This is a genomic window from Mucilaginibacter sp. UYNi724 (genome assembly GCF_054057495.1).
This window is the reverse complement of record NZ_JBSRZI010000004.1, coordinates 173,015-227,269: the sequence shown is the minus strand read 5'-3', so window position 1 is coordinate 227,269 and position 54,255 is coordinate 173,015. Positions and strand designations below refer to the sequence as shown.

Here is a 54,255-nt window from a genome sequence, read left to right as displayed (position 1 = left end):
ACGCTGTTGATAAGCGCGTGCAAACCCATCCCCCAAAAGTAACCGTTTTTAAACCTAATGTAGGTTAACGCCCAGCCCATAAATAATTGTGGGATAACAAAGAGCGGGTATATGATCAGTATCGGCCATTGCAATGGCATGTAATTGGAAATGTGTACCAGCCCGAACACTACGATGGATGTTATAATTAAAATAATTTGAAACCTTTTGCCCGGTGTTTTTATGGCCGGGGCAAAGTTGTTTATCGCAAAATATCCCAGTCCGAATAAGGCGAGCCTTGAAATGATATTTATTGTTAAATTTTGAGTAGCCAAGCCGGGAATAAGGCGGGCAAGCAGCATTATGGCAAACGCGAAAGCCACGGCAAGATGCTGCCTTTTAAAACTAAGTGGCAACCTGAAAATGCTTTCTTCGATAAGGGGCGCCATTATGCAGATGTAAAACACGGCTTTGAAATACCCGTATTTTGCAAACAGTTTCAGCATCAAATCGTGATACTGTTTGCTGATGCTTTTAAAATGAAGCAGGTGCGTTACAAAGTAATCTGCACCGTACGAGATAGGTGCAGTTAGGAAGTTAAACAGAAAAACGACCCTGTAAATTTTCAACAGTAGTATTAACTTGCTTTGAAAAGGGCGTTCCTGGTCCAATTCAGGATAATTGTACACCGCAAGAAATTCCTTTAGCATCTGCTCATCCTGTTACTACTCGGCATCTTCTACGCCCGTGTACAGATCGTCAATGGCCTCGGCATATTTCTTCTCAATTACTTTGCGTTTTGCTTTAAGGGTAGGGGTTATTTCGCCCGCTTCCATGCTAAACGGAGTACGTTTCAATTTAAAGTTTTTGATCCGCTCGAATTTGGCAAGTTCGTTAGATAGTTTTTTTACATCCTGGTTTATCCAGTCGATAATCTCTTTATCTTCTATAAACAGGTCGGTTTTATCAAAAAAATCATCGCCCATTTTAAAGGTTTCCTGCAGGGTTTCGCGGCCGGGTACCAATATAGCGGTGATGTATTCGCGCTTATCGCCAATTAAAAAAACCTGTTCAATTTTAGGGCTTTTTAAGTAGGTGTTCTCTACCGGGGTAGGATAAACGTTTTTGCCGTATGCATTTACCAGCATGTTCTTCAACCTGTCGGTAATTTGCAGGTTGCCACGATAAAAGCGGCCAATATCGCCGGTATGGAACCAGCCATCAGCATCGATAACCGCGGCGGTCTCTTCGGGTTTTTTCCAATAGCCTTTCATTACGCAATGCCCGCGCACAATGATCTCGCCTTCCTCTGTTTCTAAATTTGGATTAAAGTTGTCGTACGTTTGTTTAGTATAGATGTGTTTGTTATCAACGTTTTGGATCCCAACCTCAATGCCGGGGATAATGCGGCCTACGGTACCATAAATAATGCGGTTATCTTCGGTTATCGACATTATTGGTGAGGTTTCTGTCAACCCAAAACCCTCTAATAATTTGATATCGATATTGCCAAAAAACTCACCCACGTTTTTAGGCAATGCGCCACCGCCCGAGAGCAATACCTTTAAGCGGCCACCTGTTTTCTCCTTGATTTTACTGAACACCAGTTTATTTGCCAGCTTTTGCTCGGCACTAAGGATGATACCCGGTTTTTTGCCCGACTCATTAGCCAGGCGATATGCCTGACCAATTTTTAACGCCCAGGTAAAGATCTTGGTTTTGATACCGCCGGCGGCAAGGCCGTTCTTCATGGCGCGGTCGTGGATGCGTTCCAGTAATCGCGGTACGCAGCACATAACGGTCGGCTTAACTTCGGCCATATTCTTAGCCAAAAGCTCCAGGCTTTGCGCGAAGGCGATGGTGGCGCCCTTGTTCATACATATGTAGTACGTTGCTGTACGCTCAAATACGTGGGATAGCGGTAGGAACGACAGGAACATATCGTCCTTTGTAATAATAGGGATCTGGTACAGGCTCACCTTACAGTTTTCGGTAAGGTTATGGTGGGTTAGCATTACACCTTTTGGCGTACCTGTGGTGCCCGATGTATAGATCAGACAAGAAAGGTCGGTGGGCAATATTGCTTCGCGGGCGGCATTAATGGCCGAACGTTTGCTATCAACCAGGGTCAATCCTTCTTCAATAACCTGTTTAAGGCTAACAACGCCCGCGTTCAACTGCACGGCATCGCTAAACTTTTCGAAACCTTCGAATGCAGGGATAATACGGATAAGCGATTTGCAGTTGTTAGCGATCTTTAACACCTTGCGGAACAGGAACGGGTTACCGGCAATAATGGTACGCGCTTCAGAGTCGTTCAGGATGTATTCAATATCGGCTTCGTATAGGGTTGGGTAGATAGACGTATTTACCGCGCCTATCTGCTGCAGGGCCTGGTCGTAGTAAACGTAATCGGGGCCGTTCTCGATGACCAAGGCAAGCCTGTCGCCTTTTTTGATGCCGATATCGAGGAACCAGGCAGATATGGCGTCGATCTTCTCGAGCGCCTCTTTATAGGAGATCTCTACCCAGGCATCTTTCACCTTATGGATCAGGAATGTATGGTCTTCAGGATGTATGTTCACAACAATATTACGGATCAGTTCCGGTATGGTAGATTGCTCAGCAACGATGTTCATCAAGTTTATATATCAGGTTTATACCTAACAAAGCTAATTATTTTACATTTAATTAAAAATGGCAAAATAACATCGGCAAACACCCAAAATGCCAGGGTGTCCCACTATTTATGACATACACATTTTTATAAAGCGGAACACTTTGTTAATCAATCGATTGTAAAATTCATCCTCGTGCCTTTTAGTGGATAATTGCTTCACGTGTTTACTGATAAGTAATTTATTTATAGTGTTTTAAACAAATCTCAGCAACTGTGTTTACGTGAGAAAAACGGTACAGCGTGAGACAGGGTGAGACACCCTGAAAAAATCGCCCTTAGTTTGCTTGAAAAGATTTGTTTCGGCATTTAAACTTACATTAATTTCCATATATGTCGGTTACCAACGCAGCTTTTTAGGCGCAAAAGCAGGGGAAGTTATCGAAGTATTTGGTCGGTGCTCTTTTGCACCAATAGGCTAATTATTCAACTGTTTGATGGTTGAAATAGTTAAATCATATTGCTCCTGCATGGGCGCGGTATTTTTTGTATTCTTATTGACGTCCTGCCCCTCTTTGCTCCACAGGAATGGATAAAAGGTGATTACTTCATCACCACTTAGTAAAACCGTTTCTTTTTGCCAGCCTATCCACCTGAAATTCTTATAAAATTTGTTTAAGTCGCTATTTAAACAAAAATCTAAAAAATCGGAATAGCTTTGCCCAAGCGATTCCCATTTCAAATTGTCTGGTGCAAGGTAGTATACTTTGCCTAAATCTTGCCCAAGCCCGCCACCGTTTATTGCAAATAGACCGCCTATAGCATCGTCGCCTACAAGTAAATAAAGCGGCTTTTCGCCAAATTCTTTAAAGGTCTTACCTTTATTCCACGACGGTAAACTTCTTCTCATTTTTTCGGCCCCGCCGCTTCCTAACAATCTAATCCACCCGTTGTCAATTAACAAACCACCGCTGAAGTAAACAACCGCACCCATCAACGAGCGTGTAGTCACCTGTGTTTGATACAATGCTTCACCAGCCTTAACTGGATTAGCAGGCAGTAATACTGCTTTGTTTTTGGCCGATCTTATAAGATTGTCAAGGGTGCTTTGGCCGGATTGGTCGGCAGTTAATTCCGCTATGGTGCGCAATTGCGTTTGGGCGCTGCATATGTTAAAATAAAAAGATAAGGCTGGCAGGACAATTAATTTTAGATTCATAGAACAAGATTTGTTTAAACCTTTCTCGGTTCAGTAGCATGATAAGCACAGCCTTTATACTGGATACCCAGGTAAGCGGCGGTATGTTTGAACGGGACCTCGAAACCATCGGGGATGGTTGGGTCGGCACCGACGGCAATCATGGAGGCCGATTTGCCCCTGAGGCCGCGGCCAAGGTCTTTTTTAATAGTGATCAGGTCGGTAAGCCTATCGAAGAATACCTTCATTACACCGCTCATGCTGTACCAGTAAACGGGGGTAGCAAAAATGATATTGTCGTAAGGAAGGGCTTTGTTAATGACGGCCTCAAATTCATCGTTGGTGGGGTAGTGGCCGTCGTAATTGTAATGGGCTATTTTATGGTCAAGCAGGTCGATCATATCAAACTCCATTTGGCCTAAAGCCTTGCGGGTTATCTGCTCGGTGAGGCTATTTTTGCGGTTGCTGCCCAGTATGACAAGTGATTTGTTTTCCATAGCCTAAAAACAAAAAAGGTTGATTACCTAAATGTAATCAACCTTTTTTATATATCGGTTAACAAAATGTTATTATACCGAGAAGCTTTCGCCGCAACCGCAGGTGCGCGTGGCGTTTGGGTTGTGGAAGTTAAAGCCTTTACCATTCAGTCCGTCGCTAAAATCAAGCTCGGTACCGGCCAGGTATAAAAACGATTTCATATCAAGGGCGAAGCGTACACCACGGTCCTCAAAAAACTGGTCGCCCTTTTTCTCCTCGTTATCAAAATCGAGGTTATAAGATAAACCAGAACAGCCGCCGCCCTGTACAGATACCCGCAAAAAGTAAGAGGCATCAAGGCCGCTACCCTGCATCAGATTATCTATTTTAGCTTTTGCTTTATCAGTTACAGTTACCATTGTTTTAGATTTGAGATATGAGATTTTAGATCTGAGATAACTCAATCAAAACCTGCAAATCAAATTACACTTATTAATCAGATGCAAGTCTCAAATCTCACATCTAATATCTCACAACTACTGATTAGTGATGTGATTTTTCCAATAAGATTGGTTCCATGCCGTTTTTAACGCGGAAATCGTTGATGGCTGCTTTTATAGCGTCTTCTGCTAAAACCGAGCAGTGGATCTTTACCGGTGGAAGGGCAAGCTCTTCTACGATATCCATATTGTCGATCTTCATGGCATCGTCAACGCTTTTACCTTTTAACCATTCTGTAGCTAAAGATGAAGAAGCGATTGCCGAACCGCAACCAAAGGTTTTGAATTTAGCATCGGTGATGATGTTGTTTTCATCAACCTGGATCTGCAAACGCATAACGTCGCCACACTCGGGTGCACCAACAAGGCCGGTACCAACCTTGTGGCTGCTTTTATCTAACGTGCCCACATTGCGGGGGTTAGTATAATGGTCAATTACTTTATCTGAATAAGCCATAGCTTTATTTATTTATGAATTTGAAAATTTGATGATTTGAAAATGCTTTCAAATCAAATCTATAATTGTTTGGTGATGCAGGTAATTTTCAAACCTTCAAATTACCACATCTTCAAATTAAATTAGTGTTCTGCCCACTCAATCGAGTCAAGGTCGATGCCTTCTTTAAACATTTCCCAAAGCGGCGACAAGTTGCGCAGGTTGGTAACCGCTGTTTTGGTTACTTCTACCGCGTAGTCAACTTCTTCCTGGGTAGTGAAACGGCCAAGGCCGAAACGAATTGACGAGTGTGCAAGGTCATCAGATAATCCTAAGCTTTTTAAAACGTAAGATGGCTCTAACGATGCCGATGTACAAGCCGAGCCTGATGATACCGCCAGATCTTTCATGGCCATCATTAAACCTTCGCCCTCAACGTATTTGAAAGAGATATTGGCAACATGCGGTAAGCGGTGTTCCACATTACCATTCACGTAGCTTTCTTCCAGCACAGTTAACGCGCTTTCCAATCTATCGCGTAAGCCCGATAAACGGATAGCTTCGCTTTCCATTTCTAAACCTGCAATTTCGCAAGCTTTACCCAAGCCAACAATACCCGGAACGTTCAACGTGCCAGAACGCATACCACGTTCGTGACCTCCACCGTCCATCTGTGCGGTAACTTTAACACGAGGGCCTTTACGGCGTACGTATAATGCACCAACACCTTTAGGGCCATACATTTTATGTGCCGATAACGCCAAAAGGTCAATACCATCTGCAATTACATCAACAGGTATTTTACCCACTGCCTGTGTAGCATCGGTCATAAATAAGGCGCCATATTTGTGAGCAATGGCAGCAATTTCTTTAACGGGTTGTATAACACCTATCTCGTTGTTACCATACATGATAGATACCAGGATGGTTTCGCTGGTCATGGCGGCTTCTAAAACTTCAAGGTCAACAAGTCCGTCTTCTTTCACAGCAAGGTAAGTAACCTTGCCGCCAAGTTTTTCAACGTGTTTGCAGGCGTCTAACACTGCTTTATGTTCGGTAACCGCAGTAATAATGTGGTTGCCTTTTTCTTTATACATTTCAAACACGCCCTTAATGGCGAGGTTGTCAGACTCGGTAGCGCCCGATGTAAAGATGATCTCTTTCTCTGTAGCACCAATAAGTTTTGCAACCTGCTCGCGTGCATAATCAACGCCTTCTTCAGCTACCCAGCCAAACGGATGGTTACGGCTTGCCGCGTTACCAAACTTTTCGTTAAAGTAGGGCAGCATAGCCTCAAGCACCCTTGGGTCCATAGGTGTTGTAGCGTTATTATCTAAATAAATTGGGATATTCATGATTAAAAATTAACAAGACAAATATACGCAAAGTTTTACTTTTACATCTGTATGCCGCTATATATTGCATTTACCTGCCATTTATTTACAATATTTGGACATGGTAAGCAGCCTCACCCCAAACCCCTCTCCGAGGGAGAGGGGCTTTTAATTAAGTCTCCACTACCGGGGGGGATTAGGAGGGAGCTTAAATAAGAATGGGCTTAGCACAAATTGATTAATCATTAATTCAATAAATGAATAAAATAGAGCATATCGGCATCGCGGTAAACAGTGTTAAGTTGGCCGGGGATATCTATGAAAAACTGCTTAACACAACTGTTTATAAGACAGAGGATGTAGCTACCGAAGGCGTGTTAACGGCCTTTTTGCAGGCAGGCCCTAATAAAATAGAACTGCTGGAGGCCACCAACCCAGATAGTCCGATTGCCAAATTCATAGCAAAACGCGGCGAAGGCATGCACCACATCGCCTTTGATGTAACCGATATTGTTGCCGAAATGGCCCGTCTTAAAGCCGAAGGGTTTACGTTGCTGAATGACGTACCAAAACAAGGCGCAGATAATAAACTGGTTTGCTTTGTACACCCAAAGGGGACTAACGGGGTTTTGATAGAGTTGTGCCAGGAGAGGGGATAGTTGGCATTGTTCATTTTATTATCTGATAAACGGTGAAGCTTTTGTTCAGTAAGTTCCCCTCTTTGCGCAGCAGAGAGGGGTGACAAGCGTAGCGAAGTCGGGGTGAGTGAATTATTAGCCATTAAAATAACAGCATTGTCCATTTTAACCCTCCGCAATAACAAAACCCCAAAACCAACGTATAATATCCTGATTAATCCTGCATTTAATTTGAACATGAAGAGATATTTGTTGAGCTGGATGGCAGGTGTGATGGTGGTTTTATCTTTTGTGATGTGTTCAAAAGATGTGGCTAAGGCGGTAAAGCCTGCGGATACTACTCCTGCAACCAACCCTGCAAACCCGGCGCAAAATAACGGAATCCCAACTCAAAATACACCCACAACAAACCTTACCTGCTCTTATACTGTAAAAACATCGGATTGGTCAATTGACGGTGCTGCTTTCGCGGCGGGCTCGGTTATCTGCATCCCGGCGGGTACAAGGGGTGCCCTATTGCTTAAGAATTTAAAGGGAACTGCCGCAAACCCTATCATTATTGTGAACAAAGGGGGCAGGGTAACTTTCTCGGTGGCTACCACGGCATCATACGCGTTTAAAACACAAAACTGCCAGTATATAAAAATATTAGGGAACGGTACCGCAGGCATTAAATATGGTTTTGATGTAAACGGCGGCAACATCGGCATAACGATGGACGACCTAAGCAGTGACTTTGAAATAGCTAATGTAGAGGTGCAAAATTGCGGCTTCGCGGGCATTATGGCTAAAACAGATCCATCATGCGATGCGGCTACCCAGCGCGGGCATTTTACCATGCGCAACGTATCGGTACATGATAACTATATCCACAAAACAGGCGGCGAGGGACTTTATATTGGTAATTCTTTTTATGCCGATGGTATTTCAGTGGCCTGCGGCAGGGTTTTACCGCACGATGTAGTAAACGTTAAAGTTTATAACAACGAGGTTGATTCTACCGGTTGCGAGGGCATCCAGGTAGGTAGTGCTACCTCCGGCTGCCAGGTTTATAATAATACGGTACGTTATCCTGGTCGGTCGCCATTTGCAAACGGGCAAAATAACGGCATCCAGTTAGGGGAGGGCACGGGCGGCAAATGCTATAACAACATGATCGCCGATGCGCCGGGTAACGGCATTATCCTGCTGGGCCTGGGCGATAATCAATTGTACAATAATATCATCATCAACTCGGGCGGGAACGGGATCTTTGCCGACTCGCGTTACACGCCGGGCCCGGGTTACCAGTTTGTAAATAATACCATCATTTCATCTGCTGCAGATGGCATCAAGATAAACTCGGAGACCATCCCCATGCACACCGTCATCAATAATGTTATTGTTAAATCTGGCACGGGTGTGGCTATCCACCGTAAAAGCAACTCCGTTAAACTTACGGCATCAAACAACTTTACAGGTACCGATATTACCACTCTTAAATTTGTCAATTACACCACCGGTGATTTTCGTCTGCAGTCGTCATCCCCGCTTATTAATGCCGGCGCAAATACATCTGCTTACGGTGTAACCTCGGATTATTACGGCGAAGCGCGGCCATCCGGTGCTGCGTATGAAATTGGCGCTACCGAGTACTAATACGCCATTTCCATTCAAATTATCGTTTTTCTTAAATTACCGGGTATTTACGCGTGTTAGCTGCATTTTTATTAATTTACAACTAATAGTGGTAACCGTAACGAACAACGTACCGTATAAATACGTGTATTAGGAAACGGAGTAAGCTGATTACAAATAACTTATATCGTTGTACTAAATAAATTAACCCCTACTTAATTTATGACGAAAAGTTACTTTACACATTGTCTAGCCGGCATGCTGGTAATATCATCCTTTGCCATGTGTACCAAGGGTGCCATTGAAAAACCCGCCAGCGCTATTGCAGGCGCAAAGTTAAATGCCAAAATGAGCACCCGGGCTCTTGATGAAGATGGCACTTATACCGTGCAGCCTAACGAGTGGTTTGTTGACGGTACGGATATCGGTCCCGGCACTACAATTTATATCCCCGCCGGCACAAGAGGTGCCTTACTGCTTAAAAATATTAAAGGTACCGAAGCTGAACCTATTATCATCATCAACAAAGGTGGGCGGGCTATTCTTACTACTTCTGCAACCGCATCCTATGGCTTTAAAACCCAAAATTGCCAGTACTTTAAGATAATGGGCAACGGCACGCCGGGCATTAATTATGGGATTGCCGTTGATGGCGGCAATATCGGCATGACGATGGACGATCTGAGCAGCGACTTTGAAATAGCGAATGTTGAAGTGCGCAACAGTGGCTTTGCCGGTATCATGGCTAAAACCGACCCCACGTGCGATATAGCAACGCAGCGGGGCCACTTTACTATGAGTAATCTTGTATTGCATAACAACTATATCCATAAAACAGGCGGAGAGGGCTTTTATATAGGTAACTCTTTTTACGCGGATGGTTGGTCACTGGCATGCGGTAAGGTTTTACCACATGATGTTGTAAATGTTAAGATCTATAGTAACCGTATCGACTCTACCGGTTGCGAAGGCATCCAGGTTGGCAGCGCAATTGCCGGCTGCTATGTTTATAAAAACGTGATCAGATGGCCCGGTTTATCCCCCTTTGCAAACGGGCAGGACAACGGCATCCAGTTAGGGGAGGGCACCGGCGGCAGGTGTAATAATAACCTGGTCAAAGACGCGCCTGGTAACGGCATTATTGTGCTTGGCTTAGGTGATAACCTGTTATTCAGCAACATCATTTTAAATTCTGGCGAGCATGGGATTTTCGCGGATTCGAGATATACGCCCGGGCCAAATTTTAAGTTTATTAACAATACCATCATTAACACTAAATTAGACGGTATACGGTTAAATTCAGAGTCTATCCCCATGAATACGGTGATCAATAACGTTATTATAAAACCGGGTTCGGGCTTTGCGGTACATACAATAAGCAGCAGCGTAAAACTTACTGCCTCAAATAATTATACAGGTAATGATGTAACCGCCCTTAAATTCGTGAATTATAATGGGGATGATTTTCATCCGCAACCCTCATCGCCGCTTATTAATGCCGGTGCGAACGCGTTGCTTTATAAGGTTACCGTAGATTATTATAGCAAAAAACACCCATTGGAGGGCGCTTTTGATATTGGCGCAACAGAATATTGATCTTGATAGCTTTTGCAAATAAGATCTCTTAACATGGTGTTAAAAACTTTTTACATCCCTGTTTCTACTTTTAAAAAGTATTTGTATATTTGCACCTCTTTTACAAGAAAGAAAGTACACATAAGCAATGAAAAAAGATCTGCATCCATCAAATTATAGGTTAGTTGTTTTTAAAGACATGTCAAACGACTACTCTTTCATAACCAAATCATGTATCGAAAGCCGTGAAACCGTTAAATGGGAAGATGGCAACGAATATCCATTGATCAAATTAGAAATTTCACACACTTCACACCCGTTCTACACAGGTAAAATGAAGTTAGTTGATACCGCCGGCCGTATAGACAAGTTCCGTACCCGTTACAACAGGTAATCGATATTTTTTAATAAATATTTACAAGTTCCCCGCAAAACGGGGGACTTTTTTTATTTTTGGCACATGGCAATCATTCTATTTGACGACGACGCTCGTAATACCCTTCTGCCGTTAACATACACCCGCCCGGTTGCCGATCTGCGAATAGGGATCCTTACTATCGCCGAAAAATGGGCTAAATGCTTAAACTCCGAATTTTCTTTCCGTACCGAAGCTTACCTGCAGGCTAAGTTTCCGCTCAATATCCAGGATGATAATATTTTCATCAACGGCTCTGTTTGCCCGGATGAAGCCGTAGTTGCAGCTATAAACAATTTAAATAGTGGCGGGGCTTTAAGGTACCGCGACAAACTGATCGCCGTAAAACTGAAAGATGTTTACGCTGATAATTTTGACCCTTACGGTAAATATTCAAACGAAACGGTTTATACCCAAGAGTTAGTGGTGATAACCCATCCCGAAGATATCTTTCGTAAAAACGATACCGAGATCCGCAAGGATTTTAAACTGCTCACCAAAGGCCGCAAGAGCGCCAAACTAAGTAGTACCAATACCATTATTGGCGACGATTTCTTCGCAGAAGAGGGCGCACAGGCCGAATGTTGTACCTTCAGTACTATTAATGGCCCTATTTATTTAGCCGCCGATACCGAGGTTTGGGAAGGCACTAACGTGCGCGGTCCGTTTGCTTTATGCGAGTACTCGCAAATAAAAATGGGCACCAAAATTTATGGCGCTACTACCATTGGCCCTTACTGCCGCATAGGTGGCGAGGTTAACAATGCCGTGGTTTGGGGCTACTCTTCAAAAGGCCACGAAGGCTACCTGGGTAATGCCGTGGTAGGCGAGTGGTGCAACCTGGGTGCCGATACCAACAACTCTAACCTTAAAAATAACTACAGCGAAGTTAAGCTTTGGGATTATCCATCGCAAAGCATGCGCCCAACAGGCCTGCAATTTTGCGGCCTCATCATGGCCGACCATGCCAAAAGTGGTATCAACACCATGTTTAACACAGGCACGGTGATTGGTGTAAACGCAAACGTTTTTGGTGGTGGATATCCTCCAAACTACATCCCCGATTTTTCATGGGGTGGGGCCGATGGCTTTGTGGAGTATGGCTTTGATAAAATGATGGAAACTACCGGCCGGGTAATTGCCCGGCGCCCGCACCGCAAATTTGACGATGCCGAGAAAGCGATACTTACCGAGGTGTACGAGTTAACAAAGGTTTATAGAGGGCAATAATTAACTGACCTTTATATTAGCATAATCATAATAATCTTAAAATCAATAAATAATATAGAAATGAGAAAAAAAATTGTAGCCGGAAACTGGAAAATGAACCTTGATTACAGCGAAGGCTTAGCGCTATTTTCTGAAGTAACAAACATGGTTAAAGACGAAGCTACCGGCAGCCAGCAAGTTGTAGTTTGCAGTCCTTTTATTCACCTGCATAGTTTGGCTCAGTTAACCAAGGGCTATACAAACGTAGCTGTTGGCGCGCAAAATGCGCATCAAGCCGAAAACGGCGCTTACACAGGCGAGGTTTCTGCAAAACAAGTTAAATCTACCGGTGCCGAATACGTTATTTTAGGCCACTCGGAACGACGCCAGTACTTTGGCGAAAGCAACGAGTTGTTAGCTAAAAAAACCGATACTGCTTTGGCTAATGGTTTAAAACCAATTTTCTGTATCGGCGAAACCTTACAGCAGCGCGAAGCTAATGAGCATTTCGACATCATCAAAAGCCAGTTGGCAGAAGGTGTATTCCATTTAGATGCCGATAAAATTGGCCAGATAGTTTTGGCATACGAGCCGGTTTGGGCAATTGGTACAGGTGTTACAGCAACATCAGACCAGGCGCAGGAGATCCACGCGTTTATCCGTGCAGAACTTGCTGCAAAATACGGCCAGCAGGTTGCTGATGACACTACTATCCTTTACGGCGGTAGCTGTAACCCTAAAAATGCTGCCGAGCTGTTTGCCTGCGCGGATATCGATGGCGGCCTTATCGGCGGCGCATCCCTAAAATCGCGCGACTTTACAGATATCGTTAAAGCTTTCAATTAATATTTTAGTATCGAGTAACAAGTATCAGGTATCAAGATGCCGGTTTAGTCTTGCTACTTGATACTCAATACTTCATACTATCTTCATGAATTATTACGAGTTACTCTTCACCACCATACCTACCGAAGCTTACCAGCAGGACCTGCTGATAGGTGCTTTGGGCGAAATTGGCTTTGATACTTTTGAAGAGGTCGACCTGGGCTTTAAGGCCTATGTCCCTGTTGATGATTTTAACCAGGAACTGGTTGATGATACGCTGGAGATCTATCGGGAGATGTTCGATTTTAGTTATGAGATAACGCTTATCCCGCAAAAGAATTGGAACGAGGTTTGGGAAAGTAACTTTGAGCCAATACAGATAAGCGACCAGGTTTTTGTACGCGCCACCTTCCACGAGCCGAAGCCGGAGTTCCCTTACGAGATCGTAATAGACCCTAAAATGGCTTTTGGTACAGGTCATCACCAAACCACCGCCATGATGATGGGACTAATGCTGGAGAACGATTTTGCCGGCAAAAAGGTGTTGGATATGGGTTGCGGTACGGGCATCCTCGCTATCCTTGCCGCCAAACTTGGTGCAACAGATATTACCGCTATAGATTATGATGTGGTTTGTTACGATAGCACCATAGAGAACTCGGCGCTGAACAATATCAACAATATTAAAGCCCTTTGCGGTTCAAAAGAAGCTATCCCTGATGAGCAATACGATATTATCCTGGCAAACATCAACCGCAATATCCTCTTAGACCAAATGTCAAGCTACGCCGAAGTTTTAAAACCCGGCGGCGAGATTTATTTCAGCGGTTTTTATGAAGATCCCGATCTTGACATTATCACACAGGAAGCAGCGAAATACAATCTCAAATACATCACCCACAAAAAAGATAAAGAGTGGGTAGCAGCTAAATTTATTAGTTGAGTGGATTATAAATGATTACACCGATTATCAGTGTAATCATTTAAATCAATTTAGTTACAAATTATTAATATCCTACCGTAAACCTTGCCTTAACGTACTGGTTGTTCTCCAATTCGTTAAATATCGCCACGGCCAAATCGGCTGTAGAAATGTCGTTTTTACCTTCTGCATCAAAAACGGGGCTTTCGGTACCTAAACGGAAGGTGCCGGTACGCTCGCCGGGGTGGAGGTTAATGGCAGGGCTCAGGAAAGTCCAGTCTAACTCGTTTTCGTTACGCAATTCGGTCAGATAATCACGCGCTGCGCTGGCACCGGGATAATATTCTTTCGGGAAATGCGGGCCATCTACCAGTTGTTTCCCATCAATAAACAAACTGCCTGCACCACCAATAGTTAAAAAGCGTTTCACGCCCGCCTTTTTGGTAGCCGACTGTATATCTCTCGATCCCTTCAGGAAATCATTATACAAGTTAGGGTTGGTCCACCCGGCGTTAAAAGAGTTTACCACCGCATCATGTCCGGATAATACCGAAGCCAACGCATCAACATCGCTTACATCTGCCGCTACAGCTGTTACGCCTGCTGCTTTTTCTACCTTATCGGTGTGGCGCGCAATGGCGGTTATCTCATATCCGCGTAGTACACCTTCTTTTACTAATTCTGCGCCAACAAAACCTGTCGCGCCTATTATTGCTATTTTCATAATGTGTTGTTTTATATGTAATTAAATTTGTTACAGTTTTATATAAATTTTTTTAATCGAATTTTTTGCAAAACTCGCCCAGGTTAGTGTTGCCCAGTTTATTTAACATGGTTTGTTCTATCTCGTTCTCAAGATCTTTTAAATGCGTATTTATTTGCTTGCCAATAGGGCAGGCGGGGTTAGGCTGGTTTTTAGCCTGGCCTAATATGGCATCGGGCTTTACAGCCTCGTATATGCTTGCAAGGCTTATAGCCGTCCCCGCTTTACTTAGTTTGTATCCGCCATTTTTTCCTTGTTGGCTAATAATTAGTTGGTGTTTGATAAGGTTACTCAATTCCTTACGCACCAAAACCGGGTTCACGTTTATGCTCCCCGCCATATAGTCGGACGATAGCACTTCTTTCGATGCGCAAAGCAACGTCATAATATGCATAGCTATTGGGAACCTTCCGTTCATAATTAATTGTAATGTTTTTTATTACAGTACAAATGTACATGTATGATTTGTTAAAGCAAGGAATATGGTAAACATAATTTATTTATGAACCCATCGTGACAAAGCAACAATATTTACCGCCTAAATTTGTTTTATACTAACCTTTAGACCATCCCGGTCAAGGTATTTAAGCTCGTCAATATGAAAACCTATCTCGTACCTGTCGATTTTTCTGACGCCGCTTTCAACGCCGCTAATTTCGCCGCCCAATTAAGTCAGCAAAGTAGCGTGACTACGTTAATTTTGATGAACGCCTATTATATTTCGCCTTACGAAACCATGCTACCCAACCCGGATATGGTGATGATGCGTGAGGAAGAAATAGAAGAGGAAGCCAAAGACCGCATCCTTCAATTGGGCAAGCTGAAGCACAGCCTAAGCAAATTTGTACGTGATGGTGTTGAGATTGTAACGAGGTTAAACCGGTCGCATTTGTTGCGCGCGGTGGTAGATGTTGTGGATGAGCAAGACGTTGACCTGGTGATATTAGGCAGTATTGGCAACAGTACTGTTAGGGATAATACCCCCGGCATTGGCGACCACGTGATAAAAATATCTAAACTAAGCCCGGCACCGGTTATTGTGGTGCCACCAGATTACCGTTACCAACTGATAAACGAAGCCGTTATAGCCTGCGACTTTAAAAAGGTAAAAGAGAATATCCCAATGGCGTTTTTGAATAAACTATTGGGTAAGCAGGCGATTAAACTATTGGTTTTAAATATTGATACCGAAGGTAAACATACGGGCAAAGATCCGCAGCAGCTTGCCGAAGAAAGCGCCTTGCATGATATGCTTAAAGTATTTAAGCCTAAATATTTTTACGAGAACCATGCCGATATCCTATCAGGAATACTTGATTTTGCTAAAGAGCAAAAAGCACAAATGTTGATCGCATTACCGCATAATTATAGTTTTTTGCAGTCGATATTGCATAGCAGCATATCGCAACGCCTGGCTAAGAATTCGACAGTGCCGGTTTTATTATTGAAATGACACAATGAGTAAATTAATTTGCTGTACCAGCTGTTTTTGTGTTAATTTGTCGCATAATTGCTACACTAATATTTATTAATGAGGGTACATTTTATAGCGATAGGGGGAAGCGCCATGCACAACCTTGCCATCGCTCTTCATAAAAAAGGATTTAACGTTACCGGTTCTGATGATGTACTGTTCGAGCCCTCGGCTTCGCGCCTGGGTAAATATGGTATTTTGCCCGTGCGGGAGGGATGGGATGCCGGAAAGATAACCACCGACCTTGACGCCGTTATACTTGGGATGCACGCCCGGATAGATAATCCCGAACTGCTAAAAGCACAGGAACTTGGAGTTAAGATCTATTCGTATCCAGATTATATCTACGAGCAATCTAAAGACAAACTGCGCGTTGTAATTGGCGGCAGCCATGGTAAAACCACCATTACAAGCATGATACTGCATGTGTTGCAAGAGGCAGGTAAAAAGTTTGACTACCTGGTAGGCGCACAGCTGGAAGGTTTTGAAACCATGGTTGGACTTACACATGATGCCCCGGTGATCATTATCGAGGGCGACGAGTACCTCGCTTCGCCGATAGACAGACGACCCAAATTCCATATTTACAAAGCGGATATCGGGGTGATAAGCGGTATCGCCTGGGATCATATCAATGTGTTCCCTACGTTTGATAATTATATCGATCAGTTCAGGATCTTCGCGGAAACTATCCAACCAAACGGCAGGCTTATCTACAGCGAAACCGACGATGTATTGAATGCCATGGTGAAAGGCCTTGATGTATCCGTACCTAAAATACCGTATAATTTACCCGAATACACAATAGATAACGGTATAACCAGCATTACATCCGCAGGTAAAACCTATGCGCTTGAAGTATTTGGACAGCATAACCTGCTGAACATGCAGGCCGCCCGTTTAGTGTGCGAGGCGTTGGATATTACTACGGCCGATTTTTACCACTACATAACCACCTTTAAAGGCGCGGCCCGCAGGCTGGAGGTAGTAGGCAAAAGTGACAATGCCACCATCTTTAAAGATTTTGCGCATTCGCCATCCAAGCTAACGGCTACCATAGATGCGGTAAAGGCACAATTTCCTGACAGGCAATTGATTGCATGCATAGAATTGCATACATTTAGCAGCTTAAATAAAGATTTTTTGAACGAATATGCCGGAACGATGAACAAGGCCGACAAGGCGATTGTGTTTATAGACCGTAAAACATTTGAACAGAAAAAGATAGAACCATACCCGGCCGAGGCTGTAAAAAGTGCCTTTGCTAATGCCGATTTGCTGTTTTTTAACCAACCGGCAGAATTACTTACATACCTGGAAGGCCTGGACATTGCCAACAGCAGTTTGCTGATGATGAGTTCCGGTAATTTTGGAGGTATAAATTTAGTAGAAATTAAAAATAATTTACTATAAATTTGCTGATTGTTAGTTTGTTATTGAAAAAAATTGTAACTTTATTAACTATTGCGAAACCTTACCTAATTAAAGTTTATATATGAAGACACTTGGAAAAAAGATCCGGTTATTACGCCACCAAAAAGGGTGGAGCCAGGAAGAAGTTGCTAAACGTTTAGACATCTCTATCCCTGCATTCTCTAAAATTGAAACCGGGATCACCGATATAAACCTTTCTCGCCTTGAGCAGATCTCGGTTTTGTTCGAAATGTCTGTAGTTCAGTTGCTTACTTATAACGAAGTAGAGCAGGATAAACAAATTGCCAGCGAGCTGGAGAACGTTAACAAGAAGTTGATGGACCGCGAAACTGAGGTGATAGACCTGCAGAAAAAGGTTATTGAGCTTTTTGAGGAACTGCGCCATAAAAAAGTAGCTACCGCCTAAAAATATCAATTAATAAGCCCGGATGATTATTCGGGCTTATTAAATAAATACCGCATAGTTAAATGCTTTTTGCCAAATGTTGCACCTACAGCGGTGTGGATGGCAATCATTTTCTCGTTAAAATCGCCCACCCACGATAATTCCAGTTCATCGTATTGCTTTAGGGGTAGCACGTATTCTTTCAGTTTGATGAACAAGCAAGATTCAAGACCATGTTTCTGGTACTTTTGTTTGGTGCCCATTACAATGGCCCTCATCCGCGATACACCTTTCCACTTGCGGTATAAAAACGTCAGTTTCGCCCATAAATTAAGTTTGCCATTCAATGGTTTTATCATTTGGTTAGCATCGGGCAATATTACAATGAATGATGCCGGCTCGCCGTTTACGTAGGCAAACCATATCAACCGCTCATCCATAATCGCCTTCATTTTCTCAAAGCTCTCCAATATTGTAGAATGCGTTATCGGTACAAATTTTTCAAAGCCCTGCCAGGCATCGTTATAAATCTCTATAAAATCGGCAGCGAATTTTTCTATTTGTGATGTTTTAAAATGCTCAAAGCTGTAGCCGGGTTTTTGGATAACCCAATTGGCAATTTTTGTGAACCGTTCCGAAAACGGCTTGTGCACATTTAGGTGATTGGTGATCTGCTCGTACTGGGTTGTAAAGCCGTAATCTTCAAAAAATGCCTTGTAATACCAGTGGTTATAATTCATCCCGTAAGATGGTGGCGTAAAGCCCTCTACCAGCAACCCCCAAAAGTTATCGTTCTCGCCAAAATTGATGGGGCCATCCATGGCTTGCATGCCGTTTTGCTGTAGCCAGCTTTTAGCGGTGTCGAACAATAAAAAGGCGGCTTGTTTATCATCCACACACTCAAAAAAGCCGCAGCCACCGGTGGGTTGCTCGTATTGGTATGCTTTTTCGTTATTTATAAATGCCGCTATCCGGCCAATCAGTTGTCCCGCATCATCCCGTAAAATCCAACGGGTTGCCTTGCCATGATTATGGAAGTTGTTCTTAGCCGGATTAAAAACTGCCTCGATATCATTATCCAGCGGGCACACCCAGTTCGCATCACCTTTATAGATAATACGTGCGACATCTAAAAATGCCGTTTTATTAGCCTTGCTTTTAACTTCGGTAAGCTTCATCCGGTTGGGGGAAATGTGGGTTTGGCGGTTACAAAAAAAGCATCCAGCGCGGGCCGAATGCTTGTAAATATATCGTTTGCCGACTATATAATATTAGTCGTCGTCTTCGTCGTCGTAAGGGTCATAACTTGTGTCAAAGCTACCCAGGTCATCATCCAGCGGGGTGTCTTCGTCAAAGTCCTCATCTTCGTCTTCTGCCTTTTTACCCGGTTTTGGATCTTCATCATCAAAATCATCATCCTCGTCGTCGTTGATCTTTTTGGTAGAAGTAGTCAAAGGTTTTTTTGGAGTTGCCATTTTAATAAATGTTTATTCGTTAAAATTTATATCTGTTAAACCGATTGTTTAGTCATTTTTTGTTCTGCTATATTCAGCATTATTTATGAGTAAAAATAATTAAAATCATTCTTAATTAAAATCATTTTTCACATTATTCCGTTTGCTCGCCAATGATGGTGCTACCGTCGTTAATTTCCTTTAGCTGTGGCAGTTCGCTAATGTCGTTTATGCCAAAATAATCCATAAACAAACCGCTGGTGCCGTAAAGGATAGGTTTCCCCACACTTTCCGACTTTCCCGTGATGGCTATAAGTTCCTTTTCCAATAATTTTTGGATCGAATAATCGCAATTTACACCGCGGATCTGCTCCACATCTGTTTTAGTAACGGGCTGTTTGTAGGCGATAATGGCAAGGGTTTCCAGGGCGGCCTGGCTCAGTTTTTTCTTAGAGCGTTGCAATTGCAACAAGCTGATGGCCGCATGGTATTTCTTTTTGGTAAGAAACTGGTACGCGTTATTGATCTTCACCACCTCGATAGCGATGGCGTCGTCCAGGTATTTTTGGGTGATGGTGTCTATCTGTTTCGTCACCTCATCGGCGGTGTAATCGTGCTCAAACGAAGCTTGCAGGCAGTAAATGATCTCCTCGGTACGGATCCCCTGCTCTGATGCAAAAATTAACGCTTCGATATATTGCTCGGTGTTATCCATGGGGTGCAAATATATTCAATTAGTAATTTGGTGAATGGTTGAATTAGCGATTTGCAAATGTACCAGTAAACTCAATTATGGCGTTGCCTGCGGCCCGCGCTATCCGCTGCAAGTCCTCGCTACGCACCGGGCTTTACGCTGCTATCGCTAACGCGGAAAATATGTCAATGACCGCGTGGATAAGGCGTGAAACAAATCTCTTGATTATCTCTCTCTTAATAATCTATCACCTGCTCTTCAATTTCGGCAGGCACGTCGCGCCAGTCGTATTTTTGGGTGCGCAACTGCGGTTCAAAGCCCGCTTCTTTGATAGAATCCTGAATGCCTTTGGCGGTGAAACGGTGAGGTGCGCCCGCGGCAGATACCACGTTCTCCTCGATCATTATCGACCCGAAATCGTTAGCGCCGGCATGCAGGCAAAGTTGCGCCACCTGTTTACCTACCGTTAACCACGATGCCTGGATGTTTTTAACATTCGGCAGCATAATACGGCTAAGGGCTATCATGCGGATATATTCGTCGCCGGTAACGTTGTTGGTGATACCGCGTACTTTTTTTAATAAAGTGCCGTCATCCTGGAAAGGCCACGGGATAAACGCCACAAAACCGTGATTACCTTCCGGCTTCTCTGACTGTACCTCGCGGATCCATACCAGGTGCTCAAAGCGTTCCTCAATGGTTTCGATATGGCCAAACATCATGGTGGCCGATGTTGGCAGGTTAAGCTGATGTGCTGCACGCATTACGTCCAGCCATTCCCGGCCGCCACATTTACCTTTCGAAATTAGGCGGCGTACACGGTCGTTCAGAATCTCAGCACCTGCACCCGGCAGCGAATCTAAGCCCGACTCTTTCATTGCCTTCAACACATCGTAATGGCTCATGCTTTCCAATTTAGCCACGTGGGCAATTTCGGGCGGGCCTAACGAGTGTAGTTTAAGCTTAGGGTAAAGTTGCTTCAACTCGCGGAAAAGATCGGTATAAAATTGAAGGCCCAGATCAGGGTGGTGGCCGCCTTGCAATAAAAGCTGGTCGCCGCCAAGGCGGAAGGTTTCTTCTATCTTTGTTTTATAGGTCTCGATATCGGTAATGTAGGCATCGTCGTGCCCGGGGCGGCGGAAGAAATTACAGAACTTACAGTTAGCGATACAAACGTTGGTGGTGTTAACGTTGCGGTCTATCTGCCAGGTAACTTTGCCATGCGGCACCTGAATTTTACGCAGTTCGTTGGCTACGTACATCAAGTCGGCCGTAGAGGCATTGTTATAAAGGTAAACCCCTTCATCAATGCTCAAAAAATCAAAAGCTAAAGCACGCTGCAACAGTTCGGCTGTATTCATGTACAAATATACGTAGTGGGAGGGTAAAGGCGAAAAGTAAAAGCGGAAAGGTGTTATTGGGTTGACAATAGCCAAACTTAACTGCCAACCACTTCACCCTTATCCAATCTCAAAACCCTGTCCACGCTATCCGGTATCTCGTGCTGGTAGTGGGTAACATATATTAACGTTACATTACTGATGCTGCAAATGGCATCTACCACGCTTTTAAAATGCCGCTGCTGATGGTCGTCCAATCCCTGGCAAGGTTCATCAAATATAAGCAGTGCGGGGTTTTTGATCAACGAGCGGGCAAGCAGGCACAGGCGCTGCGCGCTGGCGGGGATGTTCTTAAGTAGTTGGCGCGCGTATTTATCTATCTCTAAAGCTTTCATCCAGTTGAGCGCCAAGTCAGCGCGTGATTTTACACTTGGGCGGAACAGGCCAAGCGTATCGTAAAAACCGCTTTCTATCACCTGCAGGCAAGAGTTATCCGTCGGGAAGTACTGGTAAAGTTCGGGCGATACAAAACCGATCTTACTTTTAATATCCCAGATGCTTTCGCCTGTGCCGCGTTTTTTATCAAACAGGATAATGTTGTTAGCGTAGGCCTGCGGGTTGTCGCCATTAATAAGACTCAGTAACGTAGATTTCCCCGAGCCGTTTGGCCCAAGCAAAGCCCAGCGTTCGCCGGGGTTTATTTTCCAGTTTACATTGTTCAGAATGGTTTTGTCGCCGTATTGGATATGCACATCGGCCATAGTTACAATTTGGTTGTAATGATGGCTTGTGTTGTGGTTTGCTAATAATTGTTTAAGCGCGCCAGTATCAACCACCGCTTTTTCTGAGGACTGCGGCCTGGTCTGTTCAAACTCTTGCCTGGTAACGCTTTGGCTAATTGTGCCATCGTGCAAAACCGCTACATGGGTGATACAATCCGGGATTTCGAATGCCGATGTAGCCATAATTATGCTGATGCCCGATGCGGATATTTCATTCAGTAAAGTGTTAAATGATCTGCGCGTTTCCACATCCAGCCCGGTCATGGGGTTATCTAATAGCAGTATCAGCGGGTTTTTAAGCAGGGCGGCGGCTATCATTAACCGTTTGGTTTCGCCGTTGGATAGTTTAATGGTTTGCTTATCAAGAAGGGTAATTAGGTTTAACGCGATAACTGTCTTGTCAAATGTCCAGTAAGCGGGTTTATGCTGATTTACCTTTACCGTTTGCAGGTATTGGCGCACGGTAAGGGTATCTTCCGAGTCGGACGAGTTGTAACGCTGCTGGTAATAAAAATCGGACGTGTTGGACAGCGTTTTAAAGTGGTGCTTTGCCCCGGTAAACGCAATAAATTGATGGAACGTAAGCAGCGTATCGCCGCTAAATTGTTTGTGTATATCATCCATGAAATTATAGATGATGCTGCCACTGTTTATACCCGTGTTACCGGCTATAGTTTGCAGTAAAACGCTCTTGCCCGAGCCACTTTTACCAACGAAAGCCCAGTTTTCGCCGTGGTTAAGTTCAAAATTTAAATTTTTAAATAATTGTAGTGTGGCATTCTTTATAGATACGTTTTTTAGGCTAACGAGCGGGTTTTTCATGTTGCGGTGGATTTACACATCGTGACGAAATATTTAGCTGAATGTTAATTTAGAGCAAACAGGAGTATATCAATGGCGTGTTTAATAAAATTTATTAACTTATTAACATTTATTGAATTTATTAAAAAACAATTTTTAGATTAGGAAACCATTATGAACGACAGCCTTTTGAGCAGGCGACAAATTTTTTTTTAGTTTTTTATTATCCCCCCAATAATTGCTATGGAACTATTATTAGTTGCTGTTGAAGCCCTTGTACCAATGAGCCTTTTGGCTATTTTTATTGTATTGATTGCAGTACAATTTTTACCAAGCGACAATACAGAGGCGGAGGAATCTGACTCAAATATGTTGTTGTAATAAGTGGTTTGATTGTTGTAATATGATTTTTATCATAAATTTTTACGATAATCTACCATGAAAAAACTTCACTTATTATTACTCGCATTTGCAGTGTTTGCATTTAGCGGATGCTCTGTTATCGGCGGTATTTTTAAAGCCGGTGCTTATACGGCCATTATTGGTATCGTTATAGTTGTATTACTTATTATTTGGCTTATTTCCGCTTTTAGGCGTAAATCTTAAGCTGGGTTACAGCCCTGCATCAGTTTGATAATGAGCAAGGCAAACAAATAGAAAAGGCGCCCAATTGGGCGCCTTTTCTATTTGTCAATTTTAACGTCTTCGAGTTTCCAGCTTTTACGATCGGCCCAATCGCCGCCGGTGTAGGCTAAATTTACCTGCCAGGCTGTTTTTACAATATGGCCGGTACTATCCTGTGCATCAACAGTAGATGATATGCTGTAATGGTTGTTGGCCGTATCGATCTTCGATTCAAAATCATTTTTGGGAAAGTTTGCCGTACCGGATTGTTTTAGCCTGTCGTTCACAAAAACCTTGGCTATGGCAAATGCTTCTTTAGCGTTGGGCTTGCGGTTTACATGCACCCTGCGGTTTTGTAGTACGCGCAGCATAAATACAATAAATACCAGGGCAAATAAAATACTGAAGATGGTAGCAATACGGATGCGGGGGTGGTGCCTCCAGTGCGTGCTCTTTTTTTCGTCGTTGTTAAGGTTATTCCATTGGGCGTATTTCATGTACAGGGTGTTTCCACATTAAACAATTACACAGGCGAATGTTTTGGAAACGAAAGTATAAGACATAAAAAAACGCCCTTGCAATAAGCAGGGGCGTTTTTCTTAACAAAAAAGATATTACATTTTTTTTGCAGTGTCCATTTTAGCTGAATCCATTTTAGCGGTATCCATTTTAGCAGCTGAATCAACAGTTGAAGCTGAATCCATTTTAGCTGAATCCATTTTAGCTGAATCTGTAGCAGCAGAAGAACCAGAACCTTTACAAGCAGCTGCAGAAACAGCGATAGCTAATGCCAAGAAAGCGATTTTGAATGAATTTTTCATCGTTTTGTTTTTTAAGTGATTTAATAGTTTTTCGTTAGTTAATACCAAAAACAAAAAAAGGTAACCCATTTTTTATAAAAAAAATTTGGGTTACCCTTAAAAAAATTAAATAACTTAAAAAATTACGATGTAACTCTTTACTATTTAACCTGTTAGGTTAAATTATTTTTTAGTAGTATCTTTTTTAGTGGTGTCAACTACAACAGTAGTATCTTTTTTCACAGTTGAATCAACTACAACAGTAGTATCGTTTTTGCTGGTATCAGAAGCTGAATCAGCAGAACCTTTACCTTTACAAGCAACAGCAGAAACAGCGATAGCTAAGAATGCGATTTTGAATGAATTTTTCATGTTTTGTGTTTTATTAATGTGTGTATTTTATTCTTATTGGTTGTTAATACCGCTATCCAAAAAAGGTAACCCAATAAAATAAATTATTTTTTTGTGGTATCAACTTTAACGGTATCAGCACCTTTAACAACGGTGTCTTTACTTACGGTTGAATCTACATTAACAACGGTGTCGTTTTTTGAAGTGTCAACACCATCGGTTGGTTTTTTGCTTTCGCAAGATGCGGCAGTAAACGCGATAGCTAATGCTAAGAAAGCGATCTTGATTGAATTTTTCATGTTTCTGAGTTTATTGTTTTTGTAAGTATTAATATCAAAAAACCCAAAAGGTAACCCAATAAAAACAAAACCCGCTACCTGTTAAGGTGCGGGTTTTGTTTTTGGCTGCTAATTAGAGCCGTCTTTTTTAACGGTATCGGTACCACCCGATCCTGATTTATCGATACCAGTGTCGATTGAATTAGGCGAGCCGTTTTTACCCGCGTTGGTATCTATCTTTGCCGAATCTACTCGTGTGCTATCAGGCACGTGGGTGGAGTTACCGCTTTTACATGCGTTGAGGCTTCCGGCTACCAATAATGCACCAAGGAAAAATTTTACTGAGTTTTTCATACTTGTATAGTTTTTGTTCGTTTACTATCAAACTCAAAATTAATGCCGCGTTATCCTATCAATTATTTACCGATATTGCGCTTTGCCTGAATCTGGCTGTGCAGCATCGGCACGGCATAAAAAAATAAATCAAATTGTTGGGTTACAATTCAATATAAAAAGTATTAAGTAGTGAATAATCAGTTAAATGTGGAAATGCCGACGGATAGTGAAGTGATCATTGGGATCTTAAACAACTCCGACAGTGTTTTGAAAAAGTTATACCTGGCTTATTTCCCTATAGTGTTACAACTCGTTATTAATAATAATGGCGACGAGGATGAGGCTAAGGATATTTACCAGGAAGCTATAATAGTTCTTTACAATAAGGTTAAGCGGGGCGATTTTGAGCTGAGCAGCAAGTTAAAAACCTACATATATTCGATATGCAGGAGATTATGGCTCAAGCGGCTTAAACAACTAAACAAATACGGTGGGGACATTAAAGATTTCCAGGAGTATTTGGCGGTTGAAGACGAGGTGGATAAACACGAGGAACGCGATATGCAGCTCAATAAAATGGGCGACGCTTTAAAGTTACTTGGCGAACCCTGCAAGACCATTATGGAAGATTTTTATATGCACAACCGCAGCATGCAGGATATATGCGAGCGGTTTGGCTACACAAACGCCGATAACGCGAAGACGCAGAAATACAAATGCCTGCAAAGGCTGAAGAAATTATTTTTTCAGCAATAATTAGAGAAGGGGTAAAGAGAATGAAAGATAACCAACTTTTAGAAATGATTGAGCGTTACTTGAGCGGCGAAATGCCTGCTGATGAGCGCAACCAATTTGATGCATTGCGTAAAAAGGATGCAACTATAGACACTAAAATTGCAGAGCACAAAGAGTTTACATCATTATTAAAGCAATATAACGACCGTTTAAGCCTGCAAAGCCGTTTAGACGAGATCCATGATGAGATTGATGTACACACGCTGAAGGAAGACCTGATGGCGCATCCGTCGTGGGTGGTGCAAATGTGGCGTAACCACCACTCTAAGTTCTCGGTGGCGGCGTCTATCGCTATATTTTCGGTATTGCTGGTACTTTACATTACCGGCGACCTAAGCAACCGCGACCCTCGTTTTCAACAATTGAAGCAAGAGGTTGAACGTGTTAAAAAAGAGCAACGTAAGCTGGGCGATAAAACAGACGATATCATCAAATCGGGTAAATCAACCGGGCCGGCTATTTCTGCTAAGTTTAGGGGTACAGGTTTCGCGCTTACAGGTAACGGTTATATTGTCACCAACAACCATGTGGTAAACGGTGCCGATTCTGTTTACGTGCAAAATGCCGAAGGCGAATCATTTCATACCAAGGTTGTTTATACTGATCCTATTTATGATGTGGCTATTTTGCAGATAAACGATGCCGCCTTTAAAAACCTTGGTGCTGTACCTTATAGCTTCAAGAAAAACAAAAGCGATCTGGGCGAGGCGGTTTACACGTTAGGTTACCCCGGTGATGACCTTAAATTTGGCCCCGGTGCATTAACCGCAGGTACAGGTTTCCACGGCGATACTACCGAATACGAATTGTTTATCCCGGTTAACCCGGGTAACAGCGGTGGCCCTTTAATGGACGAGAAAGGTAACATTATTGGTGTTATCAATGGCAAGCAAACCCAAACAACGGGTGTAGCGTTCGCGGTAAAATCAACCTACCTGCTTAAGGCTATCCAAAGCATCCCTGCCGATTCGTTAAACAAATCGCTTACGCTTAACACCAAAAATACTTTAGCTAATCTAAGCCGTACCCAGCAAATTAAAAAGTTGCGTAATTACGTGTTCAGCGTGAAGGTCTACAACCAATAAAAATCAACAATTAATATATCCTAAGAGGGGGGCGAGCAATTGCTTCCCTTTTTTTGTGAGTTATAAGTAACTAATAATTCACACACGCGTCTTATTTTAAACACGCATATATTTATACCCATATGAAACTTAAACTACTCGCTTGCCTGCTGGCATTACCATTCTTAAGCTTTGCACAACAGCCTTTAACCGGGGCAGACAGCGCCCGTAAATTGATAGATACGGCATTAGCTTACGCCAAAAAAAATTCGATATATAGGGGAAATGTGGATTGGAATAAATTAAATGATTCTGTCCGCGCGAAAAGTATGGGCGCAAAAAGTATAGTTGAAGCTATGCCGGCAGTATCATTAATGTACCAGATGTTAGGCGATTTTCATGGTATGGCTTTATATAATGGTAAAACATACAAATGGAATGCAACCCGCATAAAAGTGGATAAAGATTTGTATAAGGAACTGTTTGCCAAATTTAAGAAAGGTACGCCGCACGTCGAGACTGCTATGCTGGCTAATGGTTACGGCTATATACTGATCCCGGGAAACAACCCCACAAAGCAAGGGGAAACACAAATAATTGCCGCCCAGATCCAGGATTCTCTCGCCAAACTTAATCCGGCCAAGCTTAAAGGGATAATTATCGATCTGAGGTTAAACACGGGCGGTAACATGTGGCCAATGATATTGGGTGTGGGTAACCTGGTAAGCAAGGGTAAGCTTGGCACTTTTATCTATCCCGATGCATCTAAAAATGAATCGTGGCTGGTGAAGGATACCAGCATATATTCGGATACAATTAAGGTTTGCTCTATTAAGTCCATGTGCAAAGTAAATCCGAAAATTAAAATAGCGGTACTAACGTCTCCATACACAGCAAGTTCTGGCGAGGCAACGGCAATTACTTTTAAGGGGCAAAAAAACGCCTTTATAATTGGCGATACCACCGCAGGTTATACAACCGCTAATGAAAGTTTTAGTATGTATGGTGTTGAATTCATAATGGCGCAGGCAGCCGAGGCTGATAGGAATGGAAAGATCTATTATAAAAATGTTCCACCCGACAAGGAAATGATTGCCGGTGATAATTTTACGGATCTAAGTAAAGACGCGAAAATCATAACCGCGCTTGCGTGGATGAAAGGAAAATAGTAAGTCAGTTTGGTCAGTCTGAGCCTGTCGAAGACCTATACACCTTGCAAATTATTCGACACCATGACAATAGGGGGGGCAAAGTATCTTGACTCCTGATTCTAAATATCCTGACTCTCCTAAATTATCTGTCTACCTCACCAAGCACAAAATCAAGCGAACCGATGATGGCTATTAGGTCTGCTATCATTACGTTTTTGCCTAACTCGGGCAGTACGGATAGGTTATTGAAACTTGGGCCGCGCACCTTGCCACGGAAGGGGAGCTCTGAGCGCTCATTATTGTGCACAAAGTAAAAACCAAGTTCGCCTTTGGCGCCTTCACAGCGGGCATAATAATCCTGCACTTTTGGGGTAAGCTTACGCGGGAGTTTTGCACGCGGGTCAAACTCCGGTGTGCGTTTTAATTCGTTTTGCAGGCGGTTTAAGCACTGTTCAATTATCTTCAATGACTCCTGGATCTCGTCTACACGTACTTTGTAACGGTCCCAGCAATCGCCGGTGGTGCCCATCAGGCCTTTACCGACCGGGATGTCAAAATCCAGTTCGGGGTAAACAGAATAGTTATCTATGCGGCGTAAATCATATTTAAGTCCCGAACCTCGTAATACCGGGCCGCTGCAGCCAAAGTTAATGGCCACATCCATTGGCAACACGCCAACGTTAGCGGTGCGGCTAATAAAAATTTGGTTATCGGTCAAGAGCTGGTTAAGCTCAATCATTTTTGGTTTGAAGTAGTCAACAAATTCGCGGCATCGCTCTTCAAAACCCACGGGCAGGTCATAAAATAAACCACCAACCCATATGTAATTATACAGCATGCGCGAGCCCGAAGCCCATTCCAGCATGCCCATGATATGCTCGCGGTCGCGGAAACACCACAGGAAAGGGGTGAAGGCGCCAATATCAATGCCATATGTGCCAATAGCTATCAGGTGCGATGCAATGCGGTTAAGTTCGCAAACCAGCACGCGGATGTATTCAATGCGTTTGGGGATGTCTTTATCGATGCCCAGCATTTTCTCTACACCCATTACCCAGGCGTGACTGTTGTTCATAGATGCCAGGTAATCCAGCCTGTCGGTAAAAGGTATAGTTTGCTGATAAGTAAGTGACTCTGCATGTTTTTCAAAACAACGGTGCAGGTAACCAATGTGCGGAATAACCTCCTTAACTATCTCACCATCGGTAATTAGCTCCAACCGCAAAACCCCGTGCGTAGACGGGTGCTGCGGCCCCATGTTAAGCACCATGTCTTCCACAGCGGCGTTGGCTATCTTTTTGTGATAGGTTTCTAATGCTTTGTTATATTTCGAAACTTCTGCTTCCAATATTATTGTTTATTTCTATCCGTCATTGCGAGGTACGAAGCAATCTCTTTGCTATACAGAGCGGCCCTGCCTTTGTAGAGATTGCTTCGTACCTCGCAATGACGGGTGATTTTTAATTCGAAATTAAACATTCGAAATTCGACATCATTTTAATCCACTTTTATCCCTTTATAATACTCTGCAGCCTTATAATCTTTCCTTAACGGGTATCCTTCCCAATCATCGGGCAAAAGTATTCGCCTTAGGTCCGGGTGGCCGTCAAAAAAGATCCCCACAAGGTCGTAAGCTTCGCGTTCGTGCCAATCGGCAGTGCGGTAAACGGAGACTATGCTTGGGAACGATGGTAGATTATCCTCACTGCGGTCGTTCTCCTTACTTATCTTAAGCGTTAACTGCAAATGGTAGGCAATAGACGACAGGTGGTAAACGACACCAAAACGGCCGGCTTCTGCACCATAGTCCATCCCGGTAAGGCAGGAAAGGAAATCGAAATGAGTTTTGGGATTATTGCGCAGTTCCAAACAAACCTCAACAATACGGTCGGGTTTTATGAGCAGGGCGGGTTGCAGGCCGGTGCGTTCTTCGCCGGTAATTACATCCTCGCCAAACTTTTGGGTAAGCAATAATTTAATATCGTCAAAACTCATGGCGCCAGGCGAACAATCTTCCAGTTTTTATTATCGGTTTTCTTGTAAACTATCCTATCGTGCAGGCGGCTGCGGCGGCCCTGCCAAAACTCTATCAGGCGTGGTCTAAGTACATAGCCGCCCCAGTACGATGGTTTTGGCACATCGCCATCGGCGTACTCTAATTCTAAAGCTGCCATTTTTTGTTCCAGTTCTTCGCGGCCATTAATTTCCTGGCTTTGCGGCGATGCGGCTGCACCTATCTGGCTTAACTTAGGGCGTGTGTGAAAATATTTTTCAGAATAATTCTTGTCCAGTTTTTCTATAGTGCCCTCGATGCGGATCTGGCGTTCCATATCTCCCCAGTGGAAAATAAGGGCACCAAGCGGATTTTTAGCTATCTCTTTACCTTTACGGCTCAGGTAATTGGTGTAAAACTTAAAGCCATCATCGCTAAAGCCTTTTAATAAAACGATTCGGGCGCTTGGGCGGCCATCCAATGTAGCGGTAGCCAAAGTCATGGCGTTTGGCTCGTGCACTTTGTAATTAATGGCTTCGTTAAACCATTTATCAAACTGGCGGATGGGGTCGGCATTTACGTCGGTTTCGTTTAACGATGCCGCGGCGTAGTCCTGCCTTAAATTTTCTATATCTTTCTGATCCATTATCGCAAACTTACAAATTAATTATACCGTACATACAGGTTCACGGTTCATTTTATTAACTAACGAACATATTTTTACATTAAGTGTTATTTATTTAAATTCATAACCTATGTTAAGTCCCATTGCGGCGGCTGCAGGCCGTTTATTAATATCTGAACCATTTATGCCCGACCCTAACTTTAAACGGTCGGTTATCCTGCTTACCGAATATTCTGAGGCGGGTGCAATGGGTTTTATATTGAACCATCAATCAGAAATGCTGCTGGGCGATATTTTGCCTGATGTTTCCTATTCCGAGATCCCCGTATATATGGGCGGGCCTGTTGCCGAAAATACCCTGCATTATATTCACCGTTGCCCCGAAAAAATTGACGGCGGGATAGAGATCTGGGATGGTATTTACTGGGGAGGCGATTTTGAGCAGATAAAACAACTGATAACCAATTACCAGTTAACCGAAAATGAGATCAAGTTTTTTACAGGATACTCGGGATGGACACCTAACCAGTTAGATGACGAACTGCGCGAGGATGCCTGGATCGTAGCCAACAAATTCCAAGCCGACGCGATATTTAGCAACAATGAGCATAACCTTTGGAAAGAGGTTGTTATAAGCCTTGGCCAGCGCTACGCGCATATCGCCAACTTTCCCGAGAACCCGATGTTGAACTAACACCGGAAATATTAAAGAACAAAAAAACCTGCAACTAATTTAGTTGCAGGTTTTTTTATTATGTAGAATTAGGGTTATTCTTTAGTTGCTGTAGTAGTTTCAGCATCGCCCTTGGCATCTTTAAAAGATTTCATGCCCTCGCCAAGGCCACGCATTAATTGAGGTATTTTTTTACCGCCAAATAATAACAAGATGGCAATGATGATCAAAATAATTTCTGGTGCTCCCATGATTTTTTTTATTTAATATGTTGGTTGTATGTATAGATACGTTGTGTTGGTGCAAAAGGTTTTAACAGGCGGACATTTATTTGCCTTCCATCTCTGCTGCCGAAGCCTCAACTACTTGTTTTAATTTTTCTTTATACGCGATAAGGTTGTCAACAAGATATTCATCAGCAGTAGATAAAATTTGCGCGGCCAGGATCCCTGCGTTTTTAGCCGCATTTAAAGCTACCGTTGCTACCGGGATGCCATTTGGCATTTGTAGGATGCTTAGGATAGAATCCCAGCCATCGATAGAATTGCTTGATTTTACGGGCACGCCAATAACAGGCAAGTGCGTTAATGAAGCCACCATCCCCGGCAAATGCGCCGCACCGCCGGCACCAGCAATAATTACCTTAATTCCACGATCTGCAGCAGCACGGGCGTAGCTAAACATCCTGTCGGGCGTGCGATGTGCCGATACAACAGTTATTTCGTATTCTACACCCAGTTCTTTCAAAACATCCGCAGCATCTTGCATAATGTGTAAATCTGACTTGCTGCCCATTATAATGGCGATTTTTGGTTGGCTCATATTTTTGTCGATGGACCATGGACCATAGTCCATAGTATTTAATTATTTCAAACCGTCATTGCGAGGTACGAAGCAATCTCTTTGCTATACAGAGCGGCCCTGTGAGTAGGGGATTGCTTCGTACCTCGCAATGACGCGCGGGATTTATTTTTAATTATTTAACTTATTACTTTCAGCGTCTGCTGCACATAACGTGCTTTTTCAATCGCTTTTTCCCTGTCACTGTCTATTATCGTAACGTGCCCCATTTTACGGAAGGGTTTTGTTAATGCCTTGCCGTAAAGGTGTACGTACACGCCGGGGCATTTTAGGATCTTCTCTATTCCCTGGTAAACAGCCGGGCCCTCGTGGCCGGCTTCGCCTAAAATATTTACCATAATGGCATTGCTCAGGCAGGCGGTATCGCCCAGTGGCTGGTCAAAAATGGCGCGCAGGTGCTGTTCAAATTGCGACACAACGTTACCCTCGATGCTTTGGTGGCCGCTGTTATGCGGGCGTGGGGCAAGTTCGTTCACCAATATCTGTCCGTCTTTGGTCAGGAACATTTCTACAGCCAGGATGCCTACGATGTTTAGCGTTTCGGCAATGCGTTTGGCAATGTTCTCGGCTTCCATTTGTACCTCGAAGGGAAGGGTAGAGGGCGAGATCAAAAACTCAACCAGGTTAGCTTCGGGGTTAAACTCCATCTCTACCAGCGGGAAGGTTTTAACTTCGCCGCTTTCGTTACGGGCGACTATTACGCCTATTTCTTTTTCAAAATCTACGAGGCACTCTATCAGGCTTGGTTCGGTAAAGGCATTGGCTAATGAACTTTCGTTGTTAACGCGGTAAACGCCTTTGCCGTCGTAACCATCGCGGCGTAACTTTTGGATATATGGGAATGGGATATGGCTTGTCTTCAATTGCTCGGGCGATGAGATCACCTGGAACTCGGCCGTCGGGATGTCGTTCTCTTTAAAGAATTGTTTTTGCAGGCCCTTATCCTGGATCAATCGGATAATGCGCGATTGCGGGTAAACGGCAATACCCTCTTTTTCCAGTTGTTCTAAAGCGTCAACGTTAACTTTTTCTATCTCAATGGTAAGCAGGTCAACCTTTTTACCAAAGTTGTAAACGGTTTCGTAGTCGCTCAGCGAACCCACAACAAACTCGTTGCAAAGCCGGCGGCAAGGTGCCTCACGGTCGGGGTCCAATACCTTAACGGTAACATTATAATTTATTGCCTGCTGTATCAGCATGCGTCCAAGCTGGCCGCCGCCTAATATCCCTAATTTTAAATCGCCGTAAAATGCTTTCATGTATAGGCTACAAATTTACCTAAATCTTTTAAATAGCGGTTGAAGAATTATTTCTTGACGAAAATCTTAAAATAAGCTTTCTATTTACTGTTTTTATCGTCACAATTACACCACAATAACTGTTAAAACCTTTACACGTAGGGCTAAAAAGTCTACCTTTGCAGCGTTTTTACACACCACATATTATCATCCATGAAAACCAAAATAGCAGTAGCAAAAGGTGACGGTATAGGCCCGGAAATTATGGCCGCCGTGCTCCGCATATTTGAAGCCGCAAACGTACAGCTCGATTACGAGTATGTAGAAATGGGCAAATCTTACTTTGATGCAGGCCACTCCACCGGGATGACCGCACAGGCAAAAGAAACCATTGAGCGTTTAGGTCTGCTTTTTAAAGGCCCAATGGAAACCCCAAAAGGTAAAGGCGTAAAAAGCATCAACGTTACCGCCCGCAAGGTTTGGAATACTTACGCTAACCAGCGCGATTTCCGTTCGCTTAACGGTGTTGATACCGTATTCTCTAAAGCAGGCATCCCCATTAACCTTACCATCGTTCGCGAAAATATTGAAGATACTTACGGAGGCATCGAGCACTTGCTAACCAACGACGTTGCCGTTGGCCGACGTATTATTACCCGCCCGGGCTCGGCCCAGGTTATCCGTTACGCTTTTGAAATGGCGCGCCGTAAGGGTTATACCAAACTGGCTTGCGGCCACAAGGCCAACATCATGAAACTAACCGACGGCTTGTTCCTGGAAACGTTTTACGAGATAGCACGCGAGTACCCCGATATCGAATCATCTGATATTATTGTGGATGACCTTTGTATGAAACTGGTTTCGCGCCCGGAGATCTTCCAGGCTATTGTGTTAACTAACCTACAGGGTGATATTGTATCTGATCTTTGTGCCGGCTTAGTCGGCGGCCTTGGTTTTGCGCCATCTGCAAACATTGGCGATAACATTTCAATTTTCGAGGCTGTACACGGTACCGCGCCGGATATTGCCGGCCGTGGTATTGCAAACCCTACAGCTTTATTGTTATCGGGTATTTTGATGCTGCGTTATTTAGGTTTTACCACCGCCGCCGCCAATATCGAAAACTCGTTACTATACACGCTTGAACAAGGCATACACACCGGTGATTTTGGTGACAAAGCTACCGAAGCTGCCAATACAGAAACTTTTGCTGATGCCGTTATCGCTAACCTTGGCCACATCCCGGCGATAGGGGCGGTTATTGGCCAGCCAGATATGGAAGTGAAAGCAAACCACGATCATCCCCTAAAAAATAAATTAACTGTTACCAAAGCGGCTACTACCGAAGAAATGGTAGGTGTGGATGTTTTTGTAGAATCGAGCAAGCAACCAAATGAACTTGCCGAGCTTGCAAAACGCAAACAAACGGATAACTTCCAGTTGGTGATGATCTCTAACCGTGGTACGCAGGTATGGCCAACCGGCTCTATATTTACTGAGTTGGCGAACGAATACCGCATCCGTTTTGAAAAGAAGGACGGTACCGAGATCACCCAGAAAGAGATCCTGCTTATCGCTGCTGACCTGTCTGATGACTTTAAAGTTTGCTCTGTTGAGTTCCTGATGAAGTTTGACGGTAAAATTGGCTATACCCTGGCGCAGGGGCAGTAAGTCAAAATTTAAGTTAAAAGTAAAAAGGCCTGTATGTCAATTTTGACGCACAGGCCTTTTTCTTTTAGAATATTTGCTAAATCCTAATTGATCTATCAGTCGCTATTTACCGTTTTTCTGCCTACTTCGTTGTTATCCGGTTCCTCGGGATTTATTTTTTTGACGTAGATCTCATCTACTAAAATAATGATGATGGAAAGGAGTGGAACGGCCAGGATTATACCCAATACACCGGACAGGACACCCATTAGTACCTGGCTAATGATGGTTAAGGCAGGCGGGATATTGATCATCTTTTTCTGTATAAGCGGCGTAACAATATTACTTACAATGGTTTGCGATACAATGTAAAGCAAAGCCACGATGATGGCGGTATTAAGGTCCTGGGTTAAAGCGAGCAGTACGCCGGGTATCATTGCAACCAGCGAGCCAAAGTTTGGTATAAGCTTCAAAAGGCCCGTTAACAAGGCAAGTACAAGGGCCACCGGGATCCCAATAACGGTTAAGCCTGTGCTTATCATAATAAATATCAGCACCATAGAAAGCATCATGCCCTTTAACCATCCTTTTAAAGCCTGGCTAATACGGTCGATAACTTTTTTTGCCATGGGCTTGTTTTTCCCGGGGAACAGTTTGATGATACCGTCTTTATAAAGCGATGGATGCGTAGAAAAGAAGAGCCCCAGGAACATGATGATGTAAATGTTACCTAATACCCCAAAGCTGGTACTGAAAAAACTACGCGCGGTAGTAAACATTTTATCGCTGTTGCCATCTTCTTTAAAATACTCTAACACTTTAGAACCAAGCGGGCTGCCGCCAAGTTTTGCCTTAAAGTTATTGATGGTTTCGGGGAGGCTTTCATTTAAAATAGCTATCTGTCCCTGTATGGTAGTGCCCATGAACCACAACAGCGTACCCAGTAGCAGGAAAGAGCCACCCACAGAAATTGTCATGCAAACCTTACGGTTCCATTTGGTTTTGCGCTCTATCATATCGCCAAGGCCGTGGAAGTAAACAGATATTAACGCGCCTGCCAATATCATCAATATTACATTAAAGGCAACGCGGGCAATTAATATGGCTACTACAAGCAGGGCTACAATGGCAACAGTATGCCATACCTTTTCAATATAGGTAAGTTCTTTTGAAGGTTTTTCAGGGGTCGGCTTTATATCGGGCATTATGCGGGGTTAATTTATTTATTAAGGACACACAACACTCTTAAAAGTTTTAAAGAAATAAGGAAGTCCAATGTTTACCGGTGAAATGCCTTAACCTTGTTAAAATAAACGATAAGTTTTTCAATATTGCCGATACCGTAATGGTTGGCTTTTATTTGGTCTACTACCTCGGGCTCGTCACCCATCACTTCGCTCATTACGTCTATGAAATTCGCGTGGGTAAGGTGTTGCATACTGGCTGTACTGCTGCCATAGTAATAATATAACTTGCCTTTATTGCCACCGCCACCATTGCCGCCAATGCTAATACCCACGCCGCCACCGTATGATGTGCCGTAAGTACCTGTACCAAAACCAACAGATGGCGCAACCTGCACTTTTTTGCCACCGCCGCCACCACTGCCTGCGCCGCGGGTAGCATAAATTTTTATAGGCTCGTCTACAGCTACGCGTACAAAGTCAAATTCTTTTTTTGCCCAGGTTTCGTTACCGGGGGCATGGGCTACCACAAAGCTGTCCCTGCCTGCAACAAAGGATTGCAGATCGCTGGTGCTGAGGTAATAGGCTGTGGAATGTTCCTCGTCCTTAAATTCAATAAAACCCTCATCGGCAACAGGGCCGCGGCCGCCCGGGTTGGGATGGATATAGCCGTTTGTTTTTACACCCTTAACGTCAACAAAATAGCCGGGCAACCATTTTTGCGCGCTTGCTTTTTGGCCTGATAATAATATTAACAGCGCCATAAACGCTGCCGAAAATAAATGCTTTTTATACTTAGTTGTCATATGATCTTTTTGGCATTTGCCCGGTTAGGTAATAAGTTACCAGGTCCTGCATATCACCATAACGAAAAGTTTTGTCTTTAATTTTAGCAACTACCTCCGGTTTGTCGGCCATCAGGTTGCTCATAACCTCAACAAATTGTTTTTTCTCTAACTTGGTTACATTATCTGGCGTTTTGCCATAGTAATATGTAGTTTTTACGCCGCCGCCAACCGAGGTGCCTAAGCCAACACCGATGCCGAAGCCGCCGGTAAAACCGCCCGTGTTTATCATCAGCGGGAAACCGTTCCTGGTTACCTTATTGGTGTAAAGTTTGGTGGGATTATCTAATACCACCGTCATAAACGGGCTGTTTTTAAACAATACGTTATGTGATACCACGATGCTGTCGTCACCCATAATAAAAGCGTTCACTTTGTAATAGGGAACGGGAATAGTTTCGGCCATTTCATCCCTGCGGTAAAGTACCATGTCGCCATCCTCGTATTCGCCTTTGTGCGGTGGAACCCAGGAGATAAGCCCATCGAAAATCTCGCCATTGGTATGGTAAATCCTGCCCTCGTACCATTCGCGGTTAGGGCCCTGCGCGTTGGCAGTAAAGGAGCCTGCAAGCATTAGGACGATAAGTATTGTTTTGCGCATTGTTTGCTATTTTGAATTTGCGGCAGCCTTAGCCGCCCGTTTTTGGCTATATGCCCATTGCTGTAAAGCAACTTCCACATCTTCCATATCACGTAAGTCGTGGCTTTTAATTTTCTCAACTATTAACGGGATGTTAGCCAATATCTTACTTGTTACATCCACAAAATTCTTGTTATCTATTTTAATGACATTATTGGGATTTGGCCCGTAGTAATAAGTCTTTTTTGTATAGTTAAAACTTGCACCTACAGCCATGGTAACCGCGCCAATATTACCCACGCCAACACCAACACCCGGCGAAGTACGTTTTTCCATGGATCGATAGATCTTTAAGCTGTCGTTTGTGTTTACCAGCACGTTTAAAAACGGCTTCCGTTTAAATAGCTCATCTTTAGATACCACAAAACTATCAACCCCGATCACAAACGATTGCAGTTCGGTTGATCTCAATTTTACCATCTCCGCATTTTTCTGCGCTTTATAGTAAACTTCATCTCCATGACCATCCAAAATTGATTTTTGGGGCGGCGACCAAGAGACAAGCCCGGTATGCTTTACACCAACAGAGTCATAATAAAATCCCTCATCATAGTGCCTTTCAAATAATTGCGCGTTAGCCGTAATTGTAATGCTTAAAATACAAAGCAAGAGTAAAATTTTCTTCATAAATGGTTTAGATTTGAAACCAAATATAAACCATTTTTTGACATGATAACAGTAGATCTGCGCAGCGATACCGTGACTAAACCAACACCGGGGATGCTCGAAGCCATGTGGGGTGCCAAAGTTGGCGACGATGTGTTTGGCGAGGACGAAACAGTGAACGCCCTGGAGCAAAAAGCTGCAGAAATGTTTGGGATGGAAGCCGCCATTTACTGCCCGTCGGGCACCATGACCAACCAGATAGCCATTAAATGTTTTACCCAGCCACTCGATGAACTGATTGCCGACCAAACCGCGCACGTTTACCGTTACGAGGGTGGTGGCATCGCCTTCAATTCGGGGGTATCTACAAGGTTGCTGAACGGTTACCGGGGTATACTTACCGCCGAGATGATAGCGCCGGAGATCAATGACGACAATATTCATTACCCGCACACCAGCCTGGTAGTGTTGGAAAATACCGTAAACAAAGGCGGTGGCAGCTGTTACACGCTCAATCATATCAGCCCCATAGCTGAACTATGCAAGCAACGAGGCTTAAAACTACACCTTGATGGTGCCCGCGTTTTTAATGCCCTTGCCCATACGGGCGATAAAGCTGGCGATTATGGGAAGCATTTTGATGGTATCTCCGTATGCCTGTCAAAGGGATTGGGCGCGCCGGTTGGCTCTGTACTGCTGGCCGATAAAGCGACGATCAAGTACGCCCGCCGCATCCGTAAAGTTTTGGGTGGCGGAATGCGCCAGGCCGGTTTCCTTGCCGCGGCTGGGATCTATGCCTTAGATCACCACGTGGAGCGTTTAAAGATAGACCATGCCCACGCCCGCATCTTAGGCCAGGAACTTGCCAAATGTACCTGGGTAACCAACGTTATGCCTGTGGAAACTAACATTGTTTTATTTGATACCGTTGAACCCGCTGCCGCTATCCTTGCCAAACTTGCCGAAAAAGGTATTAAAGCAAGCAGCACAGATACCCACCGCATCCGTTTTGTTACACATCTGGATGTGCAGGCCGAAGGCGTAGAGTATGTGGTGGATATTATGAAAGGTTATAATCGATAGTTTTAATTATAAAACGTGTATGGGTCGATCATCGGAACACTATGAAATATCTGAAGCCTGATTATATTTAATACCGATTCAACATACTCCCGGAAATGATAGATAGTTTACTTTTTAGTATGCAACAGCTGATAGGGCTTAGCCCGGCAGAGATTGACATGGTGAAATCTTTGTTCAAGGAAAAGTCGTACAAGAAAGGCGACTTTTTTTTAGAAGAAGGGCGGGTTTGCAAACACGTGGGCTATGTTACAAAGGGGTTGCTGCGGTACTACATCAATCATGATGGGGAGGAGAAAACATACTCGTTTTCCCAAGAAAATAATTTTGTGTGTAATTACGAAAGCTTCCTCCCGCAGGAGCCATCTTCCAAAATCATCCAGGCTTTAGAAGATAGCGTTGTTTTAGTAATATCGCATGCCGGCCTGCAAATGTTATATGCCAACGTTAATGAAGGGGAACGTTTTGGCAGGCTTGCCATTGAAGCAGTTTTTTTACAATTGCTAAAAGATATCAGTTCATTATATACCGAACCCCCCGAAGTGCGCTACGAGCGGTTTTTAAGTAATCACGCCGACATCCTACAAAGGGTTTCACAATATCATATTGCTTCATTTGTGGGTGTGAAGCCGCAATCACTAAGCCGTATCCGTAAAAGAATTTCCACTCAGTTTTAATTTGTTAACCCAGGTGCATGAACGCTTGTTGCTACAACGGTAATTTTGTTTCAATATTTAAAACAAAATATCATGACAACAAAAATTTCTTACGCGATGGCGTTTTTATTAGGGCTGGGGATGATCTTCCTGGGAGTCCGGTTCTTTTTATCTCCCGAAGCGGCAACAGCCGGATTCGGCATTCATTTTAGCGCACATGGCGATTATTCCCTTCACTATACTAAAGGTATCAGGGATGTATTTTCCGGGCTGCTTTTGTGCGCCTTTGTGTTGATGAACCAAAGGCAGGCCGTTGGGGTGACATTATTGGCCGGCACTATAATTCCTGTAAACGATATGCTTGTTGTGCTTAGCAAAAGCTACAACGGTATTGTTCAAGCAATGCCACATATTATCGCCATCATCATTTGCGCCGTATTTGGAATCATTTTATTGGCAACCAAACATCAAAAAGCAGCCTTATGAAAAATCAGGGATTTATTAAACTGATCAGTTCTGTAAACAGCCACAAACAATAGCGGAGCCTTTATTGGATTTTTTCGTTAAAATCGCGATCAGAAATGGGCGTCTAAGTAGATTGATTGAGAGGTATTGTAACTAATAATTTCTCAAGTGATTCAACTTAAAACTTATCCATTAAACTCCTGTTGTATCTTACACATGAACCGCCTCGTAAAAAAACTCGAAAAAATCGGCCGCGACCCAAAATCTACTGCTAAGGCGGTAGGCCTGCGCTATGTTTCAGATTCTACCCCCGGCTATACCCGCAAAAAAAGTGGCAAGGGCTGGTCGTATCTTGATGCCGACGGCAAAACGGTAAAGGATAAGGAGTTGGCAGAGCGGTTCAATAAACTGGTTATTCCACCGGCTTACACCAATGTGTGGATCTCGCCATATGACAACGGGCACCTGCAATTTACAGGCACCGATGCAGCGGGGCGCAAGCAGTACCGTTACCATGCGCATTGGAACAAGATCCGCAATCAATCTAAATATCACCGCCTGCAAACTTTTGCATCGCACTTGCCTGCTATTCGCGAGCAAATCGATAAAGACCTTGCCCGCCATAAACTTGATCATGAAAAGGTTGTAGCCCTTGTGGTGCGCCTGATGGAACTCACCAGCATCCGTGTAGGAAACGAATCATACAAAAAACTTTACGGTTCCTTTGGTTTAACCACCCTGATGGATAAGCACGTGAAGATAGAAGGTAACCAGATGAAGTTTGAGTTTAAGGGCAAAAAAGGGGTGATGCATAAAATTGCCTTGCAAAGTAAAAGGCTTGCGAAACTGGTTAAGCAATGCCGCGACATCCCCGGTAAGGAGTTGTTTCAATATTATAATGATGATAATACCCACTGCACCATAGGTTCCGGGGATATCAATACCTATTTGAAACAAATTACGGGCGAGGACTTCACCGCTAAAGATTTCCGTACCTGGGCGGGCAGCGTGAGCGCGTTGTATGCCTTTAAAGAAGCCGGGGAATTTGATACGATATCCGAATGTAAAAAGAAGATTGTAAGCGTGCTGGATGAGGTAGCCATTAACCTGGGCAACACCCGCACTGTTTGCAAAAAATATTACGTGCACCCAACTGTTATAAAAAGCTACGAAGAAGGTTCTATATTTAAGTATATCCGGGAACTTGATGAGGATAAGGATGTAAAATCGTCTGAACTAAACAGGGCAGAAAGAGCTTTATTGGAGATATTGGAGAAAGAAAAACTTGCTGAAGCGAGTTAAACAACATTTAATAAAAGTTTGTCATGCTGAACGATAGTGAAGCATCTGACGCTACGCCTTGTAAACGATTGCAGAGTTCAATAATAGATCCTTCGCTATCGCTCAGGATGACAAAATAGAAAAAAAAAGGTTGACCGGGCTCGCCCCGATCAACCTTAAAATAGGTTAACAATTTAACTGATCTTATTATTGTTTCCCTTTTTTGGTGTAGATATAAACCACACCATATTTGGCTTTATCGCCGTATTTCTTAACCGTATCGGTGCTATTGCTGGTGCTCATGCGGTCAATATCAAAAGCCGATAATTTTTTCAATTCTTTTTCGCTTGCTATTTTATCGTCAATCACAATTAACTTGTCGGATATGCGGTCCATGCTCCTCAACCTTAACATGGCCGTCCTTGGATAATCAGTAGTTATATTCGCCACTTTGTTCTTTGTGCCGTAACCTGTTACCACCACCTCTTTTACAGCCGATGCATCAGTATATGTCCCGGTGGCTGAAAATGATGTAGGCTTGCCTTGTACAATAATTACGGGGTCCACAGCTTTACGCAACATGTACTCAACACCTGCAACGCCTTTTGCCGGGTAACTTACACGCACAATTCCCGAGTCTAACACGATCTCTTTTATCTCGTCTGCCGGGATGGTTGATGCGTTGCCATGTGCAACTATCCTTACATTAGTCACCTTACCTTTTACTCCACCTAATAAATTTATCGTTTCAACTTCTTTAAGGGTAAGGTTTTTAGGGTCTTTGGTTACTCCATTTAGCCTGATCTTATCAACTCGGTTGATGTTTAGTTTTTCGGCGAATGCTTTGCCTGCTTCCGAGTCTTTAGTGGTTACAAATATTACGTTCCGTTTATTGTCAAAATTGAAAATGCTTTTATTTCCTGTTAGGTTATTCAGATCATTTTGCCCCATGATGTTGATGCTGGTGATGGTGCCGGGGTCAACTTTAGAGAATATCGTATTATCAACCTTTTTGCCGTTCAACACTAAGTTCATCGAGTCGATAGAGTGGCTCTTGTCTAAGCTTATCGAAAAGGCTTGCTTTCTGCCTGTATCAGGTTTAGTATCGTAAGTAAAGGCAAAGTTTTGTTTTATTTTAATGGTATCAGCTTTAGTTACAAAGGGAGCCTTCTTTTTAACAGGAGTAGTATCAGCGAAAGCTAAAGTAGTTTGGGTTGCTTGTGTAATAGCCAGGGTTAGCGGTTTCATAGCTACTGCTATTTTGTGGGTAATGGGTTTTGCTATCTCCGCTTTCGACAGCGTAAATACCAATAGCAATGCAATAACGGCAGGTATAACAAACGCGTAACGCGTTAATGTAAACCTCGAAGATCTTTTTGCGTTCATCATAATTATGCGTTTTTTAATGGTTGAAATATTAAAGTGGTTTACGATCCCCGGCGTGGTGTTGGCGTTAAAACTCACGTTTACCAGGCTGTATTGATAAGTTTTACTGTCGAAGCCCTTGTTCAGGATCTTCCTGTCGGTAATAAACTCGATGTTTTCGCGTACTGCCTTTTTCATAAGCCAGATGCCGGGGTTAAACCAGTAGAAAATGCTGCTAAGTTCGGCAAGCAAAATATCTATGGTATGCCAGCCGTTAACATGTACCTGCTCGTGCAGCAATATGGCTTTCAAATCGGCAGGGGTGTGGTTGGCGGGGTTTACATAGATGCTCCTCCAAAAGGAAAATGGTGCCGCTTCGCCCTCTATCAGCCTTACATCATGCTCATGAATGGTTGCCGACTTAGATCTGCGGTGCAATTGAAATAACGAGAATAACTGCATCATCAGCCTGAAGGCTAAAAAGATAGCCCCCGCCCAAAAGATAACCGTTGCCCAAGCCCAGTAGTCAGGTTGGGTTAAAGGCCTTATAAGGCTCTCGGCTGGTGCCTGCCAGTTTAGTATCACGGTTTGTACCGGTTTGGCAAGGGTTTCGTGGCGCTGGGCAAAATCGCTCAGGTCAATTTTTGGGTAAAGAGTTGCAAACAGTATGGCAACCATCAGGTACACCCGGTTAAGCGTGTAAAAGGTTAGGTGGCGAAGCACCAGGTAATAGCCCGCGCAAAACAGCAGCAGGGCTATGTTCACTTTAAACAGAAATACGAATAAAGCAGGCATGATATTAAGGTTTAGGTTTTTCTATCAGGTTAAGAATCTCTTTTAATTCGCTGGCGCTGATCTTTTTTTCGTTGGCGAAAAAGGTAACCAGGTCTTTGTACGAGTTTTTGAAATAGTCGCTCACAAAGCCGCTCATGAAACGGGTTTTGTATTCTTCTTCAACGATGGCCGGGGTATAGCGGAACGAGTTGCCCAGTTTTTCGCCGGTTACAAAACCTTTACGTTCCAGGTTTTTTATGGTTGATGCCAGGGTGGTGTAGGGCGGCTTAGGCTCGGCCACTTGATCCAGGAAATCTTTAATGAACCCCGTGCCCGCCTGCCATACGGCCTGCATGGCTTCTTCCTCTTGTTGTGATAATTTCTCCATTGCTATCTACGATTATTTCGTAAACATACGACTATTTCGTAATGATGCAAGGGGTTTAACAAAATTTAACAAAAATATTTGTGCGGAATTATATGGCGTAAATACTGTGTTCGAAAACTTATCGTTTTAAGACCCAAATGGTTGGCTAAGCAGCTGTTTCCCGGTGAGCCAAATTATGTTAGATTTGGGTACCAATCGTACTTAATACAAAATTATTTATATGCCAATCACCACCACTGTTATAACCGGCGCAACATCCGGCATCGGTAGGGAAACCGCTTTGGCGCTGGCCAAAAAAGACCACGCGCTATACCTTTTAGTACGCGATACCGAAAGGGGCGAGCAACTAAAGCAAGAAATTATATCGGCCACAAAAAACCGGAATATTTATATAGTACCGTGTGACCTTGCCGACCTGCATAGCGTACGAAATGCAGCCGGGATCTTAAAAAGCAGCCTGCTATCAATAAACATTTTGATCAATAACGCGGGCGGCATTTTTGCCGAACGTGAAGAAAGTAAAGACGGTTTTGAAATGACCTTCGCGGTAAACCATCTTGCGCACTTTTTACTGGTGCAGTGCCTTTTGCCGTTGTTAGAAAAAGGACAGGCGCGCATTATAAATGTAAGTTCTGAAGCGCACCGCATGGCTAAACCAAATTTTAACGATTTGCAGTGGACCAAGCGGCCCTACTCGGCGTGGAAGGCTTACGGTACCGCCAAACTATTTAATATATACTTTACGCGGTCATTGGCTATTAAATATGGTGCAAAGGGGATAAGTGCTTTTGCCTTGCACCCGGGGCTGGTAAATACCGGCTTTGGCACGGGGCTTAGCGGTATTGGCAAGTTGTTGATGTCGTTAGCGCGGCCATTTATGATCTCGGCAGAGAACGGTGCGCAAACCACTATTTACCTGGCATTGGCTACCCGCATAGATGCCCAAAGCGGTAAGTATTTTAAAAGCAGTCGGCCTGCGAATACATCTGCCGAAGCAACAAATGATGTTGGGCGCGACAGGCTTTGGGAGCTAAGCATGGAAATAATAGAACCCTTCTTAAATTAGGTAGGTAATATTATTGTGGCATGTTGCAGGATCAGATTTATTGACTTAGATTAGAAGTTTAAACATACGCTTACACAATTATGACAATCAACAGAAAATTAATAGTAACTATAGGGCTTTTATCTGCCGTAGCTTTTATGGCGATGGTACCTGCCACAAAAAAACCTGCCGAAGAGAAGTTCAAGAACCTTAAAGTTTTACCCAAAGATATTACTGGCGAAGAAATGCACAAAGTGATGGAAGAGTGGGAACACGCCCTGGGCGCGCGCTGTAGCTTTTGCCATGTACGTAACGAGGATACCAAGAAAATGGATTTTGCTGCAGACGGCAAACCCGAAAAAGATATGGCCCGCGAAATGTATAAAATGACGCAGGACATCAACAAAAAATATTTCCACGCGGAAAAAGATAGCACAGACAGGATAATGGAAAGCAGCATTAACTGCTATAGCTGCCACCGTGGTGTATCGCACCCGGAAGTGGTAAGGGCATCAGAATTGCCACGCCAGCCACGCCCGGGTACACCACCGGCACCGGACCAGCCAGCATGGGCGCCTGCACCAGGAACCGCGCCTGCACAAGGCACGCCGCCAGCACAAACACCTGCCCCAGAAAAGAAACCATAAGGTTTGATTTTTTAACCACAAAGGGCACAAAATTATAATCAAAAGGCCGCTAAGAAATCTTAGCGGCCTTTCTTGTTTATCAATATGCACTTTGGGACAGGGTATGAGGATAAACCCGGTAGATAATGTAGGTTGTGGTTAAGCCTCTCTTAATTGCCTCATTACCAAGTAAGAAGTAATCTCTTACTACACAGTGCCGTTAAGGAGCACTTGCAACGTATACCAGGTTGCAATCTTAAGAGGTGTAATGAATGTGCTGAGGTCTTATGTGCTGATGTGTTTTAAATCAACGTTAGTCCGCTCATTCGCCGCGGAGAGCTATTACTTTGTATCAAGACAAAGTAATACAAAAATCAAGACAAAAAAATCCTTCTCCGCACAGGCCTTTACCCATCGGCCACGGTTTTTTGTCGGCGCACCGCTCTTTTAATACTCACCTTCCGTAGTACTGTATAAAAGATTACAAAATTTTAATTTTATAATTGAGCCAGACGGATCTGACGGCACCATCTAATGCGGCATTGTTACATTCGGTTAGTACAGGCACTGCTAAAGCGCTAACCTTCACAGAAGGTGGCGCGGCCGCGACTTTTCTTTGGTTCGTTTCTTTTGAGAGAAAAGAAATGAACATCCACAGGTCCAAAACTTACAACTGCCCTTCCTAATGAAAAACCATTGTAACCGGTGGTTTTCACCCCCGCGTTCTTTGTGGTTAATCGTCAAGCTAAATATTCTGCGCTATTACAAACCCACTTGCCCAAGCCCACTGAAAGTTGTAGCCACCCAGCCAACCTGTAACATCCAAACATTCGCCGCCGAAGAACATGCCCGGTACTTTTTTGCTTTCGAGGGTTTTGGATGATAGTTCGTTAGTGTCAACACCGCCCGTCATCACCTCGGCTTTATCGTAACCTTTGGTGCCTGCAGGCTTTACCTTAAACTCGTGCAGCAGTATGCTGATGTCTTCCAGTTCGGTTTTGGTAAGGGATGCCAGGTTTTTATCCGCAGGGATATAATCTACCAAAGCCTCGGCAAACTTGCGGGTAAACAGGTTAGATAAATAAGCCAGCAGCATCTTCCTGCCGTTTTGCTCGCGTTCCTGTAGGATGAGTTCAATAATATCCTTGCCGGGCAGCAGGTCGATGTATATATGTTCGCCGGGTTTCCAGTACGATGAGATCTGCAAAATGGCCGGGCCGCTTAAGCCCCAATGCGTAAACAGGATATTTTCTTCAAAGCTTGCCCTGTCGTTCCACACGCGGCAAAATATACTGTTGCCAGATAGCTGCTCGTACCAGGGCTGATCTTTACCGGTAATGGTGAGCGGCACCAGGGCAGGGGAGGTTTCGGTAACCTGCATTTCAAACTTACGCGCTACGCGCAGACCAAAATCCGTAGCGCCCATTTTTTGGATTGGCAGGCCGCCACTGGCTATAACCACTTTAGGAGCAAATAAAACCTGCTGCTGATCATCACGGATAATCGTAACATTAAAACCCTCCTCGGTTTGCTCAACTGCAGTAACCTCGGTATCACACCAGATCTCCTGGCCCAGATCGTTACACAAGTTTGTGAAAACATTTACCGCATCCTTAGCCTTATCGCTCACCGGGAAGAGCTGCCCAAGCGTTTTTTCTTTTCCTTCGATGCCGTAGCTTTCAAAAAAGTTCACGGTATCGTCAACCGTCCACTGCGCCAGGGCCGACCGGCTAAAATGCTCGTTATTAGATATGAATTGTTTATGAGTGGCGTACAAATTAGTGTAATTGCACCTGCCGCCGCCGCTTATCAATATCTTGGCGCCTACTTTATCGTTCTTCTCTAATACCAATGTTTGCTTGCCTAAAAAGCCGGCTTGTACCGCGCACATAAGCCCGCAGGCGCCGCCGCCAATAATTATAGCGTCAAAAGTTGATTGTTTTGTTAAATTTGCTGTCATGGATGATGTTGCGCAAATATCAGAATTTGGAAAGATACTTATCTTTTTAATTGTAGGCGTTGTTGCAATTGGTGGATTGTTTTTTGTGAACCGCCTTTTAGCGCCGCGCAACCCCAATTACGAAAAGCTAACTACTTACGAATGCGGCGAAGAACCAACCGGCAATGCCTGGTTGCCCTTTAACTCGCGTTTTTACGTTATCGCACTGGTTTTCTTGCTGTTTGATGTAGAGATGGTATTCGTTTTCCCCTGGGCAACGGTTTTTGGTAACCGCGAAATTATTGCGATTGATGCCCGCTGGGGATGGTTCTCCCTGATAGAGATGTTCATTTTTTTAGGGATACTGATATTGGGCCTGGCTTACGTATGGATAAAAGGCGACCTCGACTGGATAAAACCAAACGCCGCCCTGCCGCAAACAGACACCCGCATCCCGAAAACATTATATGACGACCTAAACACACAGCAAGGCAATTTCAAGGTGAGGGAATTTAGTTTAGAGATACAACCTGTAGCCGCCGCTATGGCTGCTCCTGTTGCAGCCCCTTCTGATACCACCACACAGGAAGTGCGCAAGCCAATGTTTAAACCATCATTTAAAAAGCCAGCCAATGACGCCTGACCTGACCAACGAAGCCGGTGGCATTGTGATCACCAAAATGGATGACCTGCTTAACTGGGCAAGGCTATCATCATTGTGGCCCTTAAGTTTTGGGATCGCCTGCTGCGCGATTGAAATGATGGGCGCTATGGCATCTACTTATGACCTGGATAGGTTTGGGGTATTCCCCAGGCCTTCGGCAAGGCAATCGGATGTCATCATTATTGCAGGTACGGTAACCTTTAAAATGGCAGAGCGCATCAAACGCCTGTACGAGCAAATGCCCGAACCTAAATATGTGATCTCGATGGGGTCATGCTCTAACTGTGGCGGCCCATACTGGCAGCACGGTTACCATGTGGTAAAAGGCGTTGACAGGGTTATCCCGGTGGATGTTTACGTACAAGGCTGCCCACCAAGGCCCGAAGCGCTTATTGGTGCTATCTTAGAATTGCAGAAGAAGATTGAGAAGGAACATATAATAGCGGGTGCCCAACCTGTTTAATCTTCGCATGTCAATCTTATACATTTACAATTTAAAAAATAGTGGCGCGGTTTTGCCAATAGTTAAATTCTACCCTTGTTGGTGTTATTACCAACAAGCCGCAATGCCTGGCTACCATGTGCTGTATTTTACTTGCTAACGGCAGATTTTTTTAAATGAAAGTTATGGTGACACGGTTTTATCAGTAGCTGTATTTTATAAAAATCTGATTATTAGTTAATTGCAAATATATCATCGTGTTCACGGCCGTGAACGTGAACATTTAAGCTGTTTTTAGGCCGATTAAAATGGCATTTCTTTTTTACAGTTAATCCGTTACATTTGTTACCTATGCAAAAAATTCTGATAGCAAACCGTGGCGAGATCGCGCTGCGTGTAATGCGTTCGGCCCGTGAAATGGGCATTAAAACAGTAGCCGTTTATTCTGAAGCCGACCGTAATGCGCTCCACGTACGTTATGCCGACGAGGCCGTGTTTATCGGCGAAGCTCCATCCAGTCAATCGTATCTTGTTGGCGATAAAATCATAGCCGCCTGTAAACAAACAGGTGCGCAAGGCATCCACCCGGGTTATGGTTTTTTGAGCGAAAATGCCGGTTTTGCAAGACAGGTGCGTGAGGCAGGTTTGATCCTGATCGGCCCATCGCCAGAGGCTATGGAGGTTATGGGTAATAAACTATCCGCCAAAGCTGCAGCGTTAAAATATAATATCCCCATGGTGCCCGGCACCGAAGAAGCCATTACCGATGTGCCCGAGGCCAAATTGCGCGCGGTGGAGGTTGGTTTCCCTATCCTGATCAAAGCCGCTGCAGGTGGCGGGGGTAAAGGGATGCGCATAGTAGATGGCCCCGAAGACTTTGAAGAACAAATGGGCCTTGCCGTGTCCGAAGCTATTTCGGCCTTTGGCGACGGCGCTGTTTTTATAGAACGTTATGTTTCGTCGCCCCGCCATATTGAGATCCAGGTATTGGGCGATACGCATGGCAATATCGTGCACCTGTTCGAACGTGATTGCTCGGTACAACGCCGCCACCAGAAGGTGGTAGAAGAAGCGCCGTCTTTTGTACTTACGCCAGAGATCCGCGAAGCGATGGGCAAATGCGCCGTCGACGTGGCCCGCTCTGTTAATTATACCGGCGCCGGCACTGTTGAATTTATTATGGATGATAAGCTCGATTTCTTTTTCCTGGAGATGAACACCCGCCTGCAGGTAGAGCACCCGGTTACCGAACTGATAACCGGAATCGACCTGGTGAAAGAACAGATCCGAATAGCACGTGGCGAAGCCCTCAGCTTTAAACAGGAAGACCTGAAAATACAAGGCCACGCGCTCGAGCTGCGTGTATATGCCGAAGACCCAGCGAATAATTTCCTGCCGGATATTGGCACGCTGCAAACCTACATCACCCCCAAAGGCCCCGGTGTTAGGGTTGATGACGGCTTTGAGCAGGGCATGGAGATTCCCATTTATTACGACCCAATGATAGCCAAGCTTATCACCTACGGCAAAGACCGTACAGAGGCTATAGAACGCATGGTCCGCGCTATTGACGAATATATCATCACCGGCATTACCACAACGTTGCCGTTCGGCAGGTTTGTGATGGGGCACGAGGCGTTCACCTCCGGCAATTTCGATACCCACTTCGTTAAAAATTATTTCACCCCCGAGTCGCTGGAGACAGGCAACGAAACCGAAGCGCTTATCGCGGCGTTAGTAATGGAGAAATTGCTTGCCGGCAAAAAGGTATCCGTTGCAGAAACAGCTGTTGCCGCGGAAAGTAATTGGGTTCGAAATAGGAAATAGCCCCCCTCTAATCCGATAGCTATCGGATCTCCCCTGGCAGGGGAGACTTTCGAACTAACCCGCCTAATTCCGGTTCAGACCAGTTCCTCCAACTCTTCAATTAACCCGATCTGCCCCGGAATCATCTTTACTTTAGCTTCATCGATAGTGAACCAACCGGCACGGTCAATCTCCGGGAAGCTGGCGCGCTTGCCGGATTTTGGCGGCCACTCAATTTCGAAGGTGTTGCTGGTAATGTTGGTATGGTCTATATCGCCCTCTACTGCCCAGGCGTGTACCACCTTGCCGCTTTTTTGCTTAACGGGTTGTAGTTTTATAAAATTGCCGGTGATGGGTTTGCCTGCTTCCTCCTCAAATTCGCGTTTGGCTGCGGCGAGGGGTTCCTCGTCATCGGTAAATTCGCCTTTGGGTACCGACCACGCACCGTCATCTTTTTTGCGGAAGTACGGCCCGCCTGGGTGCACCAAAAAAACCTGTAATACCCCGTCTGTTAACCTGTATAATAAGATCCCCGCGCTTTGCTTCAGCATAAATTAGTTTTAATGGCAAATTAGCAAAACACAAAGTATTATGGTTAGTTTTATGTAATACAATCCCCGTATGTAAACCTTTGTTATTATGGAAGACACCCGCTGGACCAAATTTAAACTTTGTGGCGATTTTAATGTAGACCTGCGAAGCCTATACCTTGCCTGGAGCACACCCGCCGGGCTTGAAAAATGGTTTCTGCGCAAAGCGGACTTCTTTACCGTTCCGCAGCGCCTGAGGGGTAACGATGAGCAAATTTTAAAGGAAGACACCTACACCTGGTACTGGCATGGCTATAGTAACGATGTGATGCAACAAGGAAGTATATTAGAAGCCAACGGGCAGGATGAGATCAAATTTACCTTTACCGGCGATAGCGTGGTTGCCGTGAACTTTAGTACCCGCAATGGCTTAACCATTATAGAACTGGAACAAACCGGCATCCCGCACGAAAATGACCCCGAAAAAAACTTGCTGGTGCAATGCCAAGTAGCATGGACGTTTTACCTCGCCAACCTAAAATCTGTAATGGAAGGAGGGAGGGACCTGCGCAATAAAAGGGTGGAACTACAAAGCCGATTTAAATAATGCGCAAATTTTAATTTTAGCGGTCATAAATTACTCCCTCATACATGTGCTGATTTTCACATTACCTTCTGCGCGAAAGTGAAAAATAAGTTGCATAAATATTTATGAAGTACTTTTATGATAATCAACAAACTTATCACAATCCAAAAACGTCCACAAAAAATTAAATCGGTAGCCTGATTGTTGCTATTAGCACTAACGGTATTTTTTTATTCGGCTTGCCAAAAAGAAACAAAGCTACCGTACTTGATACCAATAACGATAAAAAAATAGCTGCTTCTATAGCTAATAATCTTTACAGATCAATTGTAAACTTAGCGAGCCAAAACACTAAATCAACTTTACCTGCTACCACCGGTGTGCGTAACGGAAAAAAATTAGCGGGCTATTACTATTGAGTAATACGCAACCTACATAACTATAAAGCGGATAGCCCCAAAGCTATCCGCTTTTTTTATGATGTTGCGCTAACACTTGGCACATCCAAAAAACATTACTTTTGCAGCATGTTTACAGGAATAATAGAAACCTTAGGTAAAGTAACCGATCTACGCCACGATCAGGGCAACCTGCACATCACAGTGCAATCGGGCATTGTTAATGAGTTAAAGATAGATCAGTCGGTAGCGCATAATGGTGTTTGTTTAACCGTGGTTGGGTTGACCGACGATACGCACACCGTTACCGCAATAGCAGAAACATTGAGCAAAACCAGCATTGGCCACCTAAAAGTTGGTGAACCTGTAAACCTGGAGCGCTGCATGCAAATGAACGCCCGACTTGATGGCCACATTGTACAGGGCCATGTAGACCAAACTGCCACCTGTACCAAATTTACAGAGCTTGATGGCAGCTGGGAATACACTTTTGAGTATGATCCATCAGCAGGGAATGTAACGGTAGAAAAAGGCTCTATCTGCGTTAATGGCATCAGCCTAACGGTTGTAAACTCGGGCCCTAATTATTTTTCGGTAGCCATTATACCGTACACCTATGAGCATACCAGCCTGCACAACGTACGCGAAGGCTCCGTGGTAAATTTAGAGTTTGATATTATTGGCAAGTACGTTGCAAGATTGATGAACCGCTAACGGCTCAAAACCGCCACTCTGCTTTTGGAATAATCTATAAAGCCCTTTTGTTTATCTACAGGAGGCTTGCCTGCCAGATACTTTTTGTAATATTTTATCGCGCTCTTCTTATCCTTTAGGTTGGTATCGTACACATTTGCCAACGAATAGTAGATCATGGGCGATTCATCAAACTCCAGGCTTTTTTGGTAGGCTGTTATCGCTTTTTTAAACCTTTTTAATTTCTCGTTACTATCTGCAACTTCGCCATAATAAGCGCCCGTGTTTGGCGATATGCCCTCGGTAATAGCTTTTTGCAGGTAAAATATAGCCATCTTTTGGTCTTTAACCGCTTTGTAGCCTAAGCCGGTGTAGTAGTAGCTGGTTTCGTTCCGGGCAATCTCGTCCATACTCACAAAGGTGGAGATGCTGCAATCATAGTTTTTGGTATTGTAATAAGCCACGCCAAGCTTGGTAAGGACCTGACCGGATGTATTACCATAGTTAACCAGCTTTAAGCAGGTGTTAACCGTTTCGGGCCATTTCTTTTGTGCATACTGTAGCTTCATGAGGCTGTTTAGCAATACGATGTTTTCCGGGTCGGCATTTATAGCCGCGGTTAAAACCTTTTCGGCCTGCGGGGTAAATTTCATACTGATGTATAGATCGCTCAGGTCTGATGCTACATCTGCTTCGGCAGGGTTAAGCTGATTTGCCCTTTGCAGGTACAAGATATATGACGTTATATCATTTTTATCGTGGCTGATGGTAGCCAGTTGCTTGTACACAATAAAGTTAGTGGTATCGTGCGCTATAATGCGTTTGTAATAAAGCTCGGCTTTGGCATTGTTGCCACGGCGCAGGTTTAAACTACCCAGGCTATGCAATACAGCGGTATTGGTGGAATCGATATTATAAATGCGCTGGTAATATA

At 43.9% G+C, this 54,255-nt stretch carries 63 protein-coding genes (2 of these 63 only partly in view); 29 read left to right on the top strand and 34 right to left on the bottom strand.

All coding sequences use genetic code 11. From position 1 onward, the window contains the following. From ACVW0P_RS08465 to ACVW0P_RS08435, 7 genes are all read right to left on the bottom strand, one after another. On the bottom strand, positions 1–689 hold the 5' portion of the coding sequence (locus tag ACVW0P_RS08465) for a CPBP family glutamic-type intramembrane protease (protein ID WP_457131682.1). 46 nt of this gene lie to the left of the window's left edge; 689 of the gene's 735 nt are visible here — the first part of the coding sequence; the start codon lies at positions 687–689; the stop codon falls past the left edge of the window. A 15-nt stretch (positions 690–704) separates the two neighbouring features. After that, the gene (locus ACVW0P_RS08460; protein WP_457131681.1) at positions 705–2,618 is read right to left on the bottom strand and encodes an AMP-dependent synthetase/ligase; all 1,914 of its coding nucleotides are present in this window, start codon (positions 2,616–2,618) and stop codon (positions 705–707) included. Between the two features lie 456 nt (positions 2,619–3,074). Then, a complete protein-coding gene (locus ACVW0P_RS08455; RefSeq protein WP_457131680.1) occupies positions 3,075–3,815 on the bottom strand; it encodes a DUF2625 domain-containing protein in 741 nt (246 codons plus the stop codon). 14 nt (positions 3,816–3,829) lie between these two features. Beyond that, a complete protein-coding gene (locus ACVW0P_RS08450) occupies positions 3,830–4,291 on the bottom strand; it encodes a flavodoxin family protein (protein WP_457131679.1) in 462 nt (153 codons plus the stop codon). A 72-nt stretch (positions 4,292–4,363) separates the two neighbouring features. Next, entirely contained in the window at positions 4,364–4,690 is a 327-nt protein-coding gene (locus ACVW0P_RS08445; RefSeq protein ID WP_252757388.1) for a HesB/IscA family protein, read from the bottom strand. A gap of 124 nt (positions 4,691–4,814) precedes the next feature. Beyond that, entirely contained in the window at positions 4,815–5,228 is a 414-nt protein-coding gene (gene iscU / locus ACVW0P_RS08440; RefSeq protein WP_354431143.1) for a Fe-S cluster assembly scaffold IscU, read from the bottom strand. A gap of 122 nt (positions 5,229–5,350) precedes the next feature. Further along, complete coding sequence (locus ACVW0P_RS08435; protein ID WP_457131678.1) at positions 5,351–6,562, bottom strand: IscS subfamily cysteine desulfurase; 1,212 nt, start codon at positions 6,560–6,562, stop codon at positions 5,351–5,353. A 236-nt stretch (positions 6,563–6,798) separates the two neighbouring features. Here ACVW0P_RS08435 and mce point away from each other — a divergent pair, with 236 nt between their 5' ends. The 7 genes from mce to prmA all read left to right on the top strand — a co-directional run bounded on the left by mce (position 6,799) and on the right by prmA (position 13,763). Beyond that, positions 6,799–7,200, top strand: coding sequence for a methylmalonyl-CoA epimerase (gene mce / locus ACVW0P_RS08430; protein WP_457131677.1), 402 nt, complete (start codon positions 6,799–6,801; stop codon positions 7,198–7,200). A gap of 216 nt (positions 7,201–7,416) precedes the next feature. Then, positions 7,417–8,817 carry a right-handed parallel beta-helix repeat-containing protein gene (locus tag ACVW0P_RS08425; RefSeq protein ID WP_457131676.1) on the top strand — a complete coding sequence of 467 codons (1,401 nt, stop codon included), beginning with the start codon at positions 7,417–7,419 and terminating at the stop codon, positions 8,815–8,817. Positions 8,818–9,018: 201 nt separating this feature from the next. Next, complete coding sequence (locus ACVW0P_RS08420) at positions 9,019–10,392, top strand: right-handed parallel beta-helix repeat-containing protein (protein WP_457131675.1); 1,374 nt, start codon at positions 9,019–9,021, stop codon at positions 10,390–10,392. A 127-nt stretch (positions 10,393–10,519) separates the two neighbouring features. Continuing rightward, positions 10,520–10,765 (top strand): type B 50S ribosomal protein L31, encoded by a 246-nt coding sequence (locus ACVW0P_RS08415; protein ID WP_252757383.1) that lies wholly within the window; start codon positions 10,520–10,522, stop codon positions 10,763–10,765. Between the two features lie 66 nt (positions 10,766–10,831). Then, positions 10,832–12,016, top strand: coding sequence for a putative sugar nucleotidyl transferase (locus ACVW0P_RS08410; RefSeq protein ID WP_457131674.1), 1,185 nt, complete (start codon positions 10,832–10,834; stop codon positions 12,014–12,016). A 60-nt stretch (positions 12,017–12,076) separates the two neighbouring features. Then, complete coding sequence (gene tpiA, locus ACVW0P_RS08405; RefSeq protein ID WP_457131673.1) at positions 12,077–12,841, top strand: triose-phosphate isomerase; 765 nt, start codon at positions 12,077–12,079, stop codon at positions 12,839–12,841. An 85-nt stretch (positions 12,842–12,926) separates the two neighbouring features. Next, complete coding sequence (gene prmA / locus ACVW0P_RS08400; RefSeq protein WP_457131672.1) at positions 12,927–13,763, top strand: 50S ribosomal protein L11 methyltransferase; 837 nt, start codon at positions 12,927–12,929, stop codon at positions 13,761–13,763. Between the two features lie 64 nt (positions 13,764–13,827). Here the strand turns inward: prmA and ACVW0P_RS08395 are convergent, their stop codons facing one another. Further along, positions 13,828–14,466, bottom strand: a complete 639-nt coding sequence (locus tag ACVW0P_RS08395; protein ID WP_457131671.1) for an NAD(P)-dependent oxidoreductase — start codon at positions 14,464–14,466, stop codon at positions 13,828–13,830. A 52-nt stretch (positions 14,467–14,518) separates the two neighbouring features. After that, positions 14,519–14,923 carry an Rrf2 family transcriptional regulator gene (locus ACVW0P_RS08390; RefSeq protein WP_457131670.1) on the bottom strand — a complete coding sequence of 135 codons (405 nt, stop codon included), beginning with the start codon at positions 14,921–14,923 and terminating at the stop codon, positions 14,519–14,521. A 180-nt stretch (positions 14,924–15,103) separates the two neighbouring features. Between ACVW0P_RS08390 and ACVW0P_RS08385 the strand changes: the two genes are divergently transcribed. The 3 genes from ACVW0P_RS08385 to ACVW0P_RS08375 all read left to right on the top strand — a co-directional run bounded on the left by ACVW0P_RS08385 (position 15,104) and on the right by ACVW0P_RS08375 (position 17,819). Next, positions 15,104–15,958: a universal stress protein gene (locus ACVW0P_RS08385; RefSeq protein WP_457131669.1), complete on the top strand. Its 855-nt coding sequence runs from the start codon at positions 15,104–15,106 to the stop codon at positions 15,956–15,958. Positions 15,959–16,036: 78 nt separating this feature from the next. Continuing rightward, on the top strand, positions 16,037–17,392 hold the full coding sequence (locus tag ACVW0P_RS08380) for a UDP-N-acetylmuramate--L-alanine ligase (RefSeq protein ID WP_457131668.1): 1,356 nt from the start codon (positions 16,037–16,039) through the stop codon (positions 17,390–17,392). A gap of 82 nt (positions 17,393–17,474) precedes the next feature. Further along, positions 17,475–17,819, top strand: coding sequence for a helix-turn-helix domain-containing protein (locus ACVW0P_RS08375; protein ID WP_354431131.1), 345 nt, complete (start codon positions 17,475–17,477; stop codon positions 17,817–17,819). A gap of 26 nt (positions 17,820–17,845) precedes the next feature. Here ACVW0P_RS08375 and ACVW0P_RS08370 read toward each other — a convergent pair whose 3' ends face one another. The 5 genes from ACVW0P_RS08370 to ACVW0P_RS08350 form a co-directional block, all read right to left on the bottom strand. Further along, positions 17,846–18,976 carry a GNAT family N-acetyltransferase gene (locus ACVW0P_RS08370; RefSeq protein ID WP_457131667.1) on the bottom strand — a complete coding sequence of 377 codons (1,131 nt, stop codon included), beginning with the start codon at positions 18,974–18,976 and terminating at the stop codon, positions 17,846–17,848. A gap of 93 nt (positions 18,977–19,069) precedes the next feature. After that, positions 19,070–19,273 (bottom strand): hypothetical protein, encoded by a 204-nt coding sequence (locus tag ACVW0P_RS08365; protein WP_457131666.1) that lies wholly within the window; start codon positions 19,271–19,273, stop codon positions 19,070–19,072. Between the two features lie 133 nt (positions 19,274–19,406). Continuing rightward, positions 19,407–19,967 carry an SMC-Scp complex subunit ScpB gene (scpB, locus tag ACVW0P_RS08360; protein WP_457131665.1) on the bottom strand — a complete coding sequence of 187 codons (561 nt, stop codon included), beginning with the start codon at positions 19,965–19,967 and terminating at the stop codon, positions 19,407–19,409. A gap of 215 nt (positions 19,968–20,182) precedes the next feature. Continuing rightward, positions 20,183–21,307 carry a cyclic dehypoxanthinyl futalosine synthase gene (mqnC, locus tag ACVW0P_RS08355; RefSeq protein WP_354431127.1) on the bottom strand — a complete coding sequence of 375 codons (1,125 nt, stop codon included), beginning with the start codon at positions 21,305–21,307 and terminating at the stop codon, positions 20,183–20,185. Between the two features lie 77 nt (positions 21,308–21,384). Next, a complete protein-coding gene (locus tag ACVW0P_RS08350; RefSeq protein ID WP_457131664.1) occupies positions 21,385–22,890 on the bottom strand; it encodes an ATP-binding cassette domain-containing protein in 1,506 nt (501 codons plus the stop codon). Positions 22,891–23,112: 222 nt separating this feature from the next. Between ACVW0P_RS08350 and ACVW0P_RS08345 the strand changes: the two genes are divergently transcribed. Together ACVW0P_RS08345 and ACVW0P_RS08340 are read left to right on the top strand one after the other, a co-directional pair. After that, positions 23,113–23,250, top strand: a complete 138-nt coding sequence (locus tag ACVW0P_RS08345; RefSeq protein ID WP_354431125.1) for a hypothetical protein — start codon at positions 23,113–23,115, stop codon at positions 23,248–23,250. Between the two features lie 57 nt (positions 23,251–23,307). Then, complete coding sequence (locus ACVW0P_RS08340) at positions 23,308–23,475, top strand: hypothetical protein (RefSeq protein ID WP_354431124.1); 168 nt, start codon at positions 23,308–23,310, stop codon at positions 23,473–23,475. A 77-nt stretch (positions 23,476–23,552) separates the two neighbouring features. Here the strand turns inward: ACVW0P_RS08340 and ACVW0P_RS08335 are convergent, their stop codons facing one another. The 5 genes from ACVW0P_RS08335 to ACVW0P_RS08315 form a co-directional block, all read right to left on the bottom strand. After that, complete coding sequence (locus ACVW0P_RS08335; protein WP_354431123.1) at positions 23,553–23,990, bottom strand: hypothetical protein; 438 nt, start codon at positions 23,988–23,990, stop codon at positions 23,553–23,555. Positions 23,991–24,107: 117 nt separating this feature from the next. Next, entirely contained in the window at positions 24,108–24,314 is a 207-nt protein-coding gene (locus tag ACVW0P_RS08330) for a hypothetical protein (RefSeq protein ID WP_354431122.1), read from the bottom strand. 162 nt (positions 24,315–24,476) lie between these two features. Next, complete coding sequence (locus ACVW0P_RS08325) at positions 24,477–24,665, bottom strand: hypothetical protein (RefSeq protein WP_457131663.1); 189 nt, start codon at positions 24,663–24,665, stop codon at positions 24,477–24,479. An 83-nt stretch (positions 24,666–24,748) separates the two neighbouring features. After that, entirely contained in the window at positions 24,749–24,943 is a 195-nt protein-coding gene (locus ACVW0P_RS08320; RefSeq protein ID WP_457131662.1) for a hypothetical protein, read from the bottom strand. A gap of 108 nt (positions 24,944–25,051) precedes the next feature. Beyond that, on the bottom strand, positions 25,052–25,276 hold the full coding sequence (locus tag ACVW0P_RS08315) for a hypothetical protein (RefSeq protein ID WP_457131661.1): 225 nt from the start codon (positions 25,274–25,276) through the stop codon (positions 25,052–25,054). 195 nt (positions 25,277–25,471) lie between these two features. Here ACVW0P_RS08315 and ACVW0P_RS08310 point away from each other — a divergent pair, with 195 nt between their 5' ends. The 3 genes from ACVW0P_RS08310 (at position 25,472) to ACVW0P_RS08300 (ending at position 28,286) form a co-directional block, all read left to right on the top strand. Beyond that, positions 25,472–26,014, top strand: a complete 543-nt coding sequence (locus ACVW0P_RS08310) for an RNA polymerase sigma factor (RefSeq protein ID WP_457131758.1) — start codon at positions 25,472–25,474, stop codon at positions 26,012–26,014. Between the two features lie 20 nt (positions 26,015–26,034). Next, positions 26,035–27,138, top strand: coding sequence for a S1C family serine protease (locus ACVW0P_RS08305; protein ID WP_457131660.1), 1,104 nt, complete (start codon positions 26,035–26,037; stop codon positions 27,136–27,138). 122 nt (positions 27,139–27,260) lie between these two features. Beyond that, a complete protein-coding gene (locus ACVW0P_RS08300; protein WP_457131659.1) occupies positions 27,261–28,286 on the top strand; it encodes a S41 family peptidase in 1,026 nt (341 codons plus the stop codon). A gap of 124 nt (positions 28,287–28,410) precedes the next feature. Here the strand turns inward: ACVW0P_RS08300 and ACVW0P_RS08295 are convergent, their stop codons facing one another. The 3 genes from ACVW0P_RS08295 to pdxH form a co-directional block, all read right to left on the bottom strand. Beyond that, positions 28,411–29,538 (bottom strand): NADH-quinone oxidoreductase subunit D, encoded by a 1,128-nt coding sequence (locus ACVW0P_RS08295; RefSeq protein ID WP_457131757.1) that lies wholly within the window; start codon positions 29,536–29,538, stop codon positions 28,411–28,413. A gap of 227 nt (positions 29,539–29,765) precedes the next feature. Then, on the bottom strand, positions 29,766–30,263 hold the full coding sequence (locus tag ACVW0P_RS08290) for an NADH-quinone oxidoreductase subunit C (RefSeq protein WP_457131658.1): 498 nt from the start codon (positions 30,261–30,263) through the stop codon (positions 29,766–29,768). Next, on the bottom strand, positions 30,260–30,907 hold the full coding sequence (gene pdxH / locus ACVW0P_RS08285; RefSeq protein WP_354431115.1) for a pyridoxamine 5'-phosphate oxidase: 648 nt from the start codon (positions 30,905–30,907) through the stop codon (positions 30,260–30,262). Before pdxH ends, ACVW0P_RS08290 begins: the two co-directional genes overlap by 4 nt. 109 nt (positions 30,908–31,016) lie before the next feature. Here pdxH and ACVW0P_RS08280 point away from each other — a divergent pair, with 109 nt between their 5' ends. Then, positions 31,017–31,580 (top strand): YqgE/AlgH family protein, encoded by a 564-nt coding sequence (locus tag ACVW0P_RS08280; protein WP_457131657.1) that lies wholly within the window; start codon positions 31,017–31,019, stop codon positions 31,578–31,580. 74 nt (positions 31,581–31,654) lie between these two features. Here the strand turns inward: ACVW0P_RS08280 and tatA are convergent, their stop codons facing one another. From tatA to ACVW0P_RS08265, 3 genes are all read right to left on the bottom strand, one after another. Then, positions 31,655–31,810, bottom strand: coding sequence for a twin-arginine translocase TatA/TatE family subunit (tatA, locus tag ACVW0P_RS08275; RefSeq protein WP_252757359.1), 156 nt, complete (start codon positions 31,808–31,810; stop codon positions 31,655–31,657). A 76-nt stretch (positions 31,811–31,886) separates the two neighbouring features. After that, positions 31,887–32,381: a 5-(carboxyamino)imidazole ribonucleotide mutase gene (purE, locus tag ACVW0P_RS08270; RefSeq protein ID WP_457131656.1), complete on the bottom strand. Its 495-nt coding sequence runs from the start codon at positions 32,379–32,381 to the stop codon at positions 31,887–31,889. 158 nt (positions 32,382–32,539) lie between these two features. Then, on the bottom strand, positions 32,540–33,679 hold the full coding sequence (locus tag ACVW0P_RS08265; protein WP_457131655.1) for a 5-(carboxyamino)imidazole ribonucleotide synthase: 1,140 nt from the start codon (positions 33,677–33,679) through the stop codon (positions 32,540–32,542). A 192-nt stretch (positions 33,680–33,871) separates the two neighbouring features. On the opposite strand from ACVW0P_RS08265, the gene ACVW0P_RS08260 reads away from it, so the two are divergent. Next, positions 33,872–35,329 carry an NADP-dependent isocitrate dehydrogenase gene (locus tag ACVW0P_RS08260; protein ID WP_457131654.1) on the top strand — a complete coding sequence of 486 codons (1,458 nt, stop codon included), beginning with the start codon at positions 33,872–33,874 and terminating at the stop codon, positions 35,327–35,329. Positions 35,330–35,424: 95 nt separating this feature from the next. Here ACVW0P_RS08260 and ACVW0P_RS08255 read toward each other — a convergent pair whose 3' ends face one another. The 4 genes from ACVW0P_RS08255 to ACVW0P_RS08240 all read right to left on the bottom strand — a co-directional run bounded on the left by ACVW0P_RS08255 (position 35,425) and on the right by ACVW0P_RS08240 (position 38,604). Beyond that, entirely contained in the window at positions 35,425–36,513 is a 1,089-nt protein-coding gene (locus tag ACVW0P_RS08255; RefSeq protein ID WP_457131653.1) for an AI-2E family transporter, read from the bottom strand. Positions 36,514–36,587: 74 nt separating this feature from the next. After that, positions 36,588–37,298 carry a hypothetical protein gene (locus ACVW0P_RS08250; RefSeq protein ID WP_457131652.1) on the bottom strand — a complete coding sequence of 237 codons (711 nt, stop codon included), beginning with the start codon at positions 37,296–37,298 and terminating at the stop codon, positions 36,588–36,590. After that, on the bottom strand, positions 37,288–37,938 hold the full coding sequence (locus tag ACVW0P_RS08245; protein ID WP_457131651.1) for a hypothetical protein: 651 nt from the start codon (positions 37,936–37,938) through the stop codon (positions 37,288–37,290). Before ACVW0P_RS08245 ends, ACVW0P_RS08250 begins: the two co-directional genes overlap by 11 nt. Before the next feature lie 6 nt (positions 37,939–37,944). After that, the gene (locus ACVW0P_RS08240; RefSeq protein WP_457131650.1) at positions 37,945–38,604 is read right to left on the bottom strand and encodes a hypothetical protein; all 660 of its coding nucleotides are present in this window, start codon (positions 38,602–38,604) and stop codon (positions 37,945–37,947) included. Positions 38,605–38,646: 42 nt separating this feature from the next. On the opposite strand from ACVW0P_RS08240, the gene ACVW0P_RS08235 reads away from it, so the two are divergent. From ACVW0P_RS08235 to ACVW0P_RS08220, 4 genes are all read left to right on the top strand, one after another. Continuing rightward, positions 38,647–39,666 carry a threonine aldolase family protein gene (locus ACVW0P_RS08235; protein WP_457131649.1) on the top strand — a complete coding sequence of 340 codons (1,020 nt, stop codon included), beginning with the start codon at positions 38,647–38,649 and terminating at the stop codon, positions 39,664–39,666. A gap of 119 nt (positions 39,667–39,785) precedes the next feature. Further along, the gene (locus ACVW0P_RS08230) at positions 39,786–40,340 is read left to right on the top strand and encodes a Crp/Fnr family transcriptional regulator (protein WP_457131648.1); all 555 of its coding nucleotides are present in this window, start codon (positions 39,786–39,788) and stop codon (positions 40,338–40,340) included. Between the two features lie 72 nt (positions 40,341–40,412). Next, positions 40,413–40,805 carry a DUF4267 domain-containing protein gene (locus tag ACVW0P_RS08225; protein ID WP_457131647.1) on the top strand — a complete coding sequence of 131 codons (393 nt, stop codon included), beginning with the start codon at positions 40,413–40,415 and terminating at the stop codon, positions 40,803–40,805. A gap of 195 nt (positions 40,806–41,000) precedes the next feature. Continuing rightward, complete coding sequence (locus tag ACVW0P_RS08220) at positions 41,001–42,086, top strand: DNA topoisomerase IB (RefSeq protein WP_457131646.1); 1,086 nt, start codon at positions 41,001–41,003, stop codon at positions 42,084–42,086. 186 nt (positions 42,087–42,272) lie between these two features. Here the strand turns inward: ACVW0P_RS08220 and ACVW0P_RS08215 are convergent, their stop codons facing one another. Together ACVW0P_RS08215 and ACVW0P_RS08210 are read right to left on the bottom strand one after the other, a co-directional pair. Further along, entirely contained in the window at positions 42,273–44,225 is a 1,953-nt protein-coding gene (locus ACVW0P_RS08215; RefSeq protein WP_457131645.1) for a M56 family metallopeptidase, read from the bottom strand. Between the two features lie 4 nt (positions 44,226–44,229). Next, positions 44,230–44,592 (bottom strand): BlaI/MecI/CopY family transcriptional regulator, encoded by a 363-nt coding sequence (locus ACVW0P_RS08210; RefSeq protein ID WP_457131644.1) that lies wholly within the window; start codon positions 44,590–44,592, stop codon positions 44,230–44,232. A 220-nt stretch (positions 44,593–44,812) separates the two neighbouring features. Between ACVW0P_RS08210 and ACVW0P_RS08205 the strand changes: the two genes are divergently transcribed. Continuing rightward, positions 44,813–45,658 (top strand): SDR family oxidoreductase, encoded by an 846-nt coding sequence (locus ACVW0P_RS08205; protein WP_457131643.1) that lies wholly within the window; start codon positions 44,813–44,815, stop codon positions 45,656–45,658. Between the two features lie 80 nt (positions 45,659–45,738). Next, positions 45,739–46,284 carry a c-type cytochrome gene (locus ACVW0P_RS08200; protein WP_457131642.1) on the top strand — a complete coding sequence of 182 codons (546 nt, stop codon included), beginning with the start codon at positions 45,739–45,741 and terminating at the stop codon, positions 46,282–46,284. A gap of 724 nt (positions 46,285–47,008) precedes the next feature. Here ACVW0P_RS08200 and ACVW0P_RS08195 read toward each other — a convergent pair. Further along, on the bottom strand, positions 47,009–48,223 hold the full coding sequence (locus ACVW0P_RS08195) for an NAD(P)/FAD-dependent oxidoreductase (protein ID WP_457131641.1): 1,215 nt from the start codon (positions 48,221–48,223) through the stop codon (positions 47,009–47,011). Between ACVW0P_RS08195 and ACVW0P_RS08190 the strand changes: the two genes are divergently transcribed. The 3 genes from ACVW0P_RS08190 (at position 48,222) to accC (ending at position 51,135) form a co-directional block, all read left to right on the top strand. Beyond that, a complete protein-coding gene (locus tag ACVW0P_RS08190; RefSeq protein WP_457131640.1) occupies positions 48,222–48,845 on the top strand; it encodes an NADH-quinone oxidoreductase subunit A in 624 nt (207 codons plus the stop codon). The two genes, ACVW0P_RS08195 and ACVW0P_RS08190, sit on opposite strands and share 2 nt — an antisense overlap. Beyond that, positions 48,835–49,329 carry an NADH-quinone oxidoreductase subunit B gene (locus ACVW0P_RS08185; protein ID WP_457131639.1) on the top strand — a complete coding sequence of 165 codons (495 nt, stop codon included), beginning with the start codon at positions 48,835–48,837 and terminating at the stop codon, positions 49,327–49,329. The genes ACVW0P_RS08190 and ACVW0P_RS08185 overlap by 11 nt, the downstream gene beginning before the upstream one ends. Before the next feature lie 330 nt (positions 49,330–49,659). Further along, positions 49,660–51,135, top strand: a complete 1,476-nt coding sequence (gene accC / locus ACVW0P_RS08180; RefSeq protein WP_457131638.1) for an acetyl-CoA carboxylase biotin carboxylase subunit — start codon at positions 49,660–49,662, stop codon at positions 51,133–51,135. 74 nt (positions 51,136–51,209) lie between these two features. Here accC and ACVW0P_RS08175 read toward each other — a convergent pair whose 3' ends face one another. Next, positions 51,210–51,665, bottom strand: a complete 456-nt coding sequence (locus ACVW0P_RS08175; protein ID WP_457131637.1) for an NUDIX domain-containing protein — start codon at positions 51,663–51,665, stop codon at positions 51,210–51,212. An 88-nt stretch (positions 51,666–51,753) separates the two neighbouring features. Here ACVW0P_RS08175 and ACVW0P_RS08170 point away from each other — a divergent pair, with 88 nt between their 5' ends. From ACVW0P_RS08170 to ACVW0P_RS08160, 3 genes are all read left to right on the top strand, one after another. Then, positions 51,754–52,251: an SRPBCC family protein gene (locus tag ACVW0P_RS08170; RefSeq protein WP_457131636.1), complete on the top strand. Its 498-nt coding sequence runs from the start codon at positions 51,754–51,756 to the stop codon at positions 52,249–52,251. Positions 52,252–52,469: 218 nt separating this feature from the next. Continuing rightward, complete coding sequence (locus ACVW0P_RS08165) at positions 52,470–52,649, top strand: hypothetical protein (RefSeq protein WP_457131635.1); 180 nt, start codon at positions 52,470–52,472, stop codon at positions 52,647–52,649. A gap of 108 nt (positions 52,650–52,757) precedes the next feature. Next, the gene (locus tag ACVW0P_RS08160; RefSeq protein WP_457131634.1) at positions 52,758–53,342 is read left to right on the top strand and encodes a riboflavin synthase; all 585 of its coding nucleotides are present in this window, start codon (positions 52,758–52,760) and stop codon (positions 53,340–53,342) included. On the opposite strand, the gene ACVW0P_RS08155 is transcribed toward ACVW0P_RS08160, so the two are convergent. After that, a protein-coding gene (locus tag ACVW0P_RS08155; protein ID WP_457131633.1) for a tetratricopeptide repeat protein crosses the window boundary here: on the bottom strand, positions 53,339–54,255 show its 3' portion. Its footprint extends 232 nt past the window's final position; the window shows 917 of its 1,149 coding nt (coding positions 233–1,149); the start codon falls outside the window, past its right edge — the gene reads right to left on this strand; its stop codon occupies positions 53,339–53,341. The two genes, ACVW0P_RS08160 and ACVW0P_RS08155, sit on opposite strands and share 4 nt — an antisense overlap.

What these genes read in the sequence shown, in the direction of transcription:
- accC (WP_457131638.1), top strand. Translation starts at nt 49,660, where the DNA reads ATGCAAAAAATTCTGATAGCAAACCGTGGCGAGATCGCGCTGCGTGTA.
- ACVW0P_RS08375 (WP_354431131.1), top strand. Translation starts at nt 17,475, where the DNA reads ATGAAGACACTTGGAAAAAAGATCCGGTTATTACGCCACCAAAAAGGG.
- ACVW0P_RS08205 (WP_457131643.1), top strand. Translation starts at nt 44,813, where the DNA reads ATGCCAATCACCACCACTGTTATAACCGGCGCAACATCCGGCATCGGT.
- ACVW0P_RS08240 (WP_457131650.1), bottom strand. Translation starts at nt 38,604, where the DNA reads ATGAAGAAAATTTTACTCTTGCTTTGTATTTTAAGCATTACAATTACG.
- ACVW0P_RS08215 (WP_457131645.1), bottom strand. Translation starts at nt 44,225, where the DNA reads ATGCCTGCTTTATTCGTATTTCTGTTTAAAGTGAACATAGCCCTGCTG.
- ACVW0P_RS08320 (WP_457131662.1), bottom strand. Translation starts at nt 24,943, where the DNA reads ATGAAAAATTCAATCAAGATCGCTTTCTTAGCATTAGCTATCGCGTTT.
- ACVW0P_RS08185 (WP_457131639.1), top strand. Translation starts at nt 48,835, where the DNA reads ATGACGCCTGACCTGACCAACGAAGCCGGTGGCATTGTGATCACCAAA.
- ACVW0P_RS08295 (WP_457131757.1), bottom strand. Translation starts at nt 29,538, where the DNA reads ATGGTGCTTAACATGGGGCCGCAGCACCCGTCTACGCACGGGGTTTTG.
- ACVW0P_RS08300 (WP_457131659.1), top strand. Translation starts at nt 27,261, where the DNA reads ATGAAACTTAAACTACTCGCTTGCCTGCTGGCATTACCATTCTTAAGC.
- ACVW0P_RS08370 (WP_457131667.1), bottom strand. Translation starts at nt 18,976, where the DNA reads ATGAAGCTTACCGAAGTTAAAAGCAAGGCTAATAAAACGGCATTTTTA.
- scpB (WP_457131665.1), bottom strand. Translation starts at nt 19,967, where the DNA reads ATGGATAACACCGAGCAATATATCGAAGCGTTAATTTTTGCATCAGAG.
- ACVW0P_RS08435 (WP_457131678.1), bottom strand. Translation starts at nt 6,562, where the DNA reads ATGAATATCCCAATTTATTTAGATAATAACGCTACAACACCTATGGAC.
- ACVW0P_RS08160 (WP_457131634.1), top strand. Translation starts at nt 52,758, where the DNA reads ATGTTTACAGGAATAATAGAAACCTTAGGTAAAGTAACCGATCTACGC.
- ACVW0P_RS08310 (WP_457131758.1), top strand. Translation starts at nt 25,472, where the DNA reads ATGCCGACGGATAGTGAAGTGATCATTGGGATCTTAAACAACTCCGAC.
- purE (WP_457131656.1), bottom strand. Translation starts at nt 32,381, where the DNA reads ATGAGCCAACCAAAAATCGCCATTATAATGGGCAGCAAGTCAGATTTA.
- ACVW0P_RS08380 (WP_457131668.1), top strand. Translation starts at nt 16,037, where the DNA reads ATGAGGGTACATTTTATAGCGATAGGGGGAAGCGCCATGCACAACCTT.
- ACVW0P_RS08260 (WP_457131654.1), top strand. Translation starts at nt 33,872, where the DNA reads ATGAAAACCAAAATAGCAGTAGCAAAAGGTGACGGTATAGGCCCGGAA.
- ACVW0P_RS08175 (WP_457131637.1), bottom strand. Translation starts at nt 51,665, where the DNA reads ATGCTGAAGCAAAGCGCGGGGATCTTATTATACAGGTTAACAGACGGG.
- ACVW0P_RS08455 (WP_457131680.1), bottom strand. Translation starts at nt 3,815, where the DNA reads ATGAATCTAAAATTAATTGTCCTGCCAGCCTTATCTTTTTATTTTAAC.
- ACVW0P_RS08190 (WP_457131640.1), top strand. Translation starts at nt 48,222, where the DNA reads ATGGATGATGTTGCGCAAATATCAGAATTTGGAAAGATACTTATCTTT.
- mqnC (WP_354431127.1), bottom strand. Translation starts at nt 21,307, where the DNA reads ATGAATACAGCCGAACTGTTGCAGCGTGCTTTAGCTTTTGATTTTTTG.
- ACVW0P_RS08340 (WP_354431124.1), top strand. Translation starts at nt 23,308, where the DNA reads ATGAAAAAACTTCACTTATTATTACTCGCATTTGCAGTGTTTGCATTT.
- ACVW0P_RS08410 (WP_457131674.1), top strand. Translation starts at nt 10,832, where the DNA reads ATGGCAATCATTCTATTTGACGACGACGCTCGTAATACCCTTCTGCCG.
- ACVW0P_RS08395 (WP_457131671.1), bottom strand. Translation starts at nt 14,466, where the DNA reads ATGAAAATAGCAATAATAGGCGCGACAGGTTTTGTTGGCGCAGAATTA.
- ACVW0P_RS08195 (WP_457131641.1), bottom strand. Translation starts at nt 48,223, where the DNA reads ATGACAGCAAATTTAACAAAACAATCAACTTTTGACGCTATAATTATT.
- tatA (WP_252757359.1), bottom strand. Translation starts at nt 31,810, where the DNA reads ATGGGAGCACCAGAAATTATTTTGATCATCATTGCCATCTTGTTATTA.
- ACVW0P_RS08210 (WP_457131644.1), bottom strand. Translation starts at nt 44,592, where the DNA reads ATGGAGAAATTATCACAACAAGAGGAAGAAGCCATGCAGGCCGTATGG.
- ACVW0P_RS08315 (WP_457131661.1), bottom strand. Translation starts at nt 25,276, where the DNA reads ATGAAAAACTCAGTAAAATTTTTCCTTGGTGCATTATTGGTAGCCGGA.
- ACVW0P_RS08335 (WP_354431123.1), bottom strand. Translation starts at nt 23,990, where the DNA reads ATGAAATACGCCCAATGGAATAACCTTAACAACGACGAAAAAAAGAGC.
- tpiA (WP_457131673.1), top strand. Translation starts at nt 12,077, where the DNA reads ATGAGAAAAAAAATTGTAGCCGGAAACTGGAAAATGAACCTTGATTAC.
- ACVW0P_RS08365 (WP_457131666.1), bottom strand. Translation starts at nt 19,273, where the DNA reads ATGGCAACTCCAAAAAAACCTTTGACTACTTCTACCAAAAAGATCAAC.
- ACVW0P_RS08220 (WP_457131646.1), top strand. Translation starts at nt 41,001, where the DNA reads ATGAACCGCCTCGTAAAAAAACTCGAAAAAATCGGCCGCGACCCAAAA.
- ACVW0P_RS08250 (WP_457131652.1), bottom strand. Translation starts at nt 37,298, where the DNA reads ATGACAACTAAGTATAAAAAGCATTTATTTTCGGCAGCGTTTATGGCG.
- ACVW0P_RS08265 (WP_457131655.1), bottom strand. Translation starts at nt 33,679, where the DNA reads ATGAAAGCATTTTACGGCGATTTAAAATTAGGGATATTAGGCGGCGGC.
- ACVW0P_RS08305 (WP_457131660.1), top strand. Translation starts at nt 26,035, where the DNA reads ATGAAAGATAACCAACTTTTAGAAATGATTGAGCGTTACTTGAGCGGC.
- ACVW0P_RS08280 (WP_457131657.1), top strand. Translation starts at nt 31,017, where the DNA reads ATGTTAAGTCCCATTGCGGCGGCTGCAGGCCGTTTATTAATATCTGAA.
- ACVW0P_RS08425 (WP_457131676.1), top strand. Translation starts at nt 7,417, where the DNA reads ATGAAGAGATATTTGTTGAGCTGGATGGCAGGTGTGATGGTGGTTTTA.
- ACVW0P_RS08450 (WP_457131679.1), bottom strand. Translation starts at nt 4,291, where the DNA reads ATGGAAAACAAATCACTTGTCATACTGGGCAGCAACCGCAAAAATAGC.
- ACVW0P_RS08460 (WP_457131681.1), bottom strand. Translation starts at nt 2,618, where the DNA reads ATGAACATCGTTGCTGAGCAATCTACCATACCGGAACTGATCCGTAAT.
- ACVW0P_RS08225 (WP_457131647.1), top strand. Translation starts at nt 40,413, where the DNA reads ATGACAACAAAAATTTCTTACGCGATGGCGTTTTTATTAGGGCTGGGG.
- pdxH (WP_354431115.1), bottom strand. Translation starts at nt 30,907, where the DNA reads ATGGATCAGAAAGATATAGAAAATTTAAGGCAGGACTACGCCGCGGCA.
- ACVW0P_RS08170 (WP_457131636.1), top strand. Translation starts at nt 51,754, where the DNA reads ATGGAAGACACCCGCTGGACCAAATTTAAACTTTGTGGCGATTTTAAT.
- ACVW0P_RS08255 (WP_457131653.1), bottom strand. Translation starts at nt 36,513, where the DNA reads ATGCCCGATATAAAGCCGACCCCTGAAAAACCTTCAAAAGAACTTACC.
- ACVW0P_RS08200 (WP_457131642.1), top strand. Translation starts at nt 45,739, where the DNA reads ATGACAATCAACAGAAAATTAATAGTAACTATAGGGCTTTTATCTGCC.
- prmA (WP_457131672.1), top strand. Translation starts at nt 12,927, where the DNA reads ATGAATTATTACGAGTTACTCTTCACCACCATACCTACCGAAGCTTAC.
- ACVW0P_RS08385 (WP_457131669.1), top strand. Translation starts at nt 15,104, where the DNA reads ATGAAAACCTATCTCGTACCTGTCGATTTTTCTGACGCCGCTTTCAAC.
- ACVW0P_RS08350 (WP_457131664.1), bottom strand. Translation starts at nt 22,890, where the DNA reads ATGAAAAACCCGCTCGTTAGCCTAAAAAACGTATCTATAAAGAATGCC.
- ACVW0P_RS08235 (WP_457131649.1), top strand. Translation starts at nt 38,647, where the DNA reads ATGATAACAGTAGATCTGCGCAGCGATACCGTGACTAAACCAACACCG.
- ACVW0P_RS08290 (WP_457131658.1), bottom strand. Translation starts at nt 30,263, where the DNA reads ATGAGTTTTGACGATATTAAATTATTGCTTACCCAAAAGTTTGGCGAG.
- ACVW0P_RS08445 (WP_252757388.1), bottom strand. Translation starts at nt 4,690, where the DNA reads ATGGTAACTGTAACTGATAAAGCAAAAGCTAAAATAGATAATCTGATG.
- ACVW0P_RS08420 (WP_457131675.1), top strand. Translation starts at nt 9,019, where the DNA reads ATGACGAAAAGTTACTTTACACATTGTCTAGCCGGCATGCTGGTAATA.
- ACVW0P_RS08415 (WP_252757383.1), top strand. Translation starts at nt 10,520, where the DNA reads ATGAAAAAAGATCTGCATCCATCAAATTATAGGTTAGTTGTTTTTAAA.
- ACVW0P_RS08230 (WP_457131648.1), top strand. Translation starts at nt 39,786, where the DNA reads ATGCAACAGCTGATAGGGCTTAGCCCGGCAGAGATTGACATGGTGAAA.
- ACVW0P_RS08390 (WP_457131670.1), bottom strand. Translation starts at nt 14,923, where the DNA reads ATGAACGGAAGGTTCCCAATAGCTATGCATATTATGACGTTGCTTTGC.
- iscU (WP_354431143.1), bottom strand. Translation starts at nt 5,228, where the DNA reads ATGGCTTATTCAGATAAAGTAATTGACCATTATACTAACCCCCGCAAT.
- ACVW0P_RS08330 (WP_354431122.1), bottom strand. Translation starts at nt 24,314, where the DNA reads ATGAAAAATTCATTCAAAATCGCTTTCTTGGCATTAGCTATCGCTGTT.
- ACVW0P_RS08345 (WP_354431125.1), top strand. Translation starts at nt 23,113, where the DNA reads ATGGAACTATTATTAGTTGCTGTTGAAGCCCTTGTACCAATGAGCCTT.
- ACVW0P_RS08245 (WP_457131651.1), bottom strand. Translation starts at nt 37,938, where the DNA reads ATGCGCAAAACAATACTTATCGTCCTAATGCTTGCAGGCTCCTTTACT.
- ACVW0P_RS08325 (WP_457131663.1), bottom strand. Translation starts at nt 24,665, where the DNA reads ATGAAAAATTCATTCAAAATCGCATTCTTAGCTATCGCTGTTTCTGCT.
- mce (WP_457131677.1), top strand. Translation starts at nt 6,799, where the DNA reads ATGAATAAAATAGAGCATATCGGCATCGCGGTAAACAGTGTTAAGTTG.